Origin of the sequence: Bacteroides sp. MSK.20.82, from assembly GCF_019052485.1 — a bacterium.
GTDB lineage: Bacteria > Bacteroidota > Bacteroidia > Bacteroidales > Bacteroidaceae > Bacteroides > Bacteroides thetaiotaomicron.
This window is the reverse complement of sequence record NZ_JAHQUN010000004.1, coordinates 284,265-331,170: the sequence shown is the minus strand read 5'-3', so window position 1 is coordinate 331,170 and position 46,906 is coordinate 284,265. Positions and strand designations below refer to the sequence as shown.

The 46,906-nt window shown below is 45.2% G+C and carries 36 protein-coding genes and 1 tRNA gene (1 of these 37 running past the window's edge); 20 read left to right on the top strand and 17 right to left on the bottom strand.

The features are described 5' to 3' along the window. Position 1 precedes the first annotated feature (1 nt). From KTR07_RS07195 to nagA (KTR07_RS07185), 3 genes are all read left to right on the top strand, one after another. Positions 2-74 (top strand) — tRNA-Gly (locus tag KTR07_RS07195). A gap of 128 nt (positions 75-202) precedes the next feature. Continuing rightward, positions 203-1,369, top strand: coding sequence for an N-acetylglucosamine-6-phosphate deacetylase (gene nagA, locus KTR07_RS07190; protein ID WP_008761353.1), 1,167 nt, complete (start codon positions 203-205; stop codon positions 1,367-1,369). A gap of 18 nt (positions 1,370-1,387) precedes the next feature. Further along, a complete protein-coding gene (gene nagA / locus KTR07_RS07185) occupies positions 1,388-2,560 on the top strand; it encodes an N-acetylglucosamine-6-phosphate deacetylase (RefSeq protein ID WP_011107394.1) in 1,173 nt (390 codons plus the stop codon). A 121-nt stretch (positions 2,561-2,681) separates the two neighbouring features. Here the strand turns inward: nagA (KTR07_RS07185) and KTR07_RS07180 are convergent, their stop codons facing one another. After that, positions 2,682-3,041 carry a co-chaperone YbbN gene (locus tag KTR07_RS07180; RefSeq protein ID WP_008765560.1) on the bottom strand — a complete coding sequence of 120 codons (360 nt, stop codon included), beginning with the start codon at positions 3,039-3,041 and terminating at the stop codon, positions 2,682-2,684. A gap of 233 nt (positions 3,042-3,274) precedes the next feature. On the opposite strand from KTR07_RS07180, the gene KTR07_RS07175 reads away from it, so the two are divergent. The 3 genes from KTR07_RS07175 to KTR07_RS07165 are packed head-to-tail and all read left to right on the top strand — an operon-like array spanning position 3,275 to position 8,828. Beyond that, positions 3,275-4,537 (top strand): TolC family protein, encoded by a 1,263-nt coding sequence (locus KTR07_RS07175; protein ID WP_011107396.1) that lies wholly within the window; start codon positions 3,275-3,277, stop codon positions 4,535-4,537. A gap of 55 nt (positions 4,538-4,592) precedes the next feature. Further along, positions 4,593-5,687 carry an efflux RND transporter periplasmic adaptor subunit gene (locus tag KTR07_RS07170; RefSeq protein WP_008765562.1) on the top strand — a complete coding sequence of 365 codons (1,095 nt, stop codon included), beginning with the start codon at positions 4,593-4,595 and terminating at the stop codon, positions 5,685-5,687. Between the two features lie 15 nt (positions 5,688-5,702). Beyond that, positions 5,703-8,828, top strand: coding sequence for an efflux RND transporter permease subunit (locus tag KTR07_RS07165; protein ID WP_008765563.1), 3,126 nt, complete (start codon positions 5,703-5,705; stop codon positions 8,826-8,828). Between the two features lie 97 nt (positions 8,829-8,925). Here the strand turns inward: KTR07_RS07165 and KTR07_RS07160 are convergent, their stop codons facing one another. Beyond that, positions 8,926-10,257, bottom strand: a complete 1,332-nt coding sequence (locus tag KTR07_RS07160) for a HAMP domain-containing sensor histidine kinase (RefSeq protein WP_048696000.1) — start codon at positions 10,255-10,257, stop codon at positions 8,926-8,928. 23 nt (positions 10,258-10,280) lie between these two features. Further along, positions 10,281-10,955, bottom strand: a complete 675-nt coding sequence (locus KTR07_RS07155) for a response regulator transcription factor (RefSeq protein WP_055229784.1) — start codon at positions 10,953-10,955, stop codon at positions 10,281-10,283. A gap of 119 nt (positions 10,956-11,074) precedes the next feature. On the opposite strand from KTR07_RS07155, the gene KTR07_RS07150 reads away from it, so the two are divergent. Beyond that, positions 11,075-13,090: a glycoside hydrolase family 97 protein gene (locus tag KTR07_RS07150; protein WP_055229783.1), complete on the top strand. Its 2,016-nt coding sequence runs from the start codon at positions 11,075-11,077 to the stop codon at positions 13,088-13,090. Positions 13,091-13,277: 187 nt separating this feature from the next. Here KTR07_RS07150 and KTR07_RS07145 read toward each other — a convergent pair whose 3' ends face one another. Next, positions 13,278-14,942 (bottom strand): long-chain fatty acid--CoA ligase, encoded by a 1,665-nt coding sequence (locus KTR07_RS07145; RefSeq protein ID WP_011107399.1) that lies wholly within the window; start codon positions 14,940-14,942, stop codon positions 13,278-13,280. Positions 14,943-15,293: 351 nt separating this feature from the next. Then, positions 15,294-16,766 (bottom strand): potassium/proton antiporter, encoded by a 1,473-nt coding sequence (locus KTR07_RS07140; protein ID WP_008761361.1) that lies wholly within the window; start codon positions 16,764-16,766, stop codon positions 15,294-15,296. Between the two features lie 168 nt (positions 16,767-16,934). Here KTR07_RS07140 and KTR07_RS07135 point away from each other — a divergent pair, with 168 nt between their 5' ends. After that, entirely contained in the window at positions 16,935-18,119 is a 1,185-nt protein-coding gene (locus KTR07_RS07135; protein ID WP_008765567.1) for a uracil-xanthine permease family protein, read from the top strand. A gap of 147 nt (positions 18,120-18,266) precedes the next feature. On the opposite strand, the gene hcp is transcribed toward KTR07_RS07135, so the two are convergent. From hcp to KTR07_RS07105, 6 genes are all read right to left on the bottom strand, one after another. Next, a complete protein-coding gene (gene hcp, locus KTR07_RS07130) occupies positions 18,267-19,898 on the bottom strand; it encodes a hydroxylamine reductase (protein ID WP_055229780.1) in 1,632 nt (543 codons plus the stop codon). A 198-nt stretch (positions 19,899-20,096) separates the two neighbouring features. After that, positions 20,097-20,765 carry a Crp/Fnr family transcriptional regulator gene (locus KTR07_RS07125; protein ID WP_117980047.1) on the bottom strand — a complete coding sequence of 223 codons (669 nt, stop codon included), beginning with the start codon at positions 20,763-20,765 and terminating at the stop codon, positions 20,097-20,099. Between the two features lie 11 nt (positions 20,766-20,776). After that, a complete protein-coding gene (locus tag KTR07_RS07120) occupies positions 20,777-22,093 on the bottom strand; it encodes a PAS domain-containing sensor histidine kinase (RefSeq protein ID WP_008765569.1) in 1,317 nt (438 codons plus the stop codon). Beyond that, positions 22,090-23,433, bottom strand: a complete 1,344-nt coding sequence (locus KTR07_RS07115) for a sigma-54 dependent transcriptional regulator (protein WP_008765570.1) — start codon at positions 23,431-23,433, stop codon at positions 22,090-22,092. The genes KTR07_RS07120 and KTR07_RS07115 overlap by 4 nt, the downstream gene beginning before the upstream one ends. Positions 23,434-23,501: 68 nt before the next feature. Next, entirely contained in the window at positions 23,502-24,305 is an 804-nt protein-coding gene (locus tag KTR07_RS07110) for a hypothetical protein (protein ID WP_008761367.1), read from the bottom strand. Then, positions 24,286-25,089, bottom strand: coding sequence for a metallophosphoesterase (locus KTR07_RS07105; protein ID WP_008765571.1), 804 nt, complete (start codon positions 25,087-25,089; stop codon positions 24,286-24,288). The genes KTR07_RS07110 and KTR07_RS07105 overlap by 20 nt, the downstream gene beginning before the upstream one ends. Positions 25,090-25,384: 295 nt before the next feature. Here KTR07_RS07105 and KTR07_RS07100 point away from each other — a divergent pair, with 295 nt between their 5' ends. The 3 genes from KTR07_RS07100 to KTR07_RS07090 are packed head-to-tail and all read left to right on the top strand — an operon-like array spanning position 25,385 to position 30,737. Continuing rightward, a complete protein-coding gene (locus KTR07_RS07100) occupies positions 25,385-27,694 on the top strand; it encodes an ABC transporter permease (protein ID WP_032840892.1) in 2,310 nt (769 codons plus the stop codon). 40 nt (positions 27,695-27,734) lie between these two features. Next, on the top strand, positions 27,735-28,409 hold the full coding sequence (locus tag KTR07_RS07095; protein ID WP_008761370.1) for an ABC transporter ATP-binding protein: 675 nt from the start codon (positions 27,735-27,737) through the stop codon (positions 28,407-28,409). 12 nt (positions 28,410-28,421) lie between these two features. Then, positions 28,422-30,737 carry an FtsX-like permease family protein gene (locus tag KTR07_RS07090; protein WP_011107404.1) on the top strand — a complete coding sequence of 772 codons (2,316 nt, stop codon included), beginning with the start codon at positions 28,422-28,424 and terminating at the stop codon, positions 30,735-30,737. Between the two features lie 137 nt (positions 30,738-30,874). Here the strand turns inward: KTR07_RS07090 and KTR07_RS07085 are convergent, their stop codons facing one another. Next, the gene (locus tag KTR07_RS07085; protein ID WP_008761372.1) at positions 30,875-32,245 is read right to left on the bottom strand and encodes an MATE family efflux transporter; all 1,371 of its coding nucleotides are present in this window, start codon (positions 32,243-32,245) and stop codon (positions 30,875-30,877) included. Between the two features lie 151 nt (positions 32,246-32,396). Between KTR07_RS07085 and KTR07_RS07080 the strand changes: the two genes are divergently transcribed. The 3 genes from KTR07_RS07080 (at position 32,397) to KTR07_RS07070 (ending at position 35,214) form a co-directional block, all read left to right on the top strand. After that, positions 32,397-33,044 (top strand): HAD family phosphatase, encoded by a 648-nt coding sequence (locus KTR07_RS07080; protein ID WP_008761373.1) that lies wholly within the window; start codon positions 32,397-32,399, stop codon positions 33,042-33,044. Between the two features lie 182 nt (positions 33,045-33,226). Next, positions 33,227-34,048, top strand: a complete 822-nt coding sequence (gene panB, locus KTR07_RS07075; RefSeq protein WP_008761374.1) for a 3-methyl-2-oxobutanoate hydroxymethyltransferase — start codon at positions 33,227-33,229, stop codon at positions 34,046-34,048. 8 nt (positions 34,049-34,056) lie between these two features. Continuing rightward, the gene (locus tag KTR07_RS07070; RefSeq protein ID WP_055298344.1) at positions 34,057-35,214 is read left to right on the top strand and encodes an MFS transporter; all 1,158 of its coding nucleotides are present in this window, start codon (positions 34,057-34,059) and stop codon (positions 35,212-35,214) included. Positions 35,215-35,342: 128 nt separating this feature from the next. On the opposite strand, the gene KTR07_RS07065 is transcribed toward KTR07_RS07070, so the two are convergent. Beyond that, the gene (locus KTR07_RS07065; RefSeq protein WP_048698493.1) at positions 35,343-37,559 is read right to left on the bottom strand and encodes a bifunctional (p)ppGpp synthetase/guanosine-3',5'-bis(diphosphate) 3'-pyrophosphohydrolase; all 2,217 of its coding nucleotides are present in this window, start codon (positions 37,557-37,559) and stop codon (positions 35,343-35,345) included. 106 nt (positions 37,560-37,665) lie between these two features. Here KTR07_RS07065 and KTR07_RS07060 point away from each other — a divergent pair, with 106 nt between their 5' ends. The 5 genes from KTR07_RS07060 (at position 37,666) to KTR07_RS07040 (ending at position 43,583) form a co-directional block, all read left to right on the top strand. Next, positions 37,666-39,183 carry a DUF4301 family protein gene (locus tag KTR07_RS07060; protein WP_008765579.1) on the top strand — a complete coding sequence of 506 codons (1,518 nt, stop codon included), beginning with the start codon at positions 37,666-37,668 and terminating at the stop codon, positions 39,181-39,183. A 265-nt stretch (positions 39,184-39,448) separates the two neighbouring features. Then, a complete protein-coding gene (locus KTR07_RS07055; RefSeq protein WP_217315296.1) occupies positions 39,449-40,072 on the top strand; it encodes a chloramphenicol acetyltransferase in 624 nt (207 codons plus the stop codon). Positions 40,073-40,156: 84 nt separating this feature from the next. After that, complete coding sequence (locus tag KTR07_RS07050) at positions 40,157-41,332, top strand: acyloxyacyl hydrolase (RefSeq protein ID WP_229033023.1); 1,176 nt, start codon at positions 40,157-40,159, stop codon at positions 41,330-41,332. A gap of 50 nt (positions 41,333-41,382) precedes the next feature. Then, complete coding sequence (gene purT, locus KTR07_RS07045; protein WP_008765582.1) at positions 41,383-42,549, top strand: formate-dependent phosphoribosylglycinamide formyltransferase; 1,167 nt, start codon at positions 41,383-41,385, stop codon at positions 42,547-42,549. 98 nt (positions 42,550-42,647) lie between these two features. Beyond that, complete coding sequence (locus KTR07_RS07040) at positions 42,648-43,583, top strand: hypothetical protein (RefSeq protein WP_008765583.1); 936 nt, start codon at positions 42,648-42,650, stop codon at positions 43,581-43,583. 130 nt (positions 43,584-43,713) lie between these two features. On the opposite strand, the gene KTR07_RS07035 is transcribed toward KTR07_RS07040, so the two are convergent. The 3 genes from KTR07_RS07035 to KTR07_RS07025 all read right to left on the bottom strand — a co-directional run bounded on the left by KTR07_RS07035 (position 43,714) and on the right by KTR07_RS07025 (position 44,908). Then, positions 43,714-43,815: a smalltalk protein gene (locus KTR07_RS07035; protein WP_149192761.1), complete on the bottom strand. Its 102-nt coding sequence runs from the start codon at positions 43,813-43,815 to the stop codon at positions 43,714-43,716. Between the two features lie 69 nt (positions 43,816-43,884). Next, positions 43,885-44,334 (bottom strand): N-acetylmuramoyl-L-alanine amidase, encoded by a 450-nt coding sequence (locus KTR07_RS07030; protein ID WP_016267798.1) that lies wholly within the window; start codon positions 44,332-44,334, stop codon positions 43,885-43,887. Between the two features lie 64 nt (positions 44,335-44,398). Then, complete coding sequence (locus KTR07_RS07025) at positions 44,399-44,908, bottom strand: HU family DNA-binding protein (protein WP_008765585.1); 510 nt, start codon at positions 44,906-44,908, stop codon at positions 44,399-44,401. Between the two features lie 278 nt (positions 44,909-45,186). Between KTR07_RS07025 and KTR07_RS07020 the strand changes: the two genes are divergently transcribed. Continuing rightward, on the top strand, positions 45,187-45,432 hold the full coding sequence (locus KTR07_RS07020) for a DUF4248 domain-containing protein (protein WP_008761384.1): 246 nt from the start codon (positions 45,187-45,189) through the stop codon (positions 45,430-45,432). A gap of 204 nt (positions 45,433-45,636) precedes the next feature. Here the strand turns inward: KTR07_RS07020 and KTR07_RS07015 are convergent, their stop codons facing one another. Then, on the bottom strand, positions 45,637-46,906 hold the 3' portion of the coding sequence (locus KTR07_RS07015) for a DUF3987 domain-containing protein (protein WP_117859913.1). It continues 1,106 nt past the right edge of the window; 1,270 of the gene's 2,376 nt are visible here — the last part of the coding sequence; the start codon falls outside the window, past its right edge; the stop codon is at positions 45,637-45,639.

The window sequence follows — 46,906 nt, the reverse complement described above, 5'->3', positions numbered from 1 at the left end:
TGCGGAAATAGCTCAGTTGGTAGAGCATAACCTTGCCAAGGTTAGGGTCGCGAGTTCGAGTCTCGTTTTCCGCTCAAAGTAGTGAGGTTGTCAGTCGATAAGATTGGCGACCTCTTTTTGTAATTACGAAAGTCGATGTACTTCCCCCAAAAAGAGTGTCATCGACTCACACAGACCTATAATTAATTTAAGAACTTGTGATATGTTAACACAAATCATTAATGCGCGCATCCTCACCCCTCAGGGCTGGTTGAAGGATGGGTCCGTACTTATTCGTGATCATAAAATTCTGGAAGTGACTAACTGCGACCTGGCGGTTATCGGAGCAAAACTGATTGATGCCAAGGGCATGTATATCGTTCCGGGAGGAGTAGAAATTCATGTTCATGGCGGTGGTGGAAGAGACTTTATGGAGGGGACGGAAGACGCCTTCCGGACAGCGATTAAAGCTCACATGCAACACGGAACTACCAGTATTTTCCCCACACTTTCTTCTTCTACTATTCCTATGATCCGTGCAGCCGCAGAAACAACTGAAAAGATGATGGCAGAGCCGGACAGTCCCGTACTCGGCCTGCATCTGGAAGGACATTACTTCAATATGGAGATGGCAGGCGGACAGATTCCGGAGAATATCAAAAATCCTGATCCGGAAGAGTATATCCCTTTGCTGGAAGAAACCCATTGCATCAAACGTTGGGATGCGGCACCGGAACTTCCGGGGGCTATGCAGTTCGGAAAGTATATCACCGCAAAAGGCGTATTGGCATCTGTAGGACATACACAGGCTGAATTTGAAGATATCCAGACTGCGTATGAGGTAGGATATACGCATGCTACCCATTTCTACAATGCTATGCCCGGATTTCACAAACGGAAGGAATATAAGTATGAAGGTACGGTAGAAAGTATTTATTTGATTGATGATATGACAGTGGAAGTCGTGGCCGATGGCATTCATGTGCCTCCTACCATTCTTCGTCTGGTCTATAAGATAAAAGGAGTGGAGCGTACGTGCCTGATCACTGATGCGCTGGCTTGTGCGGCAAGTGACAGTAAGACTGCTTTTGATCCGCGTGTCATTATCGAAGACGGTGTGTGCAAACTGGCAGACCGCTCTGCATTGGCAGGAAGTGTGGCGACGATGGACCGTTTGATCCGTACGATGGTGCAGAATGCTGAAATTCCTTTGGCGGATGCTGTGAGGATGGCTTCCGAGACTCCGGCCCGTATCATGGGAGTGCTCGACCGCAAAGGTACGTTGGAACGTGGCAAGGACGCGGATATTATTGCTTTGGATAGAGATCTGAATGTAAGAGCGGTCTGGGCGATGGGACAATTGGTAGAAGGTACAAACAAGCTGTTTTAACGACTAAAAAAGAAAACGATGTTAACTCAAATAATCAACGGTAGAATACTTACTCCGCAAGGCTGGCTGAAAGACGGCTCTGTATTGATTTGTGATGGAAAAATATTAGAGGTAACCAACAGTGATCTGGCAGTTATCGGTGCAACAGTGATTGATGCGAGAGGAATGACAATCGTACCGGGATTTGTCAGTATGCATGCGCATGGTGGCGGCGGCCATGATTTTACCGAAGCAACGGAGGAGGCTTTCCGTATCGCAGCAACTGCTCATTTGAAGCATGGAGCTACCGGCATATTTCCTACTTTGTCATCTACTTCGTTTGAGAGGATATATCAGGCGGTCGATGTTTGTGAGAAGCTGATGAAGGAACCGGAGTCTCCGATTCTCGGTCTGCATATCGAAGGGCCTTATCTGAATCCGAAGATGGCAGGAAGCCAGTATGACGGTTTTCTGAAAACTCCCGATGAAAATGAATATGTGCCGCTGTTGGAACATACTTCCTGTATCAAGCGCTGGGATATCAGTCCCGAATTGCATGGGGCACATGATTTTGCAAAATACACTCGTTCCAAGGGAATTATGACAGCCGTTACTCATACGGAGGCTGAATATGATGAGATTAAGGCAGCGTATGCGGTAGGATTCTCGCATGCTGCTCATTTCTATAATGCGATGCCCGGTTTTCATAAACGTCGCGAATATAAATATGAAGGTACGGTAGAGAGTGTATATCTGACAGATGGAATGACGGTAGAAGTTATTGCAGACGGTATTCACTTGCCTGCTACTATTCTGAAACTGGTTTATAAACTGAAAGGGGTAGAGAATACTTGTCTGGTGACTGATGCGTTGGCTTATGCTGCCAATGAAGGGAACGAGCCGATTGATCCGCGTTATATTATTGAGGACGGAGTATGTAAGATGGCGGATCATTCTGCATTAGCCGGTAGTCTGGCGACTATGGATGTGTTGGTTCGTACGATGGTGAAGAAAGCAAGTATTCCTTTGGAAGATGCCGTGCGTATGGCTTCCGAAACTCCTGCCCGTCTGATTGGTGTGAGCGATCGGAAAGGGGCATTGTCTAAAGGTAAAGATGCTGATATTGTGATACTTGATAAGGAATTGAATGTACGGTGTGTCTGGTCGATGGGAAAAGTTGTTCCGGGGACAGATAGGTTGCTGCATAAATGATAAGTGCTATCTGTTAAATCTGAAAATAGAAAGTCCGAACCTTTAAATTGCAAAAAGCAATTGGGATTCGGACTTTTTCAGTAAGAAAAGTAGTAATGTGAGTACTCTATATTCTATTTTATCATGAAAATAGAGTCGTTTCTATAAACTCTTTCAATTGAACCTTATTCATTGTACCGAGTTTCATTATCGGTTTGCCATTCACCGGGCAAAGCAAAAGGTTGGGAATTGTCCGAATCTTGAATGCACTTTCCAGTTCCTCTTCCTGATCGACGTCTACTTTATAAATGTCCAGTCTCCCTTTATATTCTTCTGCTAATTGGTCCAATATGGGTGATAATGCCTTGCAATAACCACACCATGGAGCATGAAAATCGACTAAACAAGGTTTATCCCCTTTATATTCCCAATTATCCGGATAAGACTGATAATCAGCAATTTTCTCAACAAAACTTTCTTTGGTTAAATCTATAATTTTCATATTTCCTGTTTTTAATGATTCATTATTTATTTCTACTTTGCAAAGATAGGGGTATGGTAGAGAAAGAGGGATAGCCATTCTTCCTGTTGTGTTTACAATTTTTCCTTTCCCTAGATATTTTCTAATCAAATTCTAATCTGAAATGAGAGCCTTATAATCGCTTTTATCCGGTCTCTCCCGTTGCAGAGTTGTACTTTTGTCGCAAAACAAATTAAGGTAACAAAAAGATTGCGATGAACAGAGCATTTTTATTTTTACTATTTCTTCTATTGGCAGGAAAGATGTGTGCGCAACAGGTTGCAGGCACATTGACACTGAAAGAAGCAGAGCAGCGTTTTTTAGAGCGCAATTTATCGTTGATAGCCGAGCGGTACAATATCGACATGGCACAGGCGCAGGTATTACAAGCCAAATTGTTTGAAAATCCGGTCATTTCGCTGGAACAGAATGTCTACAACCGATTGAACGGGAAGTATTTTGATTTTGGAAAAGAAGGGGAAGCTGTTGTTGAAATAGAACAGGTGATCCATCTTGCCGGTCAGCGGAACAAGCAAGTCCGGCTGGAAAAAATCAATAAGGAAATAGCTGAATACCAGTTTGAAGAAGTAATGCGGACGCTCCGTCAGGAATTGAATGAAAAGTTTGTAGAAGTCTACTTTCTTTCTAAGTCCATTGCCATCTATGAAAAGGAAGTAAATTCCCTGCAAGTACTTTTGGGCGGAATGAAAATTCAGCAGGAAAAGGGAAACATCTCTTTAATGGAAATTTCCCGTCTGGAATCCATGCTCTTCTCCTTGAGGAAAGAGAAGAACGAACGGGAGAATGATTTACTGACTACCAGGGGAGAACTGAATTTATTACTGAACCTTCCGGAAGATACACAAGTTCAACTCTCATTAGACGAAGAAGTACTGCAACAACTGGACCTGTCGCAATTATCATTTGCAGACCTGAAAGCAATCATCAATGAACGGCCCGACCAAAAGATTGCCCGAAGCACAGTGAATGCCTCCCGTGCAAATCTGAAACTACAGAAGTCAATGGCCTTTCCCGAGTTCTCTGTGAAAGGGAATTATGACCGTGTAGGAAACTTTATCAATGACTATTTCGCGATAGGAGTAAGCCTGTCCGTACCTATCTTCAACCGTAATCAGGGAAATATCAAAGCAGCCCGCTTCAGTATCCAGCAGGCGGGAGTGCAGCAGGAATATGCTGCCAATCGTGCCGATATGGAACTCTTCACCGCTTATACGTCTCTGGAGAAAGCGACTCAACTCTATCAATCCACTAATATGGACCTGGAACGTAACTTCGAGAAATTGATCACAGGAGTCAATGAGAATTTCACCAGAAAGAATATCAGCCTGCTGGAATTTATCGACTATTATGACAGCTATAAAGAAACCTGTATCCAACTATACGAGATAAAGAAAAACGTATTTCTCGCTATGGAAAACCTGAATACAGTTGTCGGACAAAATGTATTGAACTACTAATAAACCGACCAATATGAAACGATTAAAGATCACAATCCATAAATTATCAAAGACTATGAACTGGAATAAATTTCTTCCTTGTATATTGTTTGGCAGCCTTTTGGGAGCATGCTCCGGAAAAGGAGAACAACCCAAAGTAGAACCGACTACACTATGCCTGACGGACAGCCTGCTGAGAATCGTATCCGTCGATACCGTGCACGTCTGTGAAGTGGTAGATGAACTGACATTGAATGGACGGGTCACTTTCAATCAGGATCAGGTGGCAAATGTGTATCCGATGTTCGGAGGAACCGTGACGGAACTGCGTGCCGAAATAGGAGACTTTGTTCACAAAGGAGAAGTGCTGGCAGTGATCCGTAGCGGGGAAGTGGCGGATTATGAGAAACAATTGAAAGAAGCTGAACAACAACTCTTGCTGGCCCGGCGGAACATGGATGCCACACAGGATATGTACACTTCCGGCATGGCATCGGATAAAGATGTACTTCAGGCCAAGCAGGAACTGGCAACTGCGGAAGCGGAAGAAAGACGAATCAAAGAAATATTCTCCATTTATCACTTCTCCGGAAATGCTTTTTATCAGCTCAAATCTCCCGTATCAGGCTTTATTGTGGAAAAGCAGATTAGCAGGGATATGCAGCTGCGCCCCGACCAGGGGGATGCGCTGTTTACGATTTCCGGTCTGTCCGATGTATGGGTGATGGCGGATGTGTATGAAAGTGATATTAGTAAGGTTTCCGAGGGAGCTGATGTCCGTATCTCGACTTTGGCATATCCGGAAAGGACATTTACAGGTACGATCGACAAGGCCTATCACCTGTTGGACAGTGAAAGTAAGACAATGAACGTACGCATCAAACTGAAAAACGAGGATTACTTGCTGAAGCCGGGTATGTTTACAAACGTGAGCGTGAAGTGTAAAGCGGAAGATACTTCCATGCCTCGTATCGACTCCCATGCGCTGGTGTTCGAGGGAGGAAAGAATTATGTGGTCACAGTAGAGCCTGACCAGCGTCTGAAGATAAAGGAAGTAGACGTTTACAAACAGTTGAGCAAGGAATGTTATGTCCGTTCCGGTCTTTCCGAAGGAGACAGGGTACTGAATAATAATGTATTGTTAGTGTATAATGCTTTGAATGCGGATTAAAAATCAGAGAATAGTATGCATAAATTCATAGATAATATAGTAGCCTTCTCGCTGAAGAATAAGTTCTTTATATTCTTCTGTACGGTGATTGCCGTTATAGCCGGAGCCGTCTCATTCAAACATACGCCGATAGATGCCTTTCCGGATGTAACGAATACAAAAGTGACGATCATCACGCAATGGGCGGGCCGTAGTGCGGAAGAGGTGGAGAAATTTATCACGATTCCCATTGAGATAGCCATGAATCCCGTACAGAAAAAAACGGATATTCGTTCGACCACTCTTTTCGGACTTTCTGTGATCAATGTAATGTTCGAAGATCGTGTTGATGACTTTACAGCCCGTCAGCAAGTCTACAATTTGCTGAATGATGCCGATCTTCCCGAAGGCGTGACTCCCGAAGTACAGCCTTTGTACGGACCTACCGGAGAAATCTATCGCTACACCCTGCGCAGTGACAGACGTAGTGTACGCGATTTGAAAACGATTCAGGACTGGGTGATCGAACGAAATCTCCGTTCGGTATCAGGTGTAGCTGATATCGTCAGTTTCGGTGGCGAGGTGAAGACATTCGAAGTGAGCGTGAATCCTCATCAGTTGATTAATTACGGAATTACCTCTCTCGAACTTTATGACGCGATAGCCAAGAGTAATATCAATGTAGGAGGAGATGTCATCACGAAAAGTTCTCAGGCATACGTAGTCCGGGGAATCGGTTTGATAAACGATCTGGATGAATTGCGAAACATTGTAGTGAAGAACATCAACGGAACGCCGATTCTCGTAAAGAACCTGGCAGATGTTCACGAATCCTGCCTGCCCCGCCTCGGACAAGTGGGACGAATGGATGAGAACGATGTCGTTCAGGGAATTGTGGTGATGCGTAAAGGGGAGAACCCCGGTGAAGTCATTGCAAATCTGAAAGATAAGATAGAAGAATTGAATCAGAATGTACTTCCTGAAGATGTACGGATAATACCGTTCTACGACCGTGAGGACTTGGTGAACCTGGCGGTAAAAACGGTGACCCATAATCTGATTGAAGGAATATTGTTGGTTACGTTTATTGTGTTAATCTTCATGGCAGATTGGCGGACAACCGTGATTGTTGCGGTGATTATTCCATTAGCTTTGTTATTCGCATTTATTTGTTTACGCGTGATGGGGATGTCTGCCAATCTGCTTTCTATGGGGGCCATTGACTTTGGTATTATTATCGATGGGGCAGTGGTGATGGTGGAAGGTGTGTTTGTCGCTTTGGACAAGAAGGCGAAAGAGGTGGGAATGCCCGCATTCAATGTGATGTCCAAGATGGGACTGATCCGTCATACCGCCAAGGATAAGGCAAAAGCGGTATTTTTCTCCAAACTGATCATCATTACTGCCTTAATTCCTATTTTCTCTTTTCAGAAAGTGGAAGGAAAAATGTTCTCACCTTTGGCATATACATTGGGTTTTGCTTTGCTGGGTGCGCTTATTTTCACATTAACGCTGGTTCCCGTCATGTCGTCCATGTTGCTGAAAAAGAATGTACGCGAAAAGAACAACCGCTTTGTCCATTTCATCAATCAAAAGTGCACGGCTCTTTTTGATACCTTCTATGCTCATCGCAAGCTGACTATCGGACTGGCAACCGTAGTTGCAGGAGTCGGTTTATGGCTTTTCTCTTTCCTCGGGACGGAGTTTCTTCCTCAGCTCAACGAAGGTTCGATCTACATCCGTGCTACGCTGCCGCAAAGTATATCGCTGGATGAATCCGTAACGCTGGCAAATAAGATGAGAAAGAAACTATTGACTTTCCCCGAAGTGAGGCAGGTACTGTCTCAAACCGGACGTCCCAACGACGGAACGGATGCAACCGGATTTTATAATATTGAGTTTCACGTAGATATTTATCCGGAGAAAGACTGGGAAAGCAAACTGACCAAACTGCAGCTTATCGACAAGATGCAGGAAGATTTATCCATTTATCCCGGCATTGACTTTAACTTTTCGCAGCCGATTACGGATAATGTGGAAGAAGCGGCTTCCGGTGTAAAAGGTTCTATTGCGGTGAAAGTGTTCGGTAAGGATTTGTACGAATCGGAAAAACTGGCCGTCCAGATTGATAAGATCTTAAATACCGTGCAGGGAATTGAAGACTTGGGAGTGATTCGCAATATCGGCCAGCCGGAACTTCGTATTGAACTGAACGAACGTCAGTTGGCACGTTATGGAGTGGCTAAGGAAGATGTTCAGTCTATCATTGAAATGGCTATTGGCGGGAAGTCAGCTTCGCTGTTGTATGAGGACGAACGGAAATTTAATATCATGGTGAGGTATAGTGAAGAGTTCCGTCAGAATGAAGAGGAGATAGGTAAGATACTGGTTCCGGCGATGGACGGAACGATGGTGCCTATTAAGGAACTGGCAGATATCACTACGATTACAGGACCATTATTGATCTTCCGTGACAACCATGCTCGTTTCTGTGCTGTCAAGTTCTCGGTGAGAGGACGGGATATGGGTACGGCAGTTGCCGAAGCGCAGAAAAAGGTAAATGCTTCCGTCCATTTACCGGCTGGATATTCTTTGAAATGGACGGGTGATTTTGAGAATCAGCAGCGTGCTTCGAAACGTCTGGCACAGGTAGTACCTATCAGCATTGCCATTATTTTTATTATTCTGTTTATTCTCTTCTCCAATGCAAGAGATGCAGGACTGGTATTGCTGAATGTACCGTTTGCTGCCGTGGGAGGTATCGCAGCCCTTCTGATAACGGGCTTCAATTTCTCTATATCGGCGGGTATCGGTTTTATCGCCTTGTTCGGTATCTGCATACAGAATGGAGTTATTATGATTTCCGATATCAAGGCAAATCTGAAACTGGGTTCGCCTTTACAGGAGGCCACTAAAGAAGGAGTCCGATCACGTATCCGCCCTGTGATAATGACGGCGGCTATGGCAGCTATCGGTCTGTTGCCTGCGGCTATGAGTCATGGTATCGGTTCGGAATCACAGCGTCCGCTGGCGATTGTCATTATCGGCGGATTGATAGGAGCGACTTTCTTCGCCCTGTTCATCTTCCCGCTGATTGTGGAAGTAGTGTATGAACGAATGCTATATGATAAAAACGGAAAATTATTGCAAAGACGTATCTAATTCATTTTCTATTCTTTCTATGAAAGAAACGGCATAGATTAAATTTTAATTTCGTTTTCAGTAGGTAGAAGTGAGGAAGGGACAAAAGTCGGTTGAATCAGAAGATCACCCGTACTTTTGTTCCTTTTTCTATTTCCGAAGATATCTCCAGCCTGGCGTTGTAGACAGATACTATTTTCAGAGTCAGGCTGAGGCCGATGCCCTGACCTGCATAGTCATGTGTGTTGCTGCCCCGATAGAAAGACTGGAATATATGTTCTATTTCTTCCGGAGGAATGCCGATGCCCTGATCTTTTATTTCAAGAACGAGGTGTTGATCTTTCCGGCTGAGCGTAATGTCTACTTCCTTTTCTGAATATTTGCAGGCGTTATCGATGATATTCTTTAAAGCTATTTTGAGCAGATAAGGATTGGCCTTTACAGTGGCAGCCTTACCTGTTTCTTCATGATGGAACCGGATTCGTTCGTTCGTTTTTATTAAGTCATCCAGCATATCCGGCAGAGACACTGCCTCCATATTGCTTTTTAAGAGCTCTTCATCCTGACGTGAAAGGAAAAGAAGATGGCGGATCAGATTGGAGATTCGCTTGCTTTCGGATGAGATTCGTTGCAGGGCTTCGATATATTCTCCGGTACTTCTTTCTTTCAGCAGACTGATTTCGCATTCTCCCTGTATGGCGGTTATGGGGTTGTTCAGTTCATGCGAAGCATGGCTGACAAAGGACTTTTCAGCTTTGAAAGCACTGTCCAGACGGTCGAGCATGCTATTCAGTGTTTTGATCATGTCTTCCAGTTCATCGTTGTTTCCGGTCGTCTTTAACCGGCGGTTCAGACTGTTGGCTCGTATCCTCTTCAGCTCCTTCAGTATATGCTGCAGGGGGATAAGAATACGGCCGGAATAGATTTTCCCGACTAAATAAATCAGGATGGAACTGAATAAAACCAGAAAGATGGAGAGAAGCAAGAGGTGTTCTTTGATTTCTGCACCGTACACATTCCGGGACATGACGAGGACGATGAAATTCCCTTCATTATCGGGATAATAAAGGGCGGCTCCCAACTGGTCTTTGTATTTAAAAGAAAAAGGGATGCTGTCTTCACCGGCTATCAGGAGTGCCTGCTGATGCTGGGTCAGATATTTGTTCAGAGTGTCACGGACTTCGGAGAGACTGTCCATATTTAAAAGAATCTCATGAGCTTCGGGCAGGAGTTCGTCATATTTGCGCTGGATAATCTGGTAACTCTGTTCGTCTACTTCGTCTTTCTCCCAGTGCTTTTGTGCGGTCAGATATGCTTTTTCACGAAGGTAGGAGGCATAGAGTTTATTGATAAACTGTGTGCTGAAAAGATAGAATACGGCAATAATGATGATAGTTGTCAGTACACTGAGCAACGTATAGAAGAGAGCTATTTTAGAACCTATTTTCATACACGGATTTATTTGATGGATGTTCAGGCATTCATGATATATCCTAATCCTACTACCGTATGAATCAGTTTCTTGTCGAAGTCACGGTCTATCTTTACCCGTAGATAATTGACGTATACGTCTACGATGTTGGTATTTGTATCAAAGTTCTTGTCCCATACGTCTTTGAGCAGCGTAATGCGTGACAAGGCTACCCCCTGGTGAGTCATGAAATATTCGAGCAGGCGGTATTCTTTTACGGTGAGATCGATATCCGCATCACCTCTTTTTGCCCGTCTGGTGTTACAGTCCAATACCAAATTGTCGCAAGTCAGTTGATTGGTTACAGCCTCCTTGTTTCGTCGCAGCAGCGCCTTGATACGTGCTTCCAGTTCCTGAAAACTGAAAGGCTTGACGAGATAATCGTCTGCTCCTGCATCCAGTCCTTTTACAATGTCTTCGGTAGTGCCTAAAGCCGTCAGCATAATGACCGGTGTCTGGTAACCGAACATCTGCCGATAGAGATGGCAAAGTTCGAGCCCGTTTATTTTCGGCATGATAATATCCAGAATTACAAGGTCGAAAGGTTCTTCCTGAAGGATTCTCCAACCCGTATTTCCGTCATGACAGACTGTTACCGAATGTCTGAACTCTTTCAGTCCCCGTTCAATAAAGGAGGCGATATTGACTTCATCTTCTGCTAATAGTATCTTGGCCATAAATCTACATTGTTTATATGCAAAGATACTTTTTCTTTGTATCCGAAGAAAGAAAAACGGCATACATTTAAGTGTTTCTCCTTTCTGAACTGTATTATATATAAACAGACGATTATACTATGAAAGTAAAACATTTAGTTGGAGCTTTTCTGTGTGTGCTGGGATGCTATGCTTGTAGTAGCCCGAAAACAGAGGTCCAGTCACCGGACGGACATATCAAGATGACATTGACGGTAGACGAAAACGGCAAACCGTTTTATAATGTGTCGGTGGATGACTCCCTCTTGATAGAAAATTCAGCCATGGGCTTTACGGCGGCTAACGGCATCATTCTGGGAGAAGGTTTTCAGGTGAAGAACACGACTTTCAGCAGTGAAGACGAAACTTGGACACAGCCGTGGGGAGAGAATAAAAAGAACCGGAATCATTATAACGAAATGGCAGTCAATCTGACAAATGAAGATCATGTACAACTGACGCTTCGTTTTCGTGTATTTGATGATGGAATCGGTTTCCGCTATGAATATACGGTACCGACTGTAGATTCTTTATTGATAACCGACGAACTGACTACTTTCCGTTTCCATCGTGACGGAACTTCGTGGTCGATTCCCGCCAGTGCCGAAACATATGAACTACTCTATCAACAACAACCGATTTCCGAAGTGGAAACGGCCAATACACCTTTTACATTCAAGACTGCGGATGGAGTTTACGGAAGTATACACGAAGCCGCTTTGTATGATTTCCCGGAAATGACTCTGAAGCAAATCGGTCATTATACATTGAAAGCGGAACTTGCCCCGTGGCCTGACGGCATTAAGGCGCGTAAGGGAAATCACTTCACGACCTCATGGCGCACCGTACAGATCGCACCGGAAGCTGTCGGTTTGATCAACTCTTCGCTGATTCTGAATCTGAATGATCCTTGCGTACTGGAAACTACGGACTGGATTCGCCCGCTGAAATATGTAGGAGTGTGGTGGGGGATGCATCTCGGCGTAGAAACCTGGAAGATGGACGAACGTCACGGAGCTACTACTGCCAATGCAAAGAAATACATAGATTTTGCCGCAGCCAATCATATCGAAGCTGTCCTGTTCGAAGGTTGGAACGAAGGTTGGGAAAGTTGGGGCGGTATGCAGAGCTTTGATTTCACTAAGCCATACGCGGATTTCAATATTGATGAAATCGTACGTTATGCCAAAGAGAAAGGTGTTGAAATCATGGGACATCATGAGACCGGAGGGAATATTCCTAACTATGAACGTCAGATGGATCATGCCATGCAATGGTATACCGATCATGGTATCCACCTCCTGAAGACGGGATATGCAGGCGCATTTCCGGACGGATATCTGCATCATAGCCAATACGGTGTCAATCACTATCAACGGGTAGTGGAAACTGCCGCCCGTCATCAAATGACTCTGGATGCACACGAACCGATCAAAGATACCGGTATCCGTCGTACATGGCCGAATATGATGACACGCGAGGGGGCAAGAGGCATGGAATGGAATGCGTGGAGTGAAGGCAATCCTCCTTCTCATCACGTGATGTTACCGTTCACCCGCCTGCTGTCCGGTCCGATGGATTATACGCCGGGAACTTTTGATATTCTGTTCTTGAAAACGAAGGATTCTCCGCGCCGACAGAAGTGGAACGATCAGGATAAAGGCAATAGCCGTGTGAATACGACGCTGGCTAAACAACTGGCTAATTGGGTAATCCTGTATTCTCCTTTGCAGATGGCTTCGGATATGATCGAGCATTATGAAGGACATCCGGCATTCCAGTTCTTCCGTGATTTTGATCCGGATTGTGATGAATCGAAAGCACTGGCAGGTGAACCGGGAGAGTTCATTGCAGTGGTACGTAAAGCAAAAGGCAATTATTTCCTGGGAGCAGCTACCAATGAAAGCCCCCGTACTTTAGAAGTAAAACTGGACTTCCTGGAACCAGGCAAGCAGTATAAGGCTGTCATCTATGCGGATGGCGAAAAGGCTGACTGGAAAACGAATCCTACCGATTATAAGATTACGGAACAGATTGTAACATCTGAAAATACGTTGAGTATACGGATGGCTCCCGGAGGCGGGCAGGCTGTTTCGTTTATAAAAAGTAATAGGTAGTAAGTAATAGGTAATAGGTAATAAGTAATAGGTGAGGGTAATAAGTGAGGTTGTTAAAGTAGAGAGATTGTCGGAGGATAACAAGATAAAATTAAGTTGGTTAGGTTAGACTGAAAAAACGGTGGACAGAGTTTTGATACCTGTTCACCGTTTTTGTTTTTATTGAGTATGGTTTTGAAAGGATGTGTTATCCTTTTGCTTCCTGATACATAAAGCGTTTGATTGATTTCTTCGCAGTCTTTTCAAATTCCTCGAAATGGATTTTGACTTTGCTTATCTGAGAATAATTGGGAAGCTGCTGATTCAGTTCAACACGATTGGCTTCCATAACTTTTATGATATCGGCCTGTTGCAAGCCATGGGCAAAAGCATCGTCAAAGTCCGGATAAATCAGTGCGACCAACTTGTCGTGCTGCAAAACGATCAGTGACTCGGCAACATAAGGCATATTATTCAGTTTGCTTTCTATCTCTTCCGGATAGATATTCTGTCCGCTGGAAGTCAGAAGCAGATTCTTGCTACGACCGCGAACTGTCACATATCCTTCGTCGTCGATTGTTCCTAAATCACCCGTGTGAAGCCATCCGTTGGCATCAATAATTTGTGCCGTCGCTTCCGGATTTTTATAATATCCCAGCATCATATTCATTCCCCTGCATACGATTTCTCCGGCATGTGTTTTAGGGTCGGGCGAGTCGATGCGGACTTCCATTCGGGTGGTTGCCTTGCCGCAGGAAGCCAGTTTCAGTGTTTCCCAACGGCTGGAGCAAATAATCGGGCCACATTCGGTCATACCGTAAGCGATGGTGTAGGGAAAGCCTATCTTTTTGAGGAACGCTTCTACTTCGGCATTGAAAGGAGCACCACCGATAATGATTTCATCGAAGTTCCCACCGAAGATTTCCATAGCAGCCTGCCGCGCCAACGATTTGATTTTATCGTTTACAATGGGCACTTTAAGCAATAGTTTACCGATTTTGCTGTCCACTCTCGGAAGAATATCTTTTTTGATAATTTTCTCTACGATCAAAGGTACACAGGAGATCACTCTTGGCTTTATTTCTGCAAAAGACTGCGCAATAATCTTCGGAGACGGCATACGTGTCAGGAAGTAAATGTGCGCTCCGGCAGAGAAACCATATAAGAAATCGTATACCATGCCGAATACATGACCCATCGGAAGCATGGAAACGATGTGATCGCCCGCTTTCACGGGAAGCATCTCGAAACAGTATGCCACGTTCGACCAAATACTGCGGTAGGGGAGCATGACTCCTTTGGAATATCCGGTAGTGCCGGAGGTATAATTGATGATAGCCAGTTCTTCCGGACGGTCCTTCCGGTAACAGATATGTTCGGGGCGGAAATTCTTCGGATAACGCTGACCGTAAATAGCGTTCCGGTGTTCGAAGGCGTAAGTCAGTTTCTCGTTGCGCGATACCAATGCAGTGAAATCGGTGAGTGAAGCGATACCTTCCAGTAGCGGCATTGCGTCTTCATTCAGATTTTCCCATGCCTGATCGCCGACAAAGAGTAATTTGGCTTCGGAGTGATTGACGATATTGTGAATATTATCCGCTTTGAACTCATGCAGAATAGGAACGATGACGGCTCCGTAAGTGATAGTGGCTAAGAAGGTGACTCCCCAATGGGCACTGTTCCGGCCGCAGACTGCTATTTTATCTCCTGGCTGGATACCGGCACTTTCCAATACAATGTGAAACTTGGCTATCTTGCGCGCTACATCCTTATATTGAAGCGTGATTCCTTTGTAGTCTGTCAATGCATCTTTATCCCAGTTTTTAATGATGCTCTGTTCAATATAATCAATGAACTGATGTTCTTGTTCCATTCGATTTTTGCACATTTGATTTAAAATTGCGCAAAAATAACATTTCATTAACGGAAACCGAAGTTTACAATTAAGTTTTACGGTTAATTAACGGGGGAGGAAAGCTGACTAAAAAGTCAGTAGTACCTTTAAATGGGGCTGACTAAAAAGTCGGTAGTATCTTAACTCTCCTCCTTCGGGAAGGAGGAGTCCCCGTAGGGGGAGGTGGTAGGTGAACACATAACTCTGTTGTTTACAATAGAATAGGAATAAACCTTATTTTACCTACCACCCCGGCTTTCAGCCACCTCTCCTTTCCGAAAGGAGGGGAATTGGAGATACTATTGACTTTTTAGTCAGTCCCTATAAACATCAGGATTCGCTGTTGGCTTCCTCGTCCTCTTTGGGCTTTTCGGAGATGAGCAGCAATTTATCGTTCACATGCAGTTTCAGCGTTCCGTTCGGTATCAGGAACTCATCCCCACGTTTCACAATCATTACCAGCGTGCCTTTGGGGAGATTCATATCTTTCAGCGTATCTGCCTCTTCCAGCATTTCCTGTGTGATAGTCATATCTTTGAGGTCTGTATCAATCTCTTCCGGAAGTTCCACTCCGAAATCATTCCCCGTCTTTTCCAGCGGTTTGGACAGATGTAACAGGCGGGCAACGAAAGAAACCGTTGTTCCCTGCACTACCAGTGAAACGATTGTGATGAAGAATACGACATTAAAGATAATATTCGATCCTTCGACTCCTGCAACCACCGGATAAGTGGCGAAGATAATGGGAACTGCTCCACGCAATCCTACCCAGGAGACGAACAGCCGCGATTTCATTGTAATCTTCCGGAACGGAAGCAAACAGAGGAACACACTTAACGGGCGACCGATCACAATCATGAAGACACCGATCAATAGTGCTACTGCTGCAACTTCCAGCATTTCATGAGGATTAACGAGAAGTCCGAGGCAGAGGAACATGATGATCTGGAACAACCAGGTAAGTCCGTCCATGAACGTATAAATGTCTTTGCGGTGCATGATCTTGTTGTTTCCTACCATGATACCTGCGATATATACGGCAAGGTAACCATTTCCTTTCAGTAAATCAGTGATAGAGAAGGTGAAGAAAACAAACGCCAGCAACAAGATAGGATACAACGCCTGATTGTCGATGTTGAGCTTGTTCAGCATACGGATAGCCAGTTTTCCGAGCACGTATCCGGCAGCCGCGCCGACTATAAACTGAATGATGAAAGAAGCGGCGATAGCCCCGACTCCCATACCTGCCGATTGGATAAACTGTATCAGGACAATGGTGAGCATGTATGCCATCGGGTCGTTACTTCCACTTTCCAGCTCCAGCATGGGGCGGAGGTTGTGTTTCAGATTCATCTTCTGCGAACGTAGGATGGCGAACACCGAAGCCGAGTCCGTAGAGGACATGGTAGATGCCAGTAGCAATGACGTGGTGATAGGCAGATAGATATTCGTCCAGCTCATTCCGGACAGCCACCAGATAAATAATCCGGTGAAAAGAGCGGTTAGTAGAACTCCGACGGTAGAAAGCACGATACCTGGACCTAAAATGGGTTTGATTTCTCTGAATTTCGTATCCATACCTCCCGAAAACAGGATGATGCTTAAAGCAACCATACCGATGAATTGCGCATCTTTTGCGTCATGAAACTGGAGTCCGAGTCCGTCACTTCCGAACAACATTCCTACTACGAGGAACAGTAATAAGGTGGGCACTCCGAAGCGATATCCTGTTTTTCCGACAACGATGCTTACGAAAAGTAAGATAGAACCAATTAGTAGGGTGTTTTCTGCTGTAAATATCATAGGCAATATATTATTAAGTTATTAAATGTGTCGTAATAGGTCTCACCGTGCGAAGTTACACATTATTTAAAACAAATAAAGAGTCTTTTTGGATGTATTTTTGTGAAAAAAGGTAGTTAAATTGTCTAAAAAGATTAATTTTGCACTCAATTAATCTACATCATACTTATGGATTCAAACAATCTTACTCCTTTACGGAAAGGAGTGGTAGGAGTACAATTCTTGTTTGTAGCTTTCGGAGCTACGGTACTCGTGCCGCTTTTAGTGGGGCTTGACCCTTCCACCGCCTTGTTCACAGCCGGCATTGGTACACTCATTTTTCATGCGGTTACCCGGGGGAAAGTGCCTATCTTTTTAGGAAGTAGTTTTGCGTTTATTGCTCCGATAATAAAAGCGACAGAACTTTACGGATTAGCGGGCACTCTGTCCGGAATGGTGGGCGTCGCATTGGTTTATTTTGTAATGAGCGCGTTGGTCAAATGGCAAGGGGTGAGGGTGATTGAACGTCTGTTTCCTCCGGTGGTTATTGGGCCGGTTATTATTCTGATCGGTTTGTCACTCGCGGGGACAGGAGTAAATATGGCGAAGGAGAACTGGGTGCTGGCCTTGTTGTCGCTGGTTACGGCAGTCGTTGTCTCGATGAAAGCGAAAGGACTTTTGAAGTTGATTCCTATCTTTTGCGGTATCATTGTCGGTTATCTGGCGGCATGGCTTTTCTATGATCTGGATTTGTCCGGTGTGAGGGATGCGGCATGGATCGGGCTGCCGCAGTTCGTGTTTCCCAAGTTCTCATGGGAGCCGATACTGTTTATGATTCCGGTAGCTATTGCTCCGGTGATAGAGCATATCGGAGATGTATACGTAGTCAATACAGTTACAGGAAAAGACTTCGTGAAAGATCCCGGTCTGCATCGTACGTTGTTGGGCGATGGGCTGGCTTGCTGCTTTGCCGGATTGGTCGGCGGTCCTCCGGTGACGACTTATTCGGAGGTGACGGGTGCGATGTCATTAACGAAAATCACCAATCCGCAAGTCATCCGGATTGCTGCCATATCCGCTATCTTATTCTCCGTTGTCGGTAAAATCAGTGCGTTGTTGAAATCCATTCCGAGTGCGGTATTGGGGGGAATTATGCTTTTGCTGTTCGGAACCATCGCTTGTGCCGGAATAGGTAATCTGGTGAATAACTGTATTGATCTGAGCCGTACAAGAAACATCATCATTGTCTCTCTGACATTGACTGTCGGCATTGGCGGAGCTGTTCTCACGTGGGGAGACTTTTCATTATCCGGCATCGGACTGGCTGCTTTGGTCGGAGTACTTCTTAATTTGATATTACCGAAGGACGATTGACTCTGTTCTTGAAATGGTCAGGACTGTGTCAAGGTTAATAGTAACTAAACTAGGACCGACTTTTAATCAGCCCCAGTTTAGTTACTGTTGACACCCCTCCTTTTTATATTTAATAGTTAAGGCTTAGAATGTATATACGTCTTGTGTTTATGACAAGAACTTCATAATATCTTCGTCTGCGGTACTGATGCCACCGATTCCGAATTGTTCGATCAATACGTTTTTTACGTTTGGTGAAAGGAAGGCCGGAAGAGTAGGTCCCAGATGAATATTCTTCACTCCCAGTGCCAGCAATGCCAGCAATACGATCACCGCTTTCTGTTCGTACCATGCGATGTTATATACGATAGGAAGTTTGTTGACGTCGTCCAATTCGAATACTTCTTTCAGTTTCAGTGCGATGACAGCCAGTGAGTAACTGTCGTTACATTGCCCTGCATCCAATACGCGGGGAATGCCGTTAATGTCCCCTAAAGCCAGTTTGTTGTATCTGTATTTAGCGCAACCGGCAGTCAGTATGACTGTATCTTTCGGAAGTTTCTCGGCAAATTCGGTATAATATTCACGACTTTTCATACGTCCGTCACATCCTGCCATAACGAAGAACTTGCGGATCGCTCCGCTTTTCACGGCTTCTACTACCTTATCCGCCAAAGCCACTACCTGTGCATGGGCAAAACCTCCGATCAACGTTCCGCTTTCGATGGCCGTCGGCGGTTGACATTGCTTGGCATGTGCAATCAGTGCGGAGAAATCTTTCGGTTTTCCGTCTTTGCGTTCGGGGATGTAGTGTGCTCCCTCCAGTCCGCAGGCTCCGGTGATGTAGATACGGTCTTTGTAAGAAGCGTTGGCACGCGGAGGAACGATGCAGTTGCTGGTAAATAGGATCGGTCCGTTGAAACTTTCAAACTCTTCTTTCTGTTTCCACCAGGCATTTCCATAGTTTCCTGCCAGATGCTTGTATTTTTTCAGTTGGGGGTAATAATGTGCGGGGAGCATTTCACTGTGAGTGTAAATGTCTATACCTGTTCCTTCGGTCTGTTCCAGCAATTCTTCGAGGTCTTTCAGATCATGGCCGCTGATAAGGATACCGGGATTATTGCGGACACCTAGATTCACTTCCGATATTTCCGGATTTCCGTAGCTGTTTGTATTGGCGGCATCCAGTTGTGCCATGGCGGAAACTCCGTGCTTGCCTGTTGCCAGAGTAAGCTGAACCAATTCTTCCATCGTAATATCATTGCGGGTGAGCTCGGCCAGTGCACTTTGCATAAAGGCGAAGATTTCCGGCGACTGGTATCCAAGGTTATGCGCATGCTCAACGTAAGCCGCCATACCTTTCAGTCCGTAGTGTACCAGTTCTTTCAGCGAACGGATATCTTCGTCGGGTGTGCGAAGTACTCCTACTGTCCTGGCTTTTTCTTCAAACTCATCTTCATTCCCATCCCAAAGACATTCGTCGGGAGCATTTGCAATGGTTACTTTGCTGGCGAGTTCGTTTTTCAGTTGTAATCCTTCTTTTATTTTTCTGATGATGGCCGCTTTGTCAAAATTGGCGTTAGTGATGGTGATGAACAGGGCATCGTAGATAAATTTGTCTGCTTCTTCAGAAGGATGTCCTTCCCGGCGCAGATGTTCGTTGTACACGGCGATTCCTCGTACTACAAAGAGCAGCAGGTCTTGCAGGTTAGCCACTTCGGATGTTTTTCCGCATACTCCTTTTAAGGTACAGCCTGTACCCATTGCGGTCTCTTGACATTGATAACAGAACATACTCATAACTTTTACGTTTTAATTAGTCTTATTTGATTATGAACGCAAAAGTAGGGGGAAAGTTTGAGGTAAGTTTGTAACCAATGTTACATTGGGCGAAAAAAAATCGGATGCTATGAGCTAAATAAAATTAGCTATAATCATATTCCGATTAACTATAATGAAAACAAGATTAGCTATAATGAAACCGGAGTGAACTCTTGGTCATTGAATCAGCCGGATCAGCCATTCTTTCTGTAAAATGGTAATCTGTTTCCGGTCGGCTATGATCATACCGTCTTCCTGCATGTGCGACAGTTCACGTGCCAAAGAAGGACGGGAGACACCAAAGTAATCGCTCAGTTCCTGTTGCGAGCGGTCGAGGGTGATCTGTAGCTGTTGCTGCTGTTTGCATAACCGTAGCAGATAAGATGCTATCTTTTGCCGGATAGTCTTGAAGGACATAAAGAAAAGCTTATCCGATAGGGTACGGGCATAATTGGCGGATAGATTCATATAATTCTCCAAAAACTGCTCGTTCCTACGAAAAAGCTCCAGTACGCTGGCTTTGGGGATTTCGATTACTTCCGTCGGTTCGTTGGCGGTCACTTCTACCGGAAAGCGATTCTCTTCTCCGAAAAGGAAAAGAGGGGCAAGGGCCCTTGGTGCGGCAATGTCTTCTACTTTGATGAGTCTTCCGGAATAGTCAATCATTTCGCCACGGACACTTCCTTTGGTCAGTATCACGAGACGGTTGCACACATCTCCCTGTCGTGCCAGTATTTCTCCTTTTCTATAAGATCGGGTGTGGAAACTGATCTCTTCCAGATTGGCGGATAACTTCTCCGGAGTAATCCCCCGGAATAATGGGTTATTGGTGAGTGCAGGTGTCATAGGCTGGTCTGTTATTTGAATTTTAATATGAATTTCGTTTCCTTATGGTCCGGTAACAGCGTGAGGCTTCCACCCGAAAGCCGCATGATTTGACGCGAAATACTTAGGCCGATTCCGCTGCCTCCTTCTTTGGTAGTGAAGAAAGGGATAAAAATATGCTCCGCTATTTCCGGTGGAATGACGGGACCGTTATTCTTTATCTCAATCAGCACCTCTTCCGTTTCGTTGCAATAAACCAGAATGTCGATTTGTCCGTCCGGCTGATCACCGATTGCCTGAATCGCATTTTTCAGAAGATTAATGACTACTTGCGAAATCAGATTCTCATCTGCATGCAGGATCAGGTCGGCAGGATCGATCTTTGTATGGAACGTGATGTGGTCACAAGGATTCTGATGGCGAGCAAGTTCCACCATTCGTTCGATGAATGCTTTCAAGTAAAACAATGAAGGTTCCGGAGTCGGTATCCGTGTGAATTTGCGGTAAGACTCCACGAAAGCAAGCAGTCCTTTTCCCGTGGTACTGATGGTTTGCAGTCCGTGACTGATCTCTTCATCCTTGTCCTCCACCATCGAGAGAAGCGTATCGCTGAGCGAAGTGATGGGAGTCACGGAGTTCATGATCTCATGAGTCAGTACTCGGGTCAGGCGAATCCATGAATCTATTTCCTTTTCGTCCAGCTCAATATTAATATCATTCAGTGCAAGGATGCGCAAATGTTCTTTGTGTACGTTGATTTCTGACACGCGAATGGACAGATTGACCGTTCCCCGTTCATTGTGAAACACCACTTGCAGCTTATCTCCAGAACAACAATTTTCTATCTTCTCCATCAGCGTAGCATCTACTTTACTCAATTGGCGGACATGGGTGAATACATTCAGTCCCAAAAGCCGGAGTGCTTCTTTGTTTTTCTGATAGACCGCTCCGTTATCATTGAGCACCAGCAGTCCCGTGCTGACAAAGTCAAGAATCAGTTCGTAGTACTTTTCCTGTTGGGCAGTCTCCGCTTTTACATTATATAAAATGTGGCCCACCCGATTGAGTGCCCGATTGATCTGTTTACTCTCGGGAGTACCGGACTCTTCGGGGAAACGGAAGGCACTGTCATTATTCTCCAACGCATCGATCATGAAGAGCACCTGCTTGATGTGCAGGCGATAAAGCCGGACTTGCCAGATGATACTTAAGATCAGCAGACAGGCACTGACGCTGAACCAGACATAAGACTGATGCACGCCCAAACAGATAGTCGCCAGACAGCAAATGACCGTCAGTGATACCCTGAACCAATATTGGTTGGCTACTTGTTGTAGAATCCGGTTCATAATCCGAATTTTTTCATCTTGTTATAGAGAGTCTGTCGGGTAATTCCCAGTTGCGCAGCTACTGCCGAAAGATTTCCTGCACAGGCATCCAGCGCTTTCCGTATCATTTGTACTTCCATCTCTTCCAAGGTGGAAATATTCTTCTCGGAAGTTTCTGTCTTTCGGGAGGATAACTGGAACAATTCCGCAGGGATTTGCAACCCGTCGTTAATGATGACCACCTTTTCGATTGCGTGCTCCAATTCGCGGATATTGCCGTACCAGGGATGCGCGGTAAGCTTTTCCTTTGCTGCCGGACTGAATTTCATCGGTTCCTTATCATATTGCTTGCAGAAGCGGATGATAAATCTTTCGGCAAGAGGGACAATATCTTCTTTCCGTTCTCTCAAAGGAGGGATTTCTATATGAATGGTGTTGATACGGTAGAGTAAGTCTTCCCGAAACTCTTCCCGGTCTACCATTTCCTGCAAATTCCGGTTGGTGGCGCATATCAGACGGATGTCAATAGGAATCGGAGTGTTACTTCCCACTCGCACGATACTTCTTCGTTGGATAGCCGTCAATAGTTTGGCTTGCAGGTGATAGGGGAGGTTTCCTATTTCATCCAGAAACAATGTGCTGTGATCGGCAGCCTCAAACTTTCCTGTCCGGTCGGTATGCGCATCGGTAAAAGAGCCTTTCACATGCCCGAAGAGTTCGCTTTCAAATAAAGATTCGGTGATTGCTCCCATGTCCACAGCAATCATTTCCTGTTGCCTGCGGTTGGAAAGAGCGTGAATTTCACGGGCAAGCATTTCTTTTCCTGTTCCGTTTTCACCGGTAATCAGGATATTGGCGTCTGTGGAGGCTACCTTTTCGATCAGTGTTCGGAGTTGTTGCATAGACTTGCTTTCTCCCCAATAGAGTGCCGGAGTGTTGACCGGTTCCTTTTTGTTTCCTGTCTTACGTCCTTGCTGTGCGGATGAGGCGGCAGCCTGTAGTGTTTCTACCAGTTTCTGATTATTCCAGGGCTTGACGATAAAGTCCGAAGCACCTTCTTTGATTCCCCGGATAGCGAGATCAATATCCGCATAAGCAGTAAAAAGTACGACAGGAAGCTCCCGTCGTACTTTCTTTATTTCGTGCAGCCAGAACAATCCTTCATTGCCGGTATTGATGCCCGAAGTGAAATTCATATCTAATAGTACCACTTCCGGTGTTTCCTCTCGTATCGCAGTGGTCAGTGTGACCGGTGACGACAGTGTGACGACTTTCGAAAAGTAGTTTTTTAAAAGGATTTGTACCGCTGTCAGCACCCCTTTATTATCGTCTACAATGATGATGGTTCCTGATTTACTCATGTCCGAATTGGTTTGTACGCTACAAACTTACGAAAAAGTAATTCATAATTCAAAATTCGGATTTGAATTTATAGCCATTGGAACTTTAATCCGAATGATAAACTCAGATAATCACGGGGACGGAGGTAGCTATTTGTTACACCACTGATCAGATAAAGATCGCATGTACTTATCTCGTAGAAGAAAGTCACGGACTTTGCCAGAAATCGGCGGTTAGGGTCAATATCATAGGTCAGCCGTTGTCCCATGAAAACATGGATACGCACCTTGCTTGAAAAACCATAGTATCCTTTCGGATAACGTTCCGGTTCGCTGACCCAGAACTGATTGCCGAATACGGTATTCAGATATAGTCCGCAGGAAAGCGGCTCGGTAGAGAATCCTTTCCCCAGGTTGATGCTCCAGGGCATATAGTTCTGTTTCAGTGTCATGGTCACTTTTGCCTTCTTGGACGAATACTTCGGGATAAATCCGAGCAACAGGTCAGTTTCCCACTGATTTCGTTTTCCGTAATCCCATCCGGTACCGAAGGAGAGTAATCCCATATTTCCGGCATATTGTATTTTAGAGTGGGTCGGAATGATGCGTTCCCAGTTTTTGCGGAAGCGATGTACACGTCTGTCGTAGCCGGTGCGAAGAACCGGTTCGGCAATATAAGGAAGTACTGTGTCTGCTTTGACTATTGTGAATGCAGAATCACCCTCATGAAAGGCTATGATAGAATCTGCCTTAATTGCCAGTTTCAGCGAGTCGGGTTTATAGTTCCTGATAATTGTATCTGGCTTGCAAGTAGCCGAAAGCAGGCTGGGGAAGAGTAGAAGCATAGTCAGTACTCCTGCGCGGATCATATATTTAGTATTCAACCAGTTCATATTCGTATTTTTCCGGGGTTATAGTAAATACCAGATAACTGCGACTTTTCATGCAGTCGCTGACAATATAATGCACATCGTCATCAAAAAGGATTCTGTCATCGAATCCGTGATTATGGGCGGCCGTGCAGAACTGTAGTTCCGGATATTGGGTGATGTAGTACTGGAACGGCTTCGCCACATTATCATTGAACACATCTGCAAAAGGATGTGCATGCATGCTGACTACGGTTTTTTCAAACTCATCCGCCCTGTCCGTCAGTTCCTGTTCCATAAAACCGAAATTGGGAATAGGCTCCGAATAATCATATTCCAGCGCATTGGTATTAAGGCAGACGAATTTCACATTGCCCGCAATGAATGAGAAGTTGGTAGGTCCGAAAACAGCCTGATAAGTTTCTGCTCCGGTACCCAGGCAGTCATGATTCCCGATAAGGACGACATAAGGCACTTTCAGTCCGTTCATGATGTCCCGCTGCCAAAGAAACTCTTTGGTCAGCCCGAAGTCACTCATATCTCCTCCGTGAATGACGAAATCGATATCATCTCTCTTATTGACCTCTTTTACAAAGTCTTCTGTCTCATCATACCATCGCTGCGAATCGCCCATCGTGATAAAACGGATGGTTGTCTTTCCTTTGCACTTAGCTTCTATTTGTTCAATGTTATGAGCATTTACGTCTGTCTCTCCACTGATACGTACATCGTAGGGGTGGTAGTCTATCAGATCGCATCCGGCCAGAAGCAGGCAGACCAGGAGAGTGTATAAATTCTTGTTTACCATAAATAGAATAATTTATTTAATTGAAAACTTGATGCGAAGATAGAGTTTTCAGTTGAGATATGGGCGATTGCTTGGGCGAAATAAGAAAAATGGAACAATAAATAGGCATTAATGCATACTTTCCACTGAGAAAGGAAATACGATTGTCTTTGTCTAATAATTAGACGCATGTGTCTAATTATTAGACAGTAGATGATAGGACAGATAACTATAAATGATTGAGAATGAGTATTCTCACTATTGTGGCACGTTATCTGCACTGCATCATAAAAAAACAGGAATATATTATATAATCATGAGACAAATCTATTATGTCATTCGAACTTTGCTGCGGGGGCGTAGTTCCAATGTTGTCAAGGTCATTTCTTTAGGGCTTGGGCTGACAATGAGTATTTTATTATTTGCTCGCGTGGCTTTTGAGCAGAGCTTTGATAAATGCTTTAAGGATTATGAAAACTTATATCAAGTCTTTTCCATCTTTACGATGAATGGCGAACAACTCGAACCGCAAGATCAAAATTGCGGACCGGTAGCGGGTGCAATTCTTGAAAACTTTCCCAAAGAAGTGGAGGCGGCTACCAGTTACTGCCTTTGGGTGAATGATCCTCTCTATCATGGTAGTGTCCGTTTTGAAGTCAGAAAGCTGGCGGCAGATTCCCTCTTTTTCCAGACGATGGGAATCGAGGTCTTAAGCGGAACTCCGGTGAAAGATTTAGCCCAAAAAGATGTAGTTTACCTGAGTGACCGTTTGGCACGAAAGATGTTCGACACAGAGAATCCGATAGGCAAGGTTATCTCATACAGTAAAGAGATAGAACTTACGGTAAAAGGCACCTATGCTGATATACCGGAGAATGCGACGGTAAGGCCTGAAGCGGTGATTTCTCTGCCGTCGATATGGAGCCGTAAATGGGGAAATTACTCATGGAGAGGCGGCGACAGCTGGCTGGCGTTCATCCGTTTTCGTCCCGGAGCCGATAAGTCGGTAGTGAATGCCCGGATAGACGCAATGATACAGAAGTATCGTCCTGCGGAAGATCAAAAAGTGGTTGGATATACCGCTTTTGTAAAGCCCATCCGTGATGTATACCGTGACAATAAAGATGTAAGGCGGATGCGGAACATCATGACTATTCTGGGTATTACTATTCTTTTCATCGCTTCATTGAATTATGTGTTGATTTCTGTTTCATCACTTTCCTATCGGGCGAAAGCGGTCGGTGTGCATAAATGCAATGGGGCAGGAAACATGACCATATTGAGTATGTTTCTTTGGGAAACAGCGATTATCATTCTGTTTGCCCTGATCCTGATGGGATTGATCTTATTGAATTTTCAGGATTTCTTTGAAGATACGGCAGCTGTCAAGTTAAGCGCTTTGTTCAGCTTGGATCGTATTTGGGTACCTTTATTAACGGTGGCTGTACTTTTCGTTGTGGGTGGGGTATTGCCGGGACGACTGTTTGCAAGGATACCCGTTACTCAGGTATTCCGCCGATACACGGAAGGTAAAAAGGGCTGGAAACGACCGTTGCTGTTTATCCAGTTTGCCGGTGTAGCATTTATTTGCGGACTGATGTATGTGGTGATGATGCAATATTATTATATCTTGAATAAAGATTTGGGTTATAATCCAAAGCGTGTAGTGGTGGCCAATGCCAGCTTCGGTGAGGAAGAAAAAGGAAATTATGCCTTGAATGTTTTCCGGAATATGCCTTATGTGGAATCCGTGTCCAGTGCCACTTATCATCCTGTCTACGGATATAGTGGAACGATTATTAATGATGAAAGCGGACAGTCACTATTTTCATCCCGTTACTGCAGTGTTCCGGATGATTATCCGAAGATGATGGGGATGGTTCTGAAGGAGGGACGTATGCCCCGTGGTGACGATGAGACAGTCGTCAATGAGACTTTTGCCGAGTGGATGCATTGGGGAAACAATATACTGAATCGTACAGTTTATAATTCGGGATACGTATGTAAGGTAGTGGGCGTGATGAAAGATTATCGCATCGGAAGTTTTACCAGCCCGCAACAACCGTTGCTGCTTATGCACACCAAGAGGTTTGGTGATTGTATCCATGTCCGGTTGAAAGAACCTTTTGCCGAGAATCTTCTCAAACTGAATAAGGAGATGGAGAGTGCATTTCCTGATAAGACTATCGAATTTCGGTCGATGCAACAGATGATCAAAGAGAATTATAACTCTGTTCGTGTTTTCAGTAATGCTACGATGCTGGCGGCAATAACAATGTTTTTTGTGATGTTGATGGGATTGATAGGCTACACTACGGATGAGGTCCGCCGTCGTTCCAAGGAGATAGCCATACACAAGGTGAATGGTTCTGAAGCAACCGGAATCTTGGAACTGCTGGTGAAAGATGTGCTTTATGTAGCCGTTGTTGCAGTTTTAATCGGAGTGGTAGCAGCATGGTACGTCAATGGTATGTGGATGGATTTGTTTGCCGAACATGTTCCGCTCAGTTGGGCTGCCTATCTTCTGATAGCAATTGCAAATCTGGCAGTCATTGTAGCATGTGTACTTTGGAAATCATGGAAGATTGCCAATGAAAACCCGGTCAATAGTATAAAGAGCGAATAAAGAAGAAATAAAAAGTATAACAACATAATAAATGAACAAGATGATACAGATTGAAAACATTAGTAAAGTATTCCGTACTACCGAAGTAGAGACAGTCGCATTAAATCACGTGAACCTTGAAGTAAAGGAAGGAGAGTTTGTTGCCATTATGGGACCTTCGGGCTGTGGCAAGTCCACCTTACTGAATATTCTTGGTTTATTGGATAACCCAACCGAAGGTTCTTACCGATTATTGGGAGAAGAAGTTGCCGGACTGAAAGAAAAGGAACGTACCGGCGTCCGCAAAGGCAAACTGGGCTTTGTATTTCAGAGTTTTAACCTGATAGACGAACTGAATGTCTTTGAGAATGTAGAACTTCCGCTGACCTATCTTGGTATCAAATCTTCCGAACGCCGCCGCATGGTAGAAGACATCTTGAAAAGGATGAATATCAGCCACCGTGCCAAACACTTCCCGCAACAACTTTCCGGCGGTCAGCAACAACGTGTGGCAATTGCCCGTGCGGTAGTGACTAATCCAAAGCTTATCCTTGCCGATGAGCCTACCGGTAATCTGGACTCCAAGAATGGCGCGGAAGTAATGAACCTGCTGACAGAACTGAACAAGGAGGGAACCACCATTATCATGGTAACGCACTCACAGCACGATGCGAGTTTCGCACATCGTACCGTACATCTGTTTGACGGTAGTGTAGTGGCAAGTGTAACGGCATAAACCGGAACGACAATGAGACAAATCTATTATAGCATCCGAACCTTACTGCGCGAACGCGGCACAAATATCATCAGGGTAATTTCTCTTTCGCTGGGACTTACTATTGGTATTTTGCTCTTTTCGCAGATTGCGTTTGAATTGAGTTATGAACGTTGCTATCCGGAACCGGAACGACTGGCTATTGCACGTTGCCTGACCACTAACCTTAGCACGGGGGAGACAATGGGAGACGACGGCAACAATTATGATTACACACTTTTTGATGTGGTTGCATCTACTTTGGCGCAGGATATGCCCGAAGAAATAGAGTTTGCCAGTTGTGTCCTCACCGGACAAGGGATGAGTATATATTACGAAGACAAATTATTATCGGACGTTAACTATATATACGCTGATACTTGTTTCTTCCAGACTTTTGGTATCCCTGTCTTAAAAGGGAACCCGAAAGATATGATCATGCCGGGAAGTGTGTTTGTGTCAGAGCATTTTGCCCGTGAAACGTTTGGAGATGCGGACCCTATCGGTAAAATTCTTAAAGCAGACAGGCAAAATGATTTTACTATTCGTGGTGTATACAAGGATATGCCGGAGAATACGGTGCTCACTCACGACTTTGTTGTCTCCATCCATCGGGATGGAGGATATCAGGGAGGATATGGCTGGAAGGGAAATGATGTCTTTTACACGTTTCTTCGCCTGCGTAATGCTGCGGATATTGACAAGGTGAATGACAACATCCAACGGGTAATCGAAAAATACACTCCTGCCCAGTATGATGACTGGAAAATGAATTTCAGTGTCATCCCATTGGTGAAGTATCATTTGATATCTTCCGATGTGCAGAAGCGTTTGATCATATATGGCTTTCTGGGATTCGCTATCTTCTTTGTGGCCATCATGAATTATATGCTGATATCTATTGCCACCCTAAGCCGTCGTGCCAAAGGAGTAGGAGTACATAAATGCAGTGGTGCCAGTTCCGGAAATATCTTCGGCATGTTTTTGGCAGAAACAGGAATCCTTGTTATCTTTTCCGTACTTCTTAGTCTTCTGCTGATAGTCAACGCACATGAAATAATCGAAGATTTGCTTTCTGTCCGTCTATCCTCACTTTTTGCGTGGGAGACACTATGGGTGCCTTTGCTTACGATTGTGATACTTTTCCTTTTGGCAGGTGGCATACCGGGACGGCTGTTTTCGCGTATACCAGTCACGCAGGTGTTCCGTCGTTACTCTGATGGTAAAACGGGTTGGAAACGTTCGTTATTGTTTATACAGTTCACAGGTGTCTCATTTGTTTTGGGGCTGTTGCTGGTAACGCTCCTGCAATACAACCATCTGATGAGCCGCGATATGGGAATAAACGTTCCGGGACTGGTTCAGGCAGGAACCTGGTTGCCGAAAGAAACGGTAGAGCATGTCACCGATGAACTGCGTCGCCAGCCTATGGTAGAGGGAGTGGCTGTTGCTACAAGCGGAGTAATCGGACAGTACTGGACACGCGGACTGATGAGTAATGACGGTAAAAGAATCGCTACACTTAACTTTAATTATTGCAGTTATAACTATCCCGAAGTAATGGGAATAAAGATTATCGAAGGCAGCACTCTTAAGAAACAGGACGATTTATTGGTGAATGAAGAGTTGGTACGTCTGATGAAATGGACAGATGGGGCGGTAGGAAAGAAACTGAATGATATACAGGGTACGATTGTCGGTGTCTTCCGGGATGTCCGCAACTATAGCTTCTTTTCAACTCAGGCACCTATTGTCTTGATAGGATCGGAGAATACCAATCATGTATTTGATGTCCGTTTGAAAGAGCCGTATGATGAAAATCTGAAACGTCTGAACGAGTTTGCCGATAAGACATTTCCGAATGTAGCCTTGCATTTCAGTTCTGTAGACGGTATGATAAAGGATATATACAAGAGTGTATATCGTTTCCGTAATTCAGTCTGGATCACTTCAAGCTTTATTCTGCTGATTGTAATAATGGGATTGATCGGATATGTGAATGATGAAACGCAACGTCGAAGCAAAGAAATAGCTATCCGGAAAGTGAATGGAGCCGAAGCTTCTCATATTTTGCGTCTGTTGATACGCGAGATTCTGTATGTCTCCGCATCCTCCATATTGATTGGTACCATTGTTTCCTATTTTGTCGGAAAGGCATGGCTTGACCAGTTTGCCGAACAGATTTATATGAACCCGTTATTGTTTGTGGGTACGGCGCTGTTTGTCTTATTGCTGATCGTAGTTTGCGTTGTGTTGAAAGCGTGGCACATCGCCAATGAGAATCCGGTGAAAAGTATAAAGAGCGAATAAGAATATTATTATCTTTTAGGCACGGATTAACGCGGCTTTTATGAGATGCATTCATTGCAGAAGTAATCTTAATCCGTGTATTCGTGCCTAAATATTTTTCATACTGATATATCTTTTAGCATAGCGTCCTTTTTGCTTTATTCCGCCACTTTATCCGCTATCGGATGTTCTTTCGATACTTTCTTTATATAAATCATCAGACTGATAACTGCCGTAATAAATGCTAAAGAGTCCGATACCGGCAGACTGATCCATATTCCCTTCAGTCCCCACCAATGCGGGAATAACAACAGGCAAGGCAGCAAATAAAGCAACTGCCGCGTCAACGAAAGGAAAATACTTATTTTTACTTTGCCTATACTTTGGAAGAAGTTACCGATTACAATCTGTGCTCCTACAAACGGGAACATAAGTACAGTCAACCGAAGACCGTCCACCGCAAGTCCGATTAACTCATCACTATCCGTGAAGACTGCCGATACTGCATGAGGGAAAAACTCGCAAATCAGAAAGCCACTGCTTGTAATCACTACACCGGAAATAATTCCCAGCTTTAGCGTCTGTTTCACCCGGTCTATCTTCTGTGCTCCGAAGTTGTAGCCTACAATCGGCTGCATGCCCATCGTCAGTCCCAATACGATCATGACATAAAGCGTCAGCAACCGGTTGATGATTCCGTAAGCACCGATAGCCATGTCGCCTCCATGTTCCTGCAAACTATTATTAATCACGATAACGATGGCACAAGCACAGACATTCATCAGGAAAGGAGACATGCCGATAGCGAAAATACTCTCTACAATCCTTCCTTTCATTTTCCAGACCTTTCCCTCAAAATGCACCGTACTGTCTTTCTTGCAGAAGTGGCTCACCACCCATACCATTCCGATCAGCTGTGAGATAACCGTTGCTGTAGCCGCTCCCCGCATTCCCCATTCAAAGTGAAAGATAAAGATAGGAGCGAGGATGATATTTGCTACTACCGTTACCATAGAAGTAAGCATCGCTTTCTTCGGATATCCGGTGGCACGCATCACATTATTCAGACCGATCATCGTGTATGTGATGGGAGTTCCCAATAAAATCACCTGCATAAAACTCCGTGCATAAGGCAGTGTGTCGGGACTGGCACCAAAGAAAGTCAGTATATCATCAAGAAAGATAAAAGACAGGATACCGAAAAAGAAAGAATTTGTGATACAGAGCATCAGCGTATGTGACAGAATCTCCGTAGCCCCTTTCATATCTTTCTGTCCCAGGCGAATAGAAGCGATGGTAGAACCACCCGCCGAAACGAGTGTACAGAAAGCAACGACCAGATTCATCAGAGGAAAGCTCACCGCCAGTCCGGCAATAGCCATCGCACCCACACCGTGACCGATGAAGATGCTGTCGATGATATTATAGATAGACGTGATTGTCATCCCGATGATAGCGGGAATGGAGTATTGCAACAGTAGTTTACCGATGCTTTCTTTTCCTAATATGTGCGGATCGTTTTTGCTCATGCGCTCGTATGGATTGTTGGATGAAAACGAATGTTACGTTTTTTTAAGTGGGGCAAAGGTACGAATTATTTGCCTGATTCGATGATTATTCGGAACTTTGCACAATTCAATACACAAGGTTTAACGTTTTAGGTAAAAAGAAAGATTACGTATGGATACAACAAAGACAATTGCGGCACTGTTCGATTTTGATGGTGTCATCATGGATACGGAAACACAGTACACTGTTTTCTGGGATGAACAAGGGCGTAAATATCTGAATGAAGAAGACTTCGGCCGTCGTATCAAGGGACAGACGCTGACCCAGATTTACGAGAAATATTTCTCGGACCTCCCCGAAGCTCAACAAGAGATTACGGCCGGACTCAATATTTATGAGAAAAGCATGTCCTATGAGTACATCCCCGGTGTAGAAGCTTTTATTGCCGATCTTCGTAAACACGGAGCAAAAATAGCCGTTGTAACCAGCTCCAACGAAGAGAAGATGCAAAACGTCTATAACGCCCATCCCGAATTTAAAGGAATGGTAGACCGCATCCTGACCGGAGAAATGTTTGCCCGTTCCAAACCCGCTCCCGACTGTTTCCTGCTCGGTATGGAAATATTCGGTGCTACTCCCGAAAACTCGTACGTGTTCGAAGACTCCTTCCACGGTCTGCAAGCCGGAATGACTTCCGGTGCCACCGTTATCGGTCTTGCCACTACCAATACAAGAGAGGCCATCACCGGAAAGGCACATTATATAATAGATGACTTTTCGGAAATGACCTTTGAACACTTATTGGCTTTGCATCGTTAGTTTTTTCTTGTTATCTTCTTGATTTGTCCTTTTGGCCGCCTTCTCATTAACTTGGGGAGGTGTTTGAAAGGATTTTTTCTTTTTCTTTCTCACTTATGAAAGAAATGTTATAACTTTGCCGCAATTTTTGATGGCGTTGACGCCTTATTTAATTTCTAGTTTTAATTTAAAATTTAAGAAACATGGCTGGTTATATATCAGATGACACAAGAAAGGTGACTACTCATCGCCTGGTTGAAATGAAGCAAAGAGGCGAAAGAATATCTATGCTTACTTCTTATGATTACACAATGGCACAGATCGTAGATGGTGCGGGAATGGACGTAATTTTGGTAGGCGACTCCGCTTCCAACGTGATGGCAGGTAACGTGACTACATTGCCTATAACTCTCGACCAGATGATTTATCACGCTAAATCAGTGGTACGTGGCGTAAAACGCGCTATGGTCGTAGTAGACATGCCTTTCGGTTCCTATCAAGGTAACGAAATGGAAGGTCTTGCTTCTGCCATCCGCATTATGAAGGAAAGCCATGCCGATGCTTTGAAACTGGAAGGCGGAGAAGAAATCATCGATACGGTGAAGCGTATCATCAGTGCGGGTATTCCGGTGATGGGACACTTGGGACTGATGCCTCAGTCTATTAATAAATACGGTACTTACACGGTACGTGCCAAAGATGACAACGAAGCTGAAAAGCTGATTCGTGATGCTCATCTTCTCGAAGAGGCAGGCTGCTTTGCCATCGTACTCGAAAAGATACCGGCTACTCTTGCAGAACGTGTGGCTTCCGAACTGACGATACCTATTATAGGTATTGGTGCCGGTGGTCATGTTGACGGACAAGTATTGGTCATTCAGGATATGCTTGGAATGAACAACGGATTCCGTCCGCGCTTCTTACGTCGTTATGCAGACCTGTATACGGTGATGACTGACGCTATCAGCCGTTACGTATCCGACGTGAAGAATTGCGACTTCCCTAACGAGAAGGAACAATATTAAAACAGTATATGGCAGTTAAATTGTGGACAGTTCATTTTATGCGGATATGCGTAGCTAATTTGCTGTTGTTTATCTCCTTGTATATCTTGTTTCCGGTACTTTCCGTTGAGATGGCAGACCGTCTCGGAGTACCGGTGGCACAGACAGGAGTGATCTTTCTTTTTTTCACTTTAGGAATGTTCCTTATCGGTCCGTTCCATGCTTATCTCGTAGATGCTTATAAGCGTAAGTACGTATGTATGTTCTCTTTTGCCACGATGGTGGCAGCAACGGCAGGATACGCCTTTGTGACGAACATCACGGAACTTATCTTGTTGAGCACCGTACAGGGACTGGCTTTCGGAATCGCTACCACCGCAGGAATCACACTTGCCATTGACATAACGAACGCTACACTTCGCAGTGCCGGAAATGTCAGTTTCTCCTGGATGGCACGTCTGGGGATGATTATAGGCATTGTTCTGGGTGTCTGGCTTTATCAGAGCTATTCCTTTAAAAATCTATTGTCCGTATCGGTGATTACCGGAGCAGCAGGTGTTTTGATGGTATCCGGAGTGTATGTGCCTTTCCGTGCACCGATTGTGACCAGGCTTTATTCATTCGATCGCTTTTTGCTGTTGCGGGGATGGGTGCCTGCCATCAATATGATTCTGATCACCTTCGTTCCGGGGTTGTTGATTCCGCTTGTACACCGTTTCCTTAACGATTCCGTATGGGGAAGCAGTGGAATCCCTATACCGTTCTTTGTCGGTACGGGCATCGGATATCTTGCCTCCCTGCTGCTGGCGCGTCTGTTTATTCTGAAAGAAAAAACTTTGCGGCTGGTGCTCGTCGGCATCATACTGGAGATTGTAGCCATCACTCTACTGGCCTCCGGCTTTCCGGTAGGCGTACCTTCCATACTCTTGGGTTTGGGACTGGGGTTGGTGATGCCGGAATTTCTGGTCATGTTCGTGAAACTGTCACATCATTGTCAGCGGGGTACGGCAAATACCACTCATCTGTTGGCCAGCGAAGTCGGATTCGCATCCGGAATAGCTGTTGCGTGTTACTTCGATTTGGAAGCGGATAAGATGCTCTATACAGGACAGGTGGTAGCTGTGATCGCTTTGATTTTCTTTATACTGGTTACATATCCATATTATAAGAGAAAGAAAGTGAGATAAATCGTTTCGCACTATTTCCGTGACATGATTGTCTATCATAAATAAAAAGACTGGCGTTATCCTGACGGAGATAATGCCAGTCTTTTTATTAAAGACCTGTCAACAGATTTGCTGTTAGCATAGAGTGCTTAGTTTCTGCTTACCTGTTTAACTCCCTTCACTGTCCGCAGCTTTTTGATCAGCGCTTCCAGTCGTCCGGTATCACCCACCATGACCGTAAGCGTTCCGGAGAATAGTCCGTCGTTGGAATTGATTCCGATGGACCGCAGACTGATTCCATTCTCTTTGGAAATGATGGAAGTAATATTGGTAACAATGCCGATATCATCATGACCTACTACGCGCAGCGTAATAGGATACTGCGTACCGACTGACTTGCCAGCCCAACGCGCTTTAACAATCCGGTATCCGAACCGTTCGCGCATCTGATTGGCATTCGGACAGTCTGCCCGGTGAATCTTGATACCTCCGCTCACGGTTACAAATCCGAATACATCATCCCCATAGATTGGGTTACAGCATTTGGCCAGTTTAAATTCCAGTCCTTTCAGATTCTGATCAATGACCAGTACATCTTCTTTTGAGCTAGGTTCTTCCTGAGTTGCCTGCAAATTATATCCTTCGGCACTACGATACACAATCTCGTCGTGCGTGTCATTGTCCCGTCTCTGCTGTTCAAGGTATTTATCCAGAATGTCGTTGACATCCAATGTCTCGTCAGCAATCTTCTGATAAAACTCTGTCACATTCTTAAAGCCCAGCCGCTTGATCAGACGCATCATGGTGGCTTCGTCATACTCCATCTTCCGGTTTTTGAACTTCCGTTCCAGTGTCTCTTTGGCGAAATCGTGCTGGCGTGCTACCATCTCTTTGAGTGCCTGCCGTATCTTGGTGCGGGCTTTGGAAGTCGTCACGATGTTGAGCCAGTCTTGTTTGGGAGTCTGGGTATTCGACGTCATGATTTCTACCTGATCACCGCTGTTCAGTTTCTGTTTGAGCTGTACATTCTTGCCGTTTACTTTCGCACCGATACACTTGCATCCCAGTTTGCTATGAATATGGAATGCAAAATCGAGCACAGTAGCCCCTTTGGCAAGTTTGAATAAGTCTCCTTTAGGCGTGAATACGAATACCTCATCTTCGTAAAGGTCCATCTTGAACTGATCCATTACTTTCAGTGAGTCGTTATCCGCATTTTCAAGCGCTTCACGTACCGAAGTCAGCCATTCGTCCAGTCCTGTTTCCCCTTTGATACCTTTGTATCTCCAGTGGGCGGCGAGTCCCCGTTCGGCGATCTCGTCCATCCGGCGGGTACGGATCTGTACTTCCACCCATCTGCCTTCCGGACCCATCACAGTGATGTGCAACGATTCATAACCGTTGCTCTTCGGAATCGAGAGCCAGTCCCGCAGACGTTTCGGGTTCGGCTGATACATATCCGTTACGATAGAATAGACCTGCCAGCATTCCTGCTTTTCTTTGGCCGGGTCCGGTTCGGAATCCAGAATGATACGGATAGCGAACAAGTCATAGATACCTTCAAACGGAGTCTTCTGCTTCTGAATCTTGTTCCAGATGGAATGGATGGATTTGGTACGTCCCTTGATGTCGAACTTCAGTCCGGCTTCCTTTACCTTCTTCTGGATAGGATCGATGAAAGAAGCGATATACTTGTCGCGGGATGCTTTCGTCTCGTTGAGCTTCTCCTTTATATAATAGTAAGTTTCCCGCTGCGTATATTTCAGCGACAAGTCTTCCAACTCCGATTTCAGTTTGTAAAGTCCCAGCTTGTGTGCCAGCGGAGCATACAGGTAAGCAGCTTCGTTCGCCACTTTCACCCGGTCTTCCTCGTTGCCTGTATCCTTGATCTGGCGCATGATATTCACACGGTCTGCGATCATAATCAGGATGACGCGCATATCTTCGGCAAAAGAGAGCAGGAGATTGCGGAAATTCTCCGATTCGATCGCCGGACTTTTGGAGTACAGTTCGTTTGTTTTCACCAGGCCTTTGATGATACTTCCCACATCTTCGCCATATTCGGCATTCACTTCTTCGATAGACAGGATATGTGCCTTCACTATTTCGTGAAGCATGATGCCGATCAGGCACGAACCTTTCATGCCGATTTCTTCGGCTACGATGACCGCCGTTTGTAAATCTCTGATGACGGGATTCATCCCGAAGTTATTGCGTTGCAGCCCGTTACACTGGGCGGCTTTGATAAGATGTTTCTTTAATTTTTGGCAATCCCTCCAGAAAATCGTATCTCCGGCAGATTGCAACAGATGCCTGTAGAGTGAAAAAAGCTCCTTCTTTTCCTCTGATGTAAAAAAGTCGTCCATATTCAATCTTGTTAATTCGACGTAAAATTACTTTTTTTCCCGGTTATTCGGCAAGAAGTAAATAACATTTTGTATTTTTGGGCATCAATTAATAAAAATAGATATTATGATAACGACACAGGACAAAGAGTTGCTTGCCAAGAAAGGCATCACGGAGGCGCAGATAGCAGAACAGCTGGCTTGCTTCCAGACGGGTTTTCCTTATTTGAAACTGGATGCTGCCGCTTCCATAGAAAAAGGCATATTGGCTCCTGACGCAGAAGAAAAGAACGCATATCTGGCTGCATGGGATGCTTATAAGAATACGGATAAAATCATCGTGAAGTTTGTTCCTGCTTCGGGCGCTGCCAGTCGTATGTTCAAGAATCTGTTCGAGTTTCTGTCCGCAGAGTATGACAAACCTACTACAAAGTTTGAGCAGGCATTCTTCGACGGAATCAGGGATTTTGCTTTCTTCGACGACTTGAATGTAGCTTGTCAGCGTACAGCCGGAAAAGATATTCCGGGGCTGATGGAAGAAGGTAATTACAAAGCTGTAGTAGCTGCCCTTCTCGAAACTGCCGGACTCAACTACGGAGCACTTCCGAAAGGTCTGCTTAAATTCCATAAATATCCCGAAGGTTCACGTACTCCACTGGAAGAACATCTTGCCGAAGGCGCTATGTATGCAGCCGGAAAGAGTGGAAAAGTCAACGTACACTTCACCGTCTCTACCGAGCATCGCGAACTCTTCAAGAAGCTGGTGGAAGAGAAAGCCGAAGCATTTGGCAAACGCTACGGAGTAGACTATTACATCACCTTCTCCGAACAGAAACCGAATACCGATACCATCGCTGCCGATATGGACAACCAACCGTTCCGCGACAACGGCAAACTCCTGTTCCGTCCGGGTGGTCACGGTGCACTGATCGAGAACCTGAACGATCTCGACGCCGACATTATCTTCATCAAGAATATCGACAACGTAGTACCCGATAAACTGAAAGCCGACACCGTTACTTATAAAAAACTGATTGCCGGCGTACTCGTGTCCTTGCAGAAAAAGGCATTCGAATACCTCGAACTGCTCGACAGCGGAAAGTATACGCACGAGCAAATCATGGAAATTCTCCAATTCCTGCAAAAACAACTTTTCTGCAAGAATCCCGAAACGAAGAACCTCGAAGATGCCGAACTGGTGATCTACCTGAAGAACAAATTGAACCGTCCGATGCGTGTATGCGGTATGGTGAAGAATGTAGGTGAGCCGGGTGGCGGTCCGTTCCTTGCTTATAACAGTGACGGAACTATCTCACTGCAAATCCTCGAAAGCTCTCAGATCGACATGAACGATCCTGCCAAAAAGGAAATGTTCGAAAAGGGTACGCACTTCAATCCGGTAGACTTGGTTTGTGCCGTACGCGATTATAAAGGTCACAAGTTCGACCTGGTGAAATATGTAGATAAGGCGACCGGCTTCATTTCTTATAAATCAAAGAACGGAAAAGACCTGAAAGCGCTTGAACTTCCCGGCTTATGGAATGGTGCGATGAGCGACTGGAACACAGTATTCGTAGAAGTTCCTCTTACCACTTTCAATCCGGTGAAAACGGTGAACGACCTGTTGCGCGAACAGCATCAGTAGGATTTAAAACAAGATTGGGTCCAGTCTGTCATTCTTCCTCCTCCGCGGTCGTCCGAATGGCAGATACAGACAAATGTCTCTCCCAATCATTATAATTACTAATTAAGTAAAAGCAAAATCTGAGAGGCTGACTAAAAAGTCAGTACTATCTTAAATTTCCTCCTTCCCGAAGGAGGAGATTTAAGATACTGCCGACTTTTAGTCAGCCCTAGTGTAGATACAACCGACTTTTTAGTCACTACTTATAATAAAAAGAGTATTTAGGATGAATCAGATAGAAAAGATCATTGACATTGCAACATGGAACAGAAAAGAGCATTTTGAACATTTCAGCGCATTCGATGATCCCTTTTTCGGAGTGACAGTTCATGTAGACTGTACCCGTTCTTATCAGGAGGCTAAAGACAAAGGCGTCTCCTTTTCTCTTTTACTATTACATCGTATCATCACTGCCGCAAGCAAAGTCGAGGAATTCCGTTACCGCATCGAGGGCGACAAGGTAGTCTGCTATGACAGTCTTCTTCCCGAAGCGACAGTAGGGCGTGCCGATCATACTTTTTCTTTTGCCGCCTTTGAGTACGATCCCGATGAGTTCACTTTTATCCGTAAGGCGAAAACCGAAATGGAGCGGCTGCAAGCCACCACCGGACTGAACAAAGGAGGAACTTTCCATCCCAACGCCATTCACTATTCGGCTGTCCCATGGCTGGCCTTTACAGATATGAAACACCCTACGAACATGCGTTCGGGCGATAGCGTCCCCAAAATATCCACCGGAAAATACTTTCGGGAAGGAGAGAAGCTGATGCTCCCCATTTCCGTCACTTGTCATCACGGACTGATGGATGGTTATCATGTTGCCAAGTTTATTGAGACCCTTGATTTATGAAACCGTCAGGAACTGAAGACTAACAATGACGGCACTATGAGAAACAAGACCCTGAGATGGAAAACCATCGTTCTTTGTTCCATCATGTTTTGCCTGCCGAAGACTCCTTTGGCAGGGCAGGAGTCTTCTGGTTTTATCCATCGTTTGGGAATGGAAGCCCGTCCGCAATATGTATTTCCTACCAACCCCTTCCTGCAAGGAGAGAACGAACGCTGGAAACCGATTCAGACATCGTTTGCTGCCCACTTGAAATACTCGTTCAAGTTTCGCCCCAATACTTGTGCCGACCGTATTTACGGTGGAGCTTATCAGGGTATCGGTGTATCCCTTACCACCTTTGGTGATAAAAAACAGTTGGGCGATCCTTTCTCATTCTATGTGTTTCAAGGAGCACGAATTGCCCGTTTCTCTCCCCGTGCCTCGCTCAATTATGAGTGGAATTTCGGTTTGTCCGCCGGATGGAAGCCATACGACAATTATTATAATTCCTATAATGGTGCGGTCGGTTCACGGATGAATGCTTATATCAATGCCGGAGTTTACATAAACTGGGCGTTTTCCCGTTACTTCGATCTGATTGTCGGAGGCGATTTCACGCACTTCTCCAATGGTAACACTAAATTCCCGAATGCCGGAATCAATACTGCCGGAGCCAAGATCGGACTCGTCTACAATTTCAATCGTACGGAAGAAGACCTCTCGAAATCACTCTATCAGCCTGTCACCACCCGTTTTCCCCGCCATATCAGTTATGATGTCGTGCTGTTCGGGTCATGGCGTCGAAAGGGAGTGTGGGTAGGAGAGAAGCAGATCGCATCTCCCAATGCGTATCCCGTTGCCGGATTCAATTTTGCCCCGATGTATAATCTGGGTTATAAGTTTCGCGTGGGAGCTTCACTGGACGGTGTTTATGATGGCAGTGCCAATGTATATAGGGAAGATGTAATTGTGGAATATGGGAGCAGCAGTTCTAAACGTGAGTTCCTGAAACCGGGCATTCAGCATCAGCTGGCCTTGGGACTTTCGGGACGTGCGGAATATGTGATGCCTTATTTTACCATCGGTGTCGGCATGGGAGCCAACGTGCTCAGCCGTGGCGATATGAGAGGCTTCTACCAGATTCTTGCATTGAAAATAGCCGTTACCCGCAGTTCCTTTCTTCATATCGGATACAATTTGCAGAACTTCCAGACGCCCAACTATCTGATGCTCGGACTCGGTTTCCGTTTCCACAATAAATATCCTAAGGTACGTCATTAATAAAAAGAAATATACTAATTTTGCATCACTAACATAAAACACTCAAAATAATGAAGAAAATACTGTTACTCGGTTCCGGAGAGTTAGGAAAAGAGTTTGTGATCTCTGCACAGCGCAAGGGGCAACACGTCATTGCTTGTGATTCTTATGCCGGAGCACCTGCTATGCAAGTTGCCGATGAATTTGAAGTCTTCGACATGCTGGACGGTGAAGCATTGGAACGCGTTGTAGAAAAACATCATCCGGACATCATCGTTCCGGAGATAGAAGCCATCCGCACAGAGCGTCTCTATGACTTTGAAAAAGAAGGAATTCAGGTAGTGCCCAGTGCCCGTGCCGTCAACTTCACGATGAACCGTAAGGCGATCCGTGACCTTGCCGCCAAAGAACTCGGCTTGAAAACAGCCAACTATTTTTATGCCAAGACACTGGACGAACTGAAGGAAGCAGCCGCCAAAATCGGTTTCCCTTGTGTCGTCAAACCGTTGATGTCTTCTTCCGGCAAAGGACAGTCTCTCGTCAAGAGTGCCGACGAGCTTGAACATGCCTGGGAATATGGATGCAGTGGCAGCCGTGGCGATATCCGCGAACTGATCATCGAAGAATTCATCAAGTTCGACAGTGAAATCACCCTGCTCACCGTTACACAGAAAAACGGACCTACGCTGTTCTGTCCTCCTATCGGACACGTACAGAAAGGCGGTGACTACCGTGAGAGTTTCCAGCCTGCACACATCGACCCTGCACACTTGAAAGAAGCCGAAGAAATGGCGGAAAAAGTAACCCGTGCCTTGACTGGTGCCGGACTTTGGGGAGTGGAATTCTTCCTGAGCCATGAAAACGGAGTCTACTTCTCCGAGCTTTCTCCCCGTCCGCACGATACGGGCATGGTGACATTGGCAGGAACGCAGAATCTGAATGAGTTCGAACTTCACCTGCGTGCCGTACTCGGTCTGCCCATCCCCGGCATCAAGCAGGAGCGGATCGGTGCAAGTGCCGTTATCCTTTCTCCGATAGCGAGTCAGGAACGTCCTCAATATCGTGGCATGGAAGAAGTGACGAAAGAAGAAGACACTTATCTGCGCATCTTCGGCAAGCCGTTTACCCGCGTCAACCGTCGCATGGGAGTCGTACTTTGCTATGCACCGCTGAACTCCGATCTGGATGCGTTGCGTGATAAAGCGAAACGAATCGCCGAGAAAGTAGAGGTGTACTAAATAAAAAAGAATGAGAGTGAGTCAAAAGCAAAAGGATAGTGAATATTGCTTTTGATTCTCTCTCATCATCTCCTCTTATATAACTAATAATGAAAAACATGAAAAAGACTAAACTATTGGCAGCTACTGCTATGCTATTACTGACTTCCTGTTCACCTAAAGTGGTCACTAACATTGTAAGAACCTATCCGGATATTATTCCGGCAGATTCGGTCTATGTCATCGGTTTGGGAGAAAAAGTGCCCAATACAGCCGAGACTATCGGGCGTGTATCAGTAGTGGATCGGGGTACTTCTACGAATTGCCGTTATGATCAGGTATTACATCTTGCACAAGAGGCTACAGGAAAGATTGGTGGCAATGGACTCGCCATCACTAATCACCAGAAACCTTCTTTTTGGGGAAGTTCCTGTCATCAGATTTCCGGACTGATGCTGCGGTTGTCGGATAAAAGTGTGGATACACTGAAAACAAATCCTGTACAAGACGTAATAGATCTCGACCTGGTTATTGCTAAAGACTATGCAGAAAGCAGAAAAGCGCCTGCCAACACGTTTGAAGCGAGCTTCGGATATGGATGGGTGATCAGCAAGATTTATGATATCAACGGTAGGGCGTTAGATTCGAAAGGAGGAGTTGAATGGAAGCTCGCTTACGAACATGTCTGGAACGGTGGGATGGGAATCGGACTTCAATATGCTGGTTTCAAGAAGTCATTCTCCGGTGGCGATATGATGTTCTCCTATATAGCTCCGGAGTGGGTAAGCCGTACAAAATTTGACAGATGGATCTTAAAATCAGGCGTTGGTGTCGGCGTTTTCCTTTATCATGATCCTTTCTACAATGCTGCCGGATTCGGCCTTCATGCCACATTAGGATTTGAGTACATGCTTTCATCTAATTGGGGACTCGGCTTGACTCTGAACGGGATCGGTGGAAGTATGCCCAAACAGGACTGGATGCTGCTGAAAGAAGACGAACGTTGTGGAATCACCCGCTTTAACCTGCTGGGTGGGCTGCGCTACTACTTCTGATGATAACTCCTTCTTTCTAGGAAGAATATCAACGTTTATACTGTACTTAGATTTATAAATAAAGAGAGAGGACAGAAGTCTGAACCTGCATCCTCTCTCTCACGTTTATGACATTGTTATTTCTCTGATCTTACAGACTCATCGCATTACCGCCTACAATACCCAGCACTGCCGAAGCCACCGCGATGACTACTTTCAAAATGGTATCCCAAAGGGATCTCTTGACTGCCATAACTCTACACACCTCCTTTCCGACTCTTTATATGATTGATTACTAAGTGAATCATTACCGAATGACCGATTACAAGGCATAACTTTCCTCCTTTACCTCAAAGCACGGGCACGCCTTGATCCACTCCTCCGGCTCAATCTCTCCATTACCGTTGCGATCCGGCGACAAGTCGCGATGACCGCACACCCGGCAACCGGGGAATCTCTCTTGCAACTGATGCACCAGCAGCCGGAGCGCTGCCCGCTGTTCCGGTGTCCGTGTGTCCGCCGGGCGTCCCCGGCAGTCCAGGCCGCCTTCGTAGCAAATTCCGATACTCTCCGCATTAAAACCTTTCGCATGTGCCCCGATCCGTTCCACCGGACGGGTAAGATGCGTTGTTCCATCTTTGCGGATATAGTAATGATAACCTGTCCCGTTAAATCCCCGCCGGCGGTGCATCGTATCCAGATCAAAAGCCGTCAACTCCTTGTCTGCCCGCGTTGCAGAACAGTGAATCACAATTAAATGAATCTTCCTCATAAAGCCACTAATTCTAACTATCAATCCCTCGTACATTGATTACCAACTCTCAACTCTCCACTTCTTACACTGTCGGGTCCGGAGCTTCCTCGTCGCCTCCGCCGCCTTCGTTTCCACCGCCACCGGGGGTGTTGTCCTCTCCTGATCCGTCGCCTTTCTTCTTTTTCGGGGCTTCGAGGTCGAGAAACTCGATCTTGTCACCGGCACGGGTAGACGTTAGGTTGGGGCGGACGCTGCTGGAAGGGCGGAAGTTGATCTGTATAGATTTGATATTCTTCACCGTACACTCTTCTTTCGTGGTTGCTCCCAGCGTATGGGCGGATAGGCTGAATACACCGAAGTCTCTGATATTGACCGATTTTCCGTCGAAGAGCGCCGCTCGCATTGCCTCCACATAGTTGGTCAGTACGCTTTGGATGTCGCCCAGGGAGAGGGAACTCTTGTCTTTCATGATGTAGGCGATGCCGTCAAGGTCTACACTTTGGCCCATCGTCACCAGTTGGGGGTGGTACTTCAGCACCCCGTCAATTTTTCGCGGGTCTTTACGACCCATTCTTTTAAATGGTATTGCCATGATGATAAATTAAAGATTTAGAAAAATATAAATTAATAATTACTGATTGCTGTCACTCGATCAGTGTCGGGAGAGAGAATGAGCTCTGTTTCTTTCTTTCGATGTGTCAAAGGTAGCCTATTCTTAAGCCATGAGAATACGTACTTTATCGTACTTCGTCGTACTTTCTTTCAGAATGTATTTACTTTCTTTCTGATTGATTTTATTTTACTTATTTGCTTGTGTGCGCAAATATGTTTTAGTATATTTGGAGTACGAAAGAACTTAAAAACAACGATATGAAAACAGAAAAAGAAGAAGCGGAAGAAGAACCGTTTGTCATCCGTCCGTATTTGAAGTCGGAGCTGGCTCACAAGTACAATCCACATTTGCCATTGATTTATGCCATGCAGAAACTACGGGGATGGATCAGAAATAATAAAGAACTTTATGACGCTATGTATAGCGGTGGAGAAGGAAAAAACGATCATGCTTATAGCAGCAGACAGGTGAGGCTGATCGTGAAGTTTCTCGATGAGCCGTGAATCTGTTTTTCGATGAGTCGTCCGTCTGTAAGGAAGAAAAAGAAATTAGCTATTAGCATATTTCGATTAGCTATTAGCTAATTTGTTTTTGCTAATAGCTAATTTCGATATGCTAATAAGACTTATTGTTTTTTTTCTTGTGACAATGAAGTAAAAGTCACGAATTTCCCCTTTCAAAGTCCAGTAAAGTCCAGAAAGTCCATATTAGATTTTCAGAATATACGAACCGTGACCTAACTTGCTGATTCTCCCTGCTTTAATGCCTTTATTCAATAAGTAGTAAACGGTGCTTCTTGAGAGGTTCAATTCCTCTCCCAAAGCACATGCTTCTTTGGCTGAAAAACTCTTTTTGAGTTTCGTCAGAAGTCGCGAGAGATTATCGGGCGATTGTAATGGTTTCGTATCTTCGGCAGAGCTTTTTACCGAAGTACTGACCAGTTTACTATGTTCGAAGCAACACAGCACGATGGCGAGCGCTGCTTTGAAATGCGCGTCCGAGCAGTATACTTCGGGTGTTTCCATTCTCATGGTTCCCTTGTCGATGGCGGAGAAAATGCAGCAGATGCGTGCCGTTATCACTCCATAACGTTTCACCACCCCCAGCAGGTCATCATTACCTAACTGGTCCGTATCTTTGAGCAGTTGCGTGAATACCCGGTTGAATTCTTTTTTCTGTGTATCTGTCAGCTTTACTTCCGTAGGAGAATCTTTCAGAAACAATGCCATCTGTGCGAAGCGCATGGACAACTCGTTGAAGAGATCGTCCGCCCGCACCTTTTCCTCCGCGAACACATCCTGCCATGCTGCCGGAAGTCTGAAAGTATTGATCAGAAAGCGGTTGTACAGCCCTGTCTCCATGGTCGGGATGAATAAAATGAGGCTGGATGGAGTACCGGTGAGAAAAGCCGACAGGGAGGGATATTCCACTTTCAGCGGATGTCGTCCGTTGATCTTGTAGGACGAACTGATCAGTTCGTGCTCGAATGCCTTGCAGAGGATATCGTCGAAGTGTCCGTAATCTTGGTTGCGGGCTGTGCTGACGCTGCTGGCTTCGGTACTGGTGAGCAAGGAAGAACAACTTTGGTTGTTGATGAGGTGAGTGATGAGCTGTGCACGGCTGATGTCGGCAGGGATCAGCGGAAATGCCAGCTTCGGCTCCTCCGGTTCGTCCGGCAGGTTGGTGGCGGCAGTATTCTTTTTGCGTATCGCCTGCAAGGAGAGGGTGTAGTCCCTGAGTGCTTTCTTGTATTCCTTTTCGATCTTCAGACTCTGCTTCTCCCAATACTCACAATAGTGCTTGTGCAGGCGTATGCCATAGCCGATGAGGTTCTTGTTGGCACCGGAGGAAGCTACGACGATACAGTAGATATTGGGCTGATAATTCCGTCGGTTGTAGCGGATGCTTACACTGGGGAGCATGCTGCTTATCGTGGTAATACATGACAACAAGAGTCCGTCCCTTTCACGCTCGTCT

Coding starts and splice junctions, on each gene's coding strand:
- KTR07_RS07180 (WP_008765560.1), bottom strand. CDS start 3,041: ATGAAAATTATAGATTTAACCAAAGAAAGTTTTGTTGAGAAAATTGCT.
- KTR07_RS07150 (WP_055229783.1), top strand. CDS start 11,075: ATGAAAGTAAAACATTTAGTTGGAGCTTTTCTGTGTGTGCTGGGATGC.
- KTR07_RS07055 (WP_217315296.1), top strand. CDS start 39,449: ATGAATCAGATAGAAAAGATCATTGACATTGCAACATGGAACAGAAAA.
- KTR07_RS07085 (WP_008761372.1), bottom strand. CDS start 32,245: ATGAGCAAAAACGATCCGCACATATTAGGAAAAGAAAGCATCGGTAAA.
- KTR07_RS07090 (WP_011107404.1), top strand. CDS start 28,422: ATGAGACAAATCTATTATAGCATCCGAACCTTACTGCGCGAACGCGGC.
- purT (WP_008765582.1), top strand. CDS start 41,383: ATGAAGAAAATACTGTTACTCGGTTCCGGAGAGTTAGGAAAAGAGTTT.
- nagA (WP_011107394.1), top strand. CDS start 1,388: ATGTTAACTCAAATAATCAACGGTAGAATACTTACTCCGCAAGGCTGG.
- KTR07_RS07100 (WP_032840892.1), top strand. CDS start 25,385: ATGAGACAAATCTATTATGTCATTCGAACTTTGCTGCGGGGGCGTAGT.
- KTR07_RS07070 (WP_055298344.1), top strand. CDS start 34,057: ATGGCAGTTAAATTGTGGACAGTTCATTTTATGCGGATATGCGTAGCT.
- KTR07_RS07080 (WP_008761373.1), top strand. CDS start 32,397: ATGGATACAACAAAGACAATTGCGGCACTGTTCGATTTTGATGGTGTC.
- KTR07_RS07175 (WP_011107396.1), top strand. CDS start 3,275: ATGAACAGAGCATTTTTATTTTTACTATTTCTTCTATTGGCAGGAAAG.
- nagA (WP_008761353.1), top strand. CDS start 203: ATGTTAACACAAATCATTAATGCGCGCATCCTCACCCCTCAGGGCTGG.
- KTR07_RS07155 (WP_055229784.1), bottom strand. CDS start 10,955: ATGGCCAAGATACTATTAGCAGAAGATGAAGTCAATATCGCCTCCTTT.
- KTR07_RS07115 (WP_008765570.1), bottom strand. CDS start 23,433: ATGAGTAAATCAGGAACCATCATCATTGTAGACGATAATAAAGGGGTG.
- KTR07_RS07145 (WP_011107399.1), bottom strand. CDS start 14,942: ATGGAACAAGAACATCAGTTCATTGATTATATTGAACAGAGCATCATT.
- KTR07_RS07020 (WP_008761384.1), top strand. CDS start 45,187: ATGAAAACAGAAAAAGAAGAAGCGGAAGAAGAACCGTTTGTCATCCGT.
- KTR07_RS07040 (WP_008765583.1), top strand. CDS start 42,648: ATGAAAAAGACTAAACTATTGGCAGCTACTGCTATGCTATTACTGACT.
- KTR07_RS07110 (WP_008761367.1), bottom strand. CDS start 24,305: ATGAACTGGTTGAATACTAAATATATGATCCGCGCAGGAGTACTGACT.
- panB (WP_008761374.1), top strand. CDS start 33,227: ATGGCTGGTTATATATCAGATGACACAAGAAAGGTGACTACTCATCGC.
- KTR07_RS07120 (WP_008765569.1), bottom strand. CDS start 22,093: ATGAACCGGATTCTACAACAAGTAGCCAACCAATATTGGTTCAGGGTA.
- KTR07_RS07140 (WP_008761361.1), bottom strand. CDS start 16,766: ATGATATTTACAGCAGAAAACACCCTACTAATTGGTTCTATCTTACTT.
- KTR07_RS07065 (WP_048698493.1), bottom strand. CDS start 37,559: ATGGACGACTTTTTTACATCAGAGGAAAAGAAGGAGCTTTTTTCACTC.
- KTR07_RS07165 (WP_008765563.1), top strand. CDS start 5,703: ATGCATAAATTCATAGATAATATAGTAGCCTTCTCGCTGAAGAATAAG.
- hcp (WP_055229780.1), bottom strand. CDS start 19,898: ATGAGTATGTTCTGTTATCAATGTCAAGAGACCGCAATGGGTACAGGC.
- KTR07_RS07135 (WP_008765567.1), top strand. CDS start 16,935: ATGGATTCAAACAATCTTACTCCTTTACGGAAAGGAGTGGTAGGAGTA.
- KTR07_RS07050 (WP_229033023.1), top strand. CDS start 40,157: ATGTTTTGCCTGCCGAAGACTCCTTTGGCAGGGCAGGAGTCTTCTGGT.
- KTR07_RS07170 (WP_008765562.1), top strand. CDS start 4,593: ATGAACTGGAATAAATTTCTTCCTTGTATATTGTTTGGCAGCCTTTTG.
- KTR07_RS07095 (WP_008761370.1), top strand. CDS start 27,735: ATGATACAGATTGAAAACATTAGTAAAGTATTCCGTACTACCGAAGTA.
- KTR07_RS07030 (WP_016267798.1), bottom strand. CDS start 44,334: ATGAGGAAGATTCATTTAATTGTGATTCACTGTTCTGCAACGCGGGCA.
- KTR07_RS07060 (WP_008765579.1), top strand. CDS start 37,666: ATGATAACGACACAGGACAAAGAGTTGCTTGCCAAGAAAGGCATCACG.
- KTR07_RS07035 (WP_149192761.1), bottom strand. CDS start 43,815: ATGGCAGTCAAGAGATCCCTTTGGGATACCATTTTGAAAGTAGTCATC.
- KTR07_RS07125 (WP_117980047.1), bottom strand. CDS start 20,765: ATGACACCTGCACTCACCAATAACCCATTATTCCGGGGGATTACTCCG.
- KTR07_RS07105 (WP_008765571.1), bottom strand. CDS start 25,089: ATGGTAAACAAGAATTTATACACTCTCCTGGTCTGCCTGCTTCTGGCC.
- KTR07_RS07025 (WP_008765585.1), bottom strand. CDS start 44,908: ATGGCAATACCATTTAAAAGAATGGGTCGTAAAGACCCGCGAAAAATT.
- KTR07_RS07160 (WP_048696000.1), bottom strand. CDS start 10,257: ATGAAAATAGGTTCTAAAATAGCTCTCTTCTATACGTTGCTCAGTGTA.